Below are 55,368 nucleotides of genomic sequence, written 5' to 3'. Positions count from 1 at the left end.
CTGCAATGGGGTGATAGCTGCCCGGTCCCTGCCGGCCGACCTTTGACAAACCGCGGGCACATGGTACACTGCATACAGGTGGCCTTGAATGGCAATGTGATAAATATTCAATAATAACGATATGATAGTGCCTTGGCCGGCAGGGGGGACGTTTGTTCGAAGGGCTTTTTTGCGAACGGGTCCCGCGGATGGCGTCCCCGGCAGGTCCGGCGCAGTTCTACCGTTGTAACGCGAGGAGGCGGCATATGAAACGATTCGACAAAATAATGATGGCAACCGATTTTTCCGACAACTCCGATTACGCCTTCGACTATGCCCTTGCCCTGGCCAGGCAGTTCGACGCAGAGCTGACCATCGTGCACGTGATCAACGAGCCGGCCGACCTGCGCGGGATTTATGTCCCCGAGATCACCTACGAGGAGTTGGAAAAAGAGATCAACCAGGGTGCGAAGGATATGATGGCGAAATTCTGCAAAAACAAGCTGGCGGACTACGGCAACTACAAGACCGTTATTGCCAGCGGCGTCCCGTTTCAGGAGATCATTGCCAAGGCGGACGAGACCGGCGCGGCGCTGATCGTCATCGGGACCCACGGCCGCACCGGCCTTGAGCATCTCGTCTTCGGCAGCACGGCCGAGCGCGTTGTCCGGGCGGCGCACTGTCCGGTGCTCAGCGTCAGGCTCCCGGTAAAATAGTCTTGCTTGCTGCGGCGCGCCCTTCAAGGTCCTGGGGACGCCACCACTTTTGAAGACGCCAGAGGCGAGGCCGGTATCCTGTGGCCCCGGCCGCCCCACTGTCAGGGGATGCCGGGGCTGTTTTCATTGTGGGGCACAGCGCACTCCCCTGGCCCCTTGCCCCGTTATCGCCCGCCTCCCGCAACCCCTCGCCGGCTCACCGGTCCCCCTTTTCCAGCAGGCCCCGGCCGATCGCTCTGTTCCTGACCAGCTTCTGTTTCGTCTTTTTCGAGGCCGTGAGCGTTCCGGCGCGTATCCGGTTCAGGGCCTCTTCGCTTATGGCCAGGAACCTCCTGTAGTCGCCCCTGGTGTAGGCCCGGTTCGCTGCGGCCAGATAGGCTTGGGCGGTTTTGAACGAAGAGCTTTTTGGCGGGACCGCGCGCCGTTGTTGCGGCACGCGCTGTCCCCGAGCCTGTTCGGGCGGCGGTGGCGTTGCGGTTGGCGTTGCCGTCGCTGGTTCTTTTGCCGCTGCCGGCTCTTGGGCCGGTTGGGTGGGGGGCGATAACGGATTGGGGTTATTCATCCGGTCCGCGGGATTGTAGATGTTTGATGCGGGGTTCTCGATCTTGAACATCTCCGCCCTTGCAGGCGCATTCAGGCAAAAGACGACAACGATTCCGGCGGCTGCTCTTCTCATGGGCATGGTTTCCTCGCGTTCCCGTTCATCCGTAGCAGGCTGTTGCTCCATGATGCGCTTCGGAAGGCGCCGATACAAACCAATCAATGTACCTGGTGTCCCGTGTGTCACTTCCGCATGATCAGGGCGAGGCCGCCGAGGGTCAGGAGGATGCCCATGATGCGCGCGACCGAGAAGGTCTCCCGGTAGACGAGGATGGCGACCGGGATGAGCATGAGCGCCGCCAGGCCGTTGACCGCGATGCCGGACCACTGGAGAGAGCCGCCGGTGCGGTAGAGGAACAGGAAGCCGATCTCGATCAAAAACGCCCCGGCGCCCAGGGCGGCCACCGGCCACTGCAACGCCTGCGTGCCGCAGGAAACGTGCGCCGGGCTCTGAAAAAACGGCAGGGCCGCGGCCGACAGCAAAAACGCGAAGCCGTAGGCGCCCATGAGGATGATCATGGGGTTGGCGGTAGCCGACAAGGTCTTTTGCCCGATATGGTAGATGGCATTGCCGCCGGCGGCGATGAACAAGAAAGCGATGAATGGTTTCACGACCGTGTGCTCCGATCCGTTTTTCTGGCAAGTCCCCAACGCGCGGTGGGGCAGGCCCGATCGTTACCGGATGGGCATGACGATCCCCAAGACGAACGGGGCGAATCCCGAGCCCTTTTCCTGCCAGCGCGCAGAGCTGTTCACAGAGCGTGTAACACGTCCGTTGCCGATTGTCCATCCCTGCACGGCACCGCGCATCACCTCCATGCGTCCCCCATCGACATCCCGACCGGCGCAACAGTGACGCAAACAGACGCCCGGATTGCCTCAAGGCGTCTGTTTGTCGTTTCCGCGGGCTGTTTTTGTGTCACCTAGGGGACCGTAACGATCCTGGTGAAGAGATAATCGTTATCCGCCACCGGCGTGTGACAGCCGAAACACTCCTGGACGAACCCGGCGTCCTTGCCGTAGGGCTTCAGGTCGTTCCCCACAAACCGGGCATAGCCCCACCCACCGGTCGCCTTGTACTTCACGGCATCCTTCACCATGAACTCCACCTGGGCGAAGGCCCCCGGCACGGTGGCGACCGGGAAGGATGGGTGCTTCTCCGCCTTCCAGGCCACCTTGGCCAGCACGCTGCCGTCCGGGAGCGGCTTCGTGCCGGCACGCAAGGCGGCGACGGCGATCTCGTTGCCGGTGACGATGCGGATCTGCCCCTTGTCCTCCCGGTAGGACGGGGCGACGACCTTCCAGCTCAGGTAACCGGGATACAGGGCAATGCCGTTGGGAGCCACCGGCCGGTCCACGGCACTACCGGAGCCTGCAACCGCGAGCAGAGCTATACAAGCCACAACGATTCTCAGCATACTCTCCCCCTTTGGGCGGAGGCGCGCGCGGCACCCCTGCCGGTATTGGAACACCTGTGCCAAGCATAGCAGGGAATCGGTTGTTGGCAATGGGGGGACGAGGGTTGGGGGGCACTTACCCCCGCCGGTCACCAGGCCAGCTTGAGGGCTGCGCGGCCGAAGGGGGCGCCGTCCAGGTTCATATCGGCCCGGTTGCTGTCGTAGAAGACGAACTTTCTGGCAAATGCGTAGCCCCCGGCGATGCCGAGCTTGGCAAATGAGCAGATCCGGATTTCGGCCCCGGCCACGGCCCGGTAATCCCGGTAGGTGATGACCTTGGCTCCCAGGGCGGGATCGTGCAGTTGGTATTCGCCCCCGGCGAACTCGCCCCCCGCGAACAGCTCGGTATCCTTGTCCGGCCGGTAGATGGCGCCGGTACGGGGAAACCCGAGGGCAAAGGTCCATTGCTCCGTGGGCGTGTACACGAGCCCCAGCACGGGGAGGACCGGATAGGAACGATTCATCCCGGTGTAGGCGAGTCCTCCCAGGAGGAACAGGCTCCGGGAAACCTGAAAGCCGGCATGGGCCGCCACCGGCACCCGGATATCGCTCCCGGTGAATCCCGTGAAGTCGCTGGCGACCGATGGGGAAATCCGGAGGCCCAGGGTGAGCGCTTTGTTGACATGGTACTCCGCCCCCAGGTTCAGGGAGATCAGGTGCAGCGCGTCGGGCAGGCGGGCGCTGTCCGGGGCGTCGATTTCCCGGAGCGAGTAGTTCATACCCGCAGACAGGTCAAGCTGGGGAGTGACGACGAAGCGCCGGCTAAAGCCCGCCTTTACCTCGCCCATGGTGAGGTCGCCGCCGGTGCTGCGGATTTTGCTGGCGGGGAGCCAGGTCGTATCGACGGTGGCCTCCGTGAGGGGGCGCTCCGGCCGCACGGAGGCGGCCACGGCCTCTTTAACCGGTTTGGTTACCTCATCGGTGTCCTGGGCCAGGGCGCAGGACGATGCGGCAACCGTTATCAGGCAGCAGAGGGTGGAAAACGCAACCTTCATGGTCATGGTATCGGTCTCTCTTTCAAAAAATCAGGTAGGGGCCAAGCCCACGGGACAACATACCTCACGGGCGGCGCCGCTGCCGCTCATGCCGGCTGCGTCCCTGTAATGGCCCCGATAATAGAGGGCAACGCGCGGCCCGTCAAGCCGGTTGACCGCAATCTCCACCGATCGCCCCTTGGCTGCGTGCCGTCCCTGCACCGTGGAAACGAAAGAGGCACCCGGATTGCCTCCGGGTGCCTCTTCCCATGCCGTTTTGCCCGAGAAACGCCGAATCCGCTCCGGCTTCCCCGCGTATCGTTACCGCGGCTGGTATCGCTGCCGCACCCACAGTGCCCCTCTGCCCATCACGCGCACGTCTTTTCCAGTTCGCCGAGGATGTCGAGCAGGACGGTGGAGTTGTCCACCATCTCCTGGCACAGCTCGGCCGCCTTGTCGCGGTCGCCGGCGTTGTGCGCCATGACGGCGGCACGGCCCAGTTCGTGGACCCTGGCATGGGGCTGGACAATGCTCTTGAAGGTCGGGAGATGGCCGCAATGCTCGCTGCCCGTGGTGTCGTACCATGTGCCGAAGGCGCAGCCGTGGTGGTCCGGCAGGGTGGAGGGGTCGGTTTTTGCCGCACCGTCCAGGTGTGCCCGGATCTTGCCCACAAAGATCATGTGGGCGCTCTTGGCCTTGTTGATGATGAGGGAATTGCTCTCTTCGATCTTGAAGGCGCCGATGGCGTCCATCAGGGCCGCTGAAAGACTGGTGAGCTTGTTGGCTTCGGCGGTGATGTCCCGCGATTCGTTGGAGGTCGCGTGGGCAATCTCGGTGACATTCATGATATTGTGGGACACCTCGGTGGTAGTTGCGGTTTGCTCTTCGGCGGCCGTGGCGATCTGATTGACCTGTTGGGTTACCACATCGATGCGCTGGAGGATGTGCTGCAACGCCTCTCCCGATTGGGCCGCGCCCTTGCTGCCCCGCTCCACCTCGGCCACCCCCTCTTCCATGGCCGCCACCGCCGACGTGGTCTCCTCCTGGATGGACTTGATCATCTCGCCGATCTCGCGGGTCGCCCGGGTGGTCCGTTCGGCCAGAGCCCTGACCTCGTCGGCGACCACGGCAAAGCCGCGCCCCTGTTCCCCCGCCCGGGCGGCCTCGATGGCCGCGTTCAGCGCCAACAGGTTCGTCTGGTCGGCGATGTCCTCGATGGTGCCGATGATCTCGCCGATCTGGTTGGAGCGGCGTCCCAACTCCTCGACGATCTGTGCCGAGCCCTTGACCCGTTCGGCGATCCGCGCCATTCCCGTTACCGTCCCGTCCACCACATCGGCCCCCGCGACAGCCACCTCGCTGGCGCCTTGGCCTTCCTGCGCCGCATCGTTGCAGTTGCGGGCTATGTCGGACGACGTCGCCGCCATCTCCTCGCTGGCGGTGGCGATGGTTGTGGACTGGCTGGCGAGGGTCTCGGAGTTCCGCGCCAGGCCGTCGGCCAGCTTGTGGACGCGGTTGGCGGCGACCGATACCTGGATGCTGCTCACCGAGACCTTGCCGATCGTATCGGCCAGTTTCTGGGTCATATCGTCCACTTCGCGCGCCAGTACGCCCATTTCATCGTGGGAATCGAGGCCTGAGCGGGCCTTCAGGTCCCCGGAGGCGACGGTGGAAAGCACCTGGATAACCCTGGCCAGCGGCCGGGTGATGGAGCGGAAGATCGTGAAGCCGAACAGGAGCGCAACGGCGATGCACAGGAGGCTCATGGCGGCCATGCCCCCCTCGATCTTCCTGGCGCGCTCCGTGTCGGTCTTGGTCATCTCCCGTGCCGCCTTCACCTCGGTCTCGACGATCTTGGCAATCGCAGCGGCCGGTTTTTCATAGAGCGGCGCTGTCGATGTTACGGCAAAGTCAACGACCGCCTCATGCCCCTTGCCGCCGTTGGCCGCCGACTCAATGGCCTGTTTCGCCAATTTTTCCCCCTGGAGCAGGTACGCCTCGAAGCCGTCGCCGAACTGCTTCAGCAGATCCTTCTCCTGGTCCGGCATCTTTGTTTCGCCGAGTTTTTTGATCCCCTCGCGGATCGCGCCCACCTGTTTGAGCATATCGGCCCGTTTGTCTTCCAACTGATGGGTATCGGTAAGGGACAGCATGTAGACCAGATCCAGGCGGATGGTGAGAAAATTCTTCACCAGGCTGTCCGCGACGGCAACCTGGTTGAGACCCTCATTGGCTTCCACGATGCCGCCGGACGTATCGCGGATGCCGTAAAGGCCCAGACCCGCCACCACGGCCACCGCTACACACGTCACAATGGTTAAAAATACCAGCTTTGTTTTTACCTTCAGGTCCGACCACTTCATGTTTTTCCTCCCCCCCGGCTTTGTGTCGCATTTCTCTTCGGGCATGCCGTGAATAAAAAACAGGCATGTTTAATTTGAGAACCGCAATAAGTACATTAATCTATATGAATTGTCAAACAACTTGGGGATAGGCGAAAGCGGCATGGGGGGAGGGACGTGGTCGATGGTGCAGAAGCCGTACGATTATCGCGCAAATTTTGGTACATCGTGGGGAACGGGTGAGGGGGCAACATCGCGCAAAGGGCAGGGAAACCGCCGTTGCCGTTATCGCCCGCGTGCCATATGCCGCGTCGGCACGTACGCCCGTGTAACAGTGCCAAAGCTTCCGGGCGGGGCGCACCTCACCCCTGGCTGTTCCGCAACTCCTTGATCACCTCGATGATCTCGCCCCGGTCCAGGATGCCCTTCTTCTCCAGGACCGTTATCAGGGCCAGCATCTCGTAGCTGTGTGAGACCACGAGCTCCTCCAGGGAGAGCGTCCGTTCGTTGTCAGGCTTGTCGTCCGTCATGGTGGCTCCTTTGCGCCGGTCGTTTCTGCTTGAATGAATACTTCTTGTCTTCCGTCATGACATGGTCGATGAGCCACTTCCACAGGTGCAGCACGATCTCCTTGGATACCACCACCTCGTTTGCCACGTGGGCATGGTGGTACTTGTCTATCCTGGCGGCAAACGCCCGGTGCTGGACGATGTGCTGCTCAAGGCCGCTATAGTCCAGGTCCTTCATATGCTGTTCTTCCGCATGGAAGTGATACGCGCTGTAGGATGCCAGTTCCCCGATGACCGCACCCAGGGGGGCGGCTTCATTCTTCTTCAGGCAGGTGTCGTAGAGCTTGTTGAATATGCCGAACAGGTCCTTGTGATGATTGTCCAGCTCTTCATCGGCTACGGAATACGTGTTGTTCCAGGTGAAATGCTCCATGTACTTCTACTCCCGTTATGTTTCCAGCCGGTCGGCCGCTCTGGCGGCGTTACCGTTTTCCCCGATGTTTTTACCCAAAAAAACGCCCATTGCGTAAACAATGGGCGATTGTGCTATGGCCGGGCCATCTTTGTCAACGGATTACCTGACCGGCCCTTGGGATCGGCCGGCCCTTGGCGTGTGCAGGGCCGTGTCAGTTGAAGAAATACCGTACCCCGAAGGTCATGGAGAAGCTGTCGGGATCAAACTCGCCGACCTTGCCGCCCCCGGCCTTGATGTCGGCATTCGGGGCGATGACCCCTTTGAGCTCGGACGTCAGGGCCAGTTGGCGCATGACAAAATAGTCCACCCCCGCCTTGACGTGTATCCCTGCCACGGTGTCCACATCCAGGCCGTTGTTGGCCCCGTTGATCAGGATGTCCAACCCGGCGCCGACATAGGGGACCAGTTTTTTAACCGGGAGGTTGAGATAGCGGTACTGCGCGCCCAGAGAGATATTGGTGGTATCGAAATCCGTGTTCGTGTCCGTGCCGAAACCGGTATGGGTGATCTCGAATTCCGCCGCGAAATTATCGAGGATACCGAAGATAAGGCCGCCGCCGCCGATGAAGCCCGTATCCGTGTGCCCCCTCCCGACCACAATGCCGGCGCTGACCGCATCGTTGTCCGCCGGCACCAGAAAGCCTATTTCGCCGGTGATGCCGAGTCTGCCCTTGATGCTCTCCGCACTATTCGTTTCCGCCGCCATGGCACTGACGGTAACCAGGCTGCAAACCAACACCAGACATGTCGCAATCATTTTTCTTTTCATACGCTTCCTCCCCTATCGTGTGTATCGAACGAGTGCATCTCGCTCAACAATACCGCAATGTGCCCACATAGCAAATGAAAGGGCTCCTGGGACGGCCTATTTGAACTTGGAGGTCGCCTCGTGGAAGGCGGCCTTGACTTCGGTCCAGGCCTTTTCCAGGCCCTTTTTCACGTCTTCCCAGGCCTCATCGCCGGATGCCTTCAGCTCGCGCAGCTTTATCCCGGCCTCGCCCTGCTTGTGCTGCAAGGATTCGATGGCCTTCTCGTACTCGACCTTCATATCGGCCGTCATCTTTTCCGCCTTGGCTTTGAACAGGGCTATCTGCGCGTTCCATTCCTTGAGCTGTGCATCGAGCTTCTCCTCGTACGCCTTTCGTGTGTCACCCATAACAAACCTCCTTCGGTTAACTCAAAATAGTAACGGAAAAAACGATGCTGCCGTTCTTTGTCCAAGGGTGGGTAACGCAACGAGCATGCCAGGGAAGGCCCGAGGCTGCGGGGTGTCTAAGTGACCGATTGCGCGTGACAAAAATAGGGCAGTGGCGCGGGGAGGGGAAAAACCGTCAGGGGAAGCCGTCAAGTTTGACGTAACTGCCATATATGGCGGCTCCCTCGGGGCGGCAGGTTATACGCCTGGCCGCATTTTTCCCCTCCATCCGAAGAGGCGCAACGGAAAGGGAAGACCCCCAATATCCCCTGCGGCGTTTTTATATGGTGGTACAATTAACAGCATCTGCCTGGTCATTTCCTGGAAGCGGTCACGCATGTTCGCCCAATCCGTTCGACCACCGGAGCCATGCCATTGATACAAGGGGGAAGCCAGCATGTTGGATGATCGCAGCGATGAAAGAATGCAGTACATAACAAAGTGCGAGTTTGCCGTCAGGGGAACGGTCTACAAGTGCCTGCTCGATAACCTCTCCGCTACCGGCGCCTCGGTCGACATGATCCCTTCGGACCAGGAGTACATCACCACGGGGGACATAGGCACCTTGACGGTTCTCTTGTCGCCTCCCGTCAAGTACCTGTGCAACGTCGTCAGGATAAAATCCACCCAGGTGGGCCTGCAATTCCTGGACGATAATGACAGAACGTAGATTGCCACCATAAAGGAGAAACGCCATGCCGAAGATCGTTCGCTTTTACGAAACAGGGGATGCCGGGGTGCTCAAACTCGAAGAGGCGCCTCTTGTGGAGCCGGGTGCGGGAGAGATCCGCCTGAAGGTTGCGGCCATCGGCCTGAACCGCGCCGAAGTCATGTTCCGCCAGGGACAGTACCTGGAGGCGCCCAAGCTCCCCTCGCGGATCGGCTATGAGGCGGCGGGGATCGTGGACGCCGTGGGGCCGGGCGTCAGCGGCATCAAGGTCGGGGACCGGGTAAGCACCATACCCTCCTTCTCCGTCGGCGACTACGGTGTCTACGGGGAAAGTGCCATCGTGCCGGCCTATGCGGCCGTCCCGTATCCGGGGGTCCTGACGCCGGTGGAGGGTGCGGCGATCTGGATGCAGTATCTCACCGCTTTCGGGGCGCTCGTGGAATTCGGCCGCTTGCAGAAAGGCGAGAGCGTCGTGATCACCGCGGCGAGCAGCAGCGTGGGGTTGGCCGCGATCCAGGTCGCAAAGTATGTCGGGGCGACCGCCATCGCCGCCACGCGCGGCGCCGGGAAGAAGGATTTTCTTTTGGGGGCGGGGGCGGATCACGTCATCGTGACCGACGAAGAGGATCTGGTGGCGCGGGTGATGGCGATTACCGCCGGGAAAGGAGCAACCATGGTCTTTGATCCCGTGGCGGGGCCTCTGCTGGAAAAACTTGCCGCCGCCGCCGCTCAGGGGGCGACGATCTTCGAATACGGGGCATTGTCGCCGGCGCCGACGCCCTTTCCCCTGTTCGCAGCCCTGGGCAAGGGGTTGTCGGTGCGGGGGTACACCCTGTTCGAGATCGTGAGGGAGCCGGAGATGCTGGCCCGCGGCAAGCAGTTCGTCTCCAGCGGGCTCGAATCCGGCGCGCTGAAACCGGTCATCGACCGCACGTTCCCGCTGGAAAACATTGTGGAGGCCCATCGGTACATGGAATCCAACCTGCAACAGGGCAAGATCGTGGTGACGGTGTGACGTGAGCGGGCAGGGGCGGGGGTTCCGGGATGCCACGCATGCCTTGACAGCCTGGGAGCCTGCCCCGCCCCGTTTGTATTTCGGTGCTATGCATAACCCCGGCATTATTCCGAGGCATCAAAACAATAGCCTATAGATGATTTACCGTGTCGCAGTCCCCGGCTCCGCAACCGCCGCCTGCGCCGCGTGAAACGCCTCGCCGATCTTCCCTTCCAGGTTCAGCAGCACATTGCAGATTACCAGCCGGTCCAGATTGGAATCCAGGGTCAAAAGCGCTGTGGTGATGTGCAACAGCGAGATCGCCGCGCCGTGGCCCGGATCGGCCAGGCCGAGATTGCTGGGGCCGGAGAGGGACAGTTCCGATGTCTGGGGGAGCAGGCCGGCTTTGGACAGGAACCCCCTGGGGCTGTCGGGCGCGCTCTGGCAGGCCGTTTTGTAATAGGGGCGCAGGTGGTCCGGGCCCACATCCGCCTCCAGATCGGCAAAGGTCGGGTCCTCCGTGCCCAGCGCCGTGGCGGCCCAGCCGTACTCGTTTTCATAGCTCGCGCCGTATTTGGCGACCAGGGTGAGGTAATTGTCCTTGAGGGCGGCGTACTCCCCCTCGTCCAGCTTCGGGCACCCCACCACCCCGCAGTGGGCCTGATACCGTTGGGCCGCCCGGTACTCCTCGATATCGCCATGGTACAGATACCGTTCTGCGACGTCGTTGCCGTGGCTGCGCACCAACGCAGCGATGACCGCCATTTCGCGCAGGGAGCGCCACCGGGCGTGGGCGCCGTCGGCATAGCCGTTTTTCAGCAGGCAGATGATCTCCGCGCAGGTTCGGCACCCCTTGGCGTGGAGCCGTGTGAGGACATCGAAGACCAGATCGCCCTCCTTGGCCGCCAGGGGCCAATAGTATTCGTTGAAGTTGTTTCCCGATTCCAGGGCGATGTCATAGAACATCTCCAGCAGGTCGACGGCCGTGCCCCAGGTATGGTCCAGGTCGGCGCTGAACTGTTTGAGTTCCTTCCGGGCGTGTTTTTGATACTGCTTGAAGTTCTTCTTCAAGGTGTCCAGGATGATATCCGCGACTTCCACCGCTATCTCGGGCAGGGAATGGGACATATTTTTGGCGATCTCCTCGAACGCCTCGGCCAGGTCCTTTTTGTGGTCGATTTCGATGCGGACGCCGCTGCTCTCAAACTCCGTCAGATCCTCGGGTAGTTCCAGGGCCTCGCTTTCGTCGAACTTGAAGGTGCCGATATCCGCTTTGCTGGATATGACCTGTTCCAGTTCCTTGATCTGCTTGTTGCTGAGAACGAACCCCTGATCCCGGAATTTCTTCAAAAGGATATGAACGATAACCCGTTCCTCGGAAAGGGTCTTTGCCAGGGTCGTTTCAAAGAGTTCTTGCAGTGTGTTCATTGGGGTCACCGAGTGGTTGAACGGGATGGGTATGGTTGCAGGTTAGGGCAGCCGGGGGCTGTTCTTTTGTCAAATTTTGGGTGGTGGGATCGGGGGGCCACCAACAATAAAATGAATTCTGTAGAAAAAATCCTTTTGAGGTTCTCCTTGCGGCTTACCATCAACTTTGGCTTTTGCGCTGTACATTTTCTTTGATTAAAATCTGGATGTAGTCAGTAAAATTTTCGTTATCTGGCAGCGGATAATTGCGAGAATCATAAGTAATTAGCGTGGGGTGAAGCAGTTGTTCGAAACAGTATTGCAAAAAACGGTAGTGGTGCTTTTGTGCCAACTCAAACCCTTGCTGATAAACACATTCGAACTTCGCTGGGTTGCGTGTTCGTAGAGATTTTGCGTAAAAATACAGAGCTTCAACATAATAATATTTGATATGGACAAGTTGACTGATGGCCTCTTGATATAGTTCGTCAGCTTTTTTGACATCTGCTTCGACAAAAGCCAGCATCAACCATTTGAGCCCTCTGGTATAGGGGTTGACTGTGACCAAAGCCTCAACCTCTTGCCGCTTCAGAGGCTTCAGTTTTGAGCGGATATAAGATACTTGCATTCGATCAAGATGGGCTTTATCGTAGAGTTTAGACAAATAATCATCGATCTCCTCAAAGACCAATAGCCCCATGTTGGCTAGAACTTCAAAAGTGAAAAAATAGTGTTTACAGCTATTTGCAAGTTGTTGATCGAATTCACCCAATAATAATAATGAAGGCGGGTAGTTAGGAGTTAAGAACTTATGACTTGCCCGATGTTTTGCTGCACACAGCGCTTCACCTTCCATCTGATAAACAGATAACGCAATTTCAGCTGTCGAGCGTTCGTTGGGTTTGGCTCTATCAAATGTGTCTAACTTATCTAGTGGTATCGCCTGTTTTATAGCTTCAAAGGCACTATCGAAATCCCCATCAAAATATCTAGCGAAATACAAAAGCGCATCAACATAATGTCTATCCGCCCCCTTGAAATAGTCGCGCATTTCAGAGAGTCCACGAATTAAGCCACCAAGTGAGCAAATATCAATAAAAAGCACGCATAAGTTTTCTAGATATTCAATTAGTTCAGTACTATTAACATTAACCTTGTCACAATACATGATGCTTTTTAAGAAATTACCCTGCTGACTATTGAAAATTATTAGAGCTCGCCTTTCGTTGATATCCTGATGATCTCTTAATGCCATGGCAAATAATCGGTTATATTCAAAAGCGTTACAGTAATAGTGTGTAATGTTATTCCTACGATGGAGCTGAGCCTCTGCAAATTTGCCTACTATTGACTGAAGTTTTATTTGTCCGTTGTTGTTTTCGATCATAGATTTGTTTTCAAGTTCTTTGATGACCTTGTCGGTAATCATCATTTGCTGTAGTTCGTTTGTGCCGCTGTTTTTTGTATTCTTTTGACCGTGGGTCAGCCGCTTAAATGTTTCAAGCCCAATACCGTCGGGAAACAGCGACAGTAGCTCAAAAGCCCGCTGCTCGTTGTCGAGCAAATGTTTGTAGGAGTAGAGAATCGAACCATAGATCGATTTTTTTCTGGCAATATTGAGATCCGAATTATCGTCAAAAACCTCCAGATCACTATCACTGATTTTGCTGAACAGATCTGATTCCAACTCTTCTTTTAATGCGGCAAAATTCTTGCCTTTGGGCATATTTCTGGTGATCAATTTTATAGCTAGAGGGTTGTTGTCCAAGATGTTTTCGATGATCTCCTGGCGTAAGAAAGACAATTCACCTGGTTCAATTTTTCGTTGATCGAGGCAATGTGCGAATAATTCTACAGCCTCATCGGTGGTAAACTGGCGCATTTCATAGACAACTTCACCTTCAATTTGAAGCCGCTCCCTCGAAGTGATCACTATCGTCGCGTAGTCACAAATAAAGCCCAGCACCGTTTTGATTTCTTGCTGATCACCGAGATAGAGCAAGGTTTCAAAATTATCGAGAATGATCAGCCGTGATAATTGGTCGTAGTGGTCACGTAGATGCCGCTTAAGATCTTCGGCCTGTTCCAAATTGAAAGCTCCGGCAACCTTATATTGAAACTGCTGGCAATCTGTAATTGGTTCACACTCAACAAAGCTGATCCCTCCATCGAAATAACCTCGCTCAGCTAAGGCCACGGCGATTTTTTTTACTGTGGTGGTCTTGCCGATACCGCCGGAACCCTTGATCGTCAGGACGCCACCTTCCTCCTCCTGGGTCAGCAGTTTGCGGCAGATTTGCTCTAGGTCACCGGTTCGGCCGATGAAGTTGCGTACAGTCTTAGGATCGATACTGTCAGGCAGAGGGGTCTTTGGGTGTCTGATATTGTTGTCGCCCTCGATTCCTTCAATCAAGGGGGAGAGTTGAAAAGCAGAACGATTCAGAAGCTGACAGTTTTCGAAATAGTCCAGATTGTTCTTCTTGAACAACTGAAAGACGGCACTATTGAACTGCTGCTTTTCCAAATCCGCCAAGATTATAGTTGGTAAGCGTAATTCTGCTGTGGAGTCAGGGGGCGGTAACTGATCGACAAAAATGAATACCCCTGCGGTCTGTTCATTCTCAGTTTGATCTTCTAACTCTTTAAAACTAATGCGCTTGCTACAAAGATAGTCATCCTCTATCAATAATTTGTCCTTAATTACTTTAGATAATATTAACAAATAATCATACCCTTGCAGGTTGTTGATATTTTCGATACTCAAACTAAAGTAGTCGATAGGACAATCAATTTTCTTAAACTCTCTAAGAAGTTTTGAATAGTGCTGTTCCTCATTAATCGGACTGGCGGAGAGTAAGGCTATTTTTTTACCATTTTTTCTGGCGTGCACCTGCTGATGGTTGGTATGTTGACGATTTATTGCTTGGTCCATTTGGGGGGATTGTGGTGCATGCTTTGCAATAGCATTGACCAACTGTACCAGGGGGTCACCAAAGCTTTCGAAGGTTAACAATTCAATCGGTAACCCTTCAATTTTTTGCTTGATGGCATCATGTTGTTCCTGATGAACCATGGCATAATGAGGACCTGTGTTGGCATCAAATAGCCTGTGTTGATTGGCCATCTCGTGCAGCAACTCGGCGTCATCAAGGCTACAGCCGACAAATAGCAGTTGCTGATCACGGCACAGCCCCCTGAAAACATCAAGGGCCGCTAGGTAGTTTTTATCAGTTTCCATATAGAGCTTGTCGTAGCTTTCGGCGGTAAATATCATTGTGGAAATATTGTCGATTCGACCATGGAAATGCCAAATAGCAGGGGCTGCGAGATCACCTCGCTTAAAGCTTGCTAACTCAGCTTTGTTAGTATTGTCCAATTCAATCAGGCGTTGGATATCCGGGCAGGCCACGCGCAATACCTTGTCATAATTTAGCGTCAGAACCCGGTTGCTGAGGCCCCAAATTGCTTTGGGTAGCGACTTGCTTTCCTCGGATATTCGGGGCAAAGGTTCTTCAAAGTGTTTCCTAAAAAATTGATTCCATAGTGTGCCCTGTAGCCCCTGCCGAGCGAGTTTAGCAGCCTGTTGGAAATCTCCAAGATCCTGCATGGCTTTAATGCCATTGGCGAATTTTTCTTTTCCCGCTTTCTCAAGCTCATCAGCAGCATACCCCAACAGTTCTCTCCAACAGGGAAAAATTCTTTTCCCCTCTTTGTCGGTCAGCGACATCGACACACCGGCGCCAACAAGAGGAATTAGTTTATTGTTCTGAGAAGCATTAAGTAAATCTTGTGGTAACTTTTCGTGCACGGAATCTCCTGTTCAATGACCTGATTAAAAATATTGCCGATTCATCAACTTGCGGTCATTTTATTACGAATAATTAAGGGGGTGATCGACGGGATCGCGTCTTTACTTATTCACATTTTAAGAAGAACTGTTGTGGCTGAGGAATCTCATACACCTACAATCCATTCTTATTTTATTTATTGGGCACAACTACTTTATCACCCCATACCCTTCTACTCCCCGAAAACACACATTTCAATTGCAAAATCAATATGTTAAAAATATTAACACTCCTCAGAAAGTGTTAAAAAAATTAACATAAAAACGCCTATTCCCCATAACATGCCGTTTATACACAAAAAAAGACGCCTGGAACTCGCCCGGACGCCTCTGATTGTGTCAATATGATACGTCCCCGAAGGGCCGCGTGATTCATACCATGCTATGCCGCAACAACCTCTTGCAACAGTTCCGGGTGCCGATCCAGAAGGCGCATGAGCTTGATGACCGCCGGCAGCGGTTTTGCTTCGCCCCGCTCGTACCGGGAGAAAGCGTTATGGCCGCCGCCGGTGATCTGCGCCGCCTGTTTCTGGGTCAGCTTGAGGCGTTTGCGGATGCGGGCCAGTTCAGCAGCCTCTTCCTTGTCAACCGTTGCGATGAACTGGTCAATCAAAGGTTCCGTAGCCGTAGCCTCCGCGCCGGTCATGACACCCTCGCCGCAGCGGTTGCACCATGCGCCGACCTGCTCGAACTCCAGAACGCGCCCCCGGTACTCGAAGGCGGTCTTTTTCCTGCCGTGTTTCAAGGTGCCCTCAAGGCATTCGGGGCAGGTTTTCCCGTTGTATTCCTTACTCATCGTCCCGCTCCTTGAAGGATATGATGAAATAGTCATCAAGTCTCTGAAATTTGATATAGAGGGCGATACCCTGCCACTCGGAGAAATAGACATCCTGCCAGACCTTGTGGTCGCCATAAACGGTCATGGACTTATGGAAGTTCTTCAGGGAGAGCGCCTGCATGACCTGCCACGCCTGCTGCAACGACATCCTGGCCTTCTTGATGCCGTTACGAGCCGAGGTCGTCAGCACCATCGTCTCGACAGCATCCATCTGTCGCTTGATGACGGCCAGGTCGTAATGAGGCCGCTTCTTTTCCATATTGTATAATGACCCTTTCAGGGTAATTTGGCAACTGTATTTTGGTTCTCATCTCTCCAGCAAACTACCAATCCCGGCTGCCCTCCAGGGATAACGCACAAAGGCCGGGCCCGTATCCCAAATGGTATATGGAGGCCCGGCCCCTGGTTAGCAGCACATCAGCCGTCAGAAGCTGTAGCGGAAGCCCCCGGAGAAGCTGCTGTTCAGGTAGGAGAGGCTTACCCCGTCCTTTGAAAAATCGGACCCGGCGCCCTGGAACTTGTACGAAAAATCAAGCGCTATATTCTTGTCCACCGCAATTGTCGTCCCGACGGCGACCTGGTAACCGAACGCCGTGTCGTCATACTTGGTCCCCTGGACCTGCAGTTCGCCATCCAGCACGCCAAGCCCTGCGCCGACATAGGGCGTGAAGATCGTGCCTGTTTTGATGTCATAGTAGCCGTTCACCAGGTAGCTCATGACTTTGAGATTCGTGTCGTCCACCGAGAGGCTGCCGCCGGGTCCCGAGAGGTGGTCCACATCGGCCTTCCGGTAGCCGAATTCAAATTCCAGCCTCACCGGGTCAAAATTGTAGCCCGCATTGGCGCCAAAACCATACCCGGAATTGTAGTTGGTCGTTGCCGTGCCGCTGAAGCCCGACACCTTCATGTCGGCATTATGAAAGATGCTCACGCCGCCCGAGACCCCGAGATAAGGCCCGGCCGCACAAGCCGACCCGGCCGTTGCCGCCAAAAACAATCCCACCACCAATGCCTTGATTCTCATGCCAAAAACCTCCTTGGATTAAATGCGCCCTCCTGTTCCTGGGCGGAACAGGGGGCGAACAACGCATGACATAACAGATCGGAGTTTCCCTGCGCACATGGAACAGATCGCATCCGATCGACAGATCACTTTTACGCCACGGGTCTGCACATTTCAATCACAATTTCAGTATGTTAAAAAAATTAACACTATCCTGGGAGTGTTAAAAAAATTACCATTTTGGCCATCTTTTGAACCTGCTGTTTTCACATTAAAAAAGGCCCCCTGGATACCCCGGAGACCTCTGTTTGTATCATTATGATACAACCGCGAACGACCGCCGGGCTACCCGGTTATGATGTCGGCCATGATGAATGTTTCCTGGATGACGGTATCGGGGTCCTCGAGCTTCGAAGCGATAAGTTCCCGTAAATGAAAAAAGGACGGGAGGTTGATCTCGTCGATCTTGAGCCCCAAGCCCTGTTCCTGCTCGTAGATCACGGTGGCGGGGAATTGGAATTCCTTCTTCAAACAGCGAGCCTTTACGTACACCTGCTGGTTGACCGGGAGCTTGACGGCGGTTTTTATAAACAGGCCCCGCAGGCTTATCTCCGTAACCTCGCCGGATATGGTTTGATCATGGCACTCGATGGTTGCCACTGCCGAGATTTCCACCCTCGTAAATTTTCTCGTGTTCACGGTCATGTCGCCTCACCTCACCAGGAGTCTGAACGCTGAGTCTGTTTCCAAATGTTCACCATACCATGTCGAGCAAAAATTCTCCAATGTCTTAATGCCGATAGGGACGGGGGGGCACCCCATCCCGCAGGAAAACTTCGCCGGGGCGAGAAGGGTGGGGATGGCTTGGGGCCGGCGGCATCCGGGCGTGGCCGCGGCAAAAAAAACGATACCCTGTCCCGGGAACGGGAGTATAATGAAGAAGTTGTCGTAAATACCGTATTTCAGAAGGAAACCACCATGACCCAAGTTACAGCAAACAGCGCTAAATCGTACAAGGAGCAACCGGACAGTATCGACAAGCTGCTGGAGGCGCTGGACACCTACACCCTCGATCCGCGTTTCGAGCGGTACGCCGACAAGTTCATCTCGAAGGACCAGGAGACCGGCACAACGCGCTTCTTCGGCAGCTTCGTGGATGTGCAGCGCGTTTTCGACCTGCGGACCGATGAACGGAGCCTGGTCGACCGGTTGACCGCCGCCATTCAGAAAAACCGCTCGACGGATTTTTACAAACAGGCGCGGGCGGCGAACGAACGGCACCATTAATATCCCATACTCGTCATTCCGACTCTTTCGGCCGCTGCCGTGGTTGCGGCTCCTCGATGTAGACCGTGCTGCACCTGCGTCGCCGCACCTTGGCACCAGCCAAAATGGCAAAGGAATCACTTCCCCCGACTGACCGCACGGGACACGAGCCCCATCGGTTTTATGGAAATTACCAGTCCCATTTCCCCCTTCCCTCCGCAATTTCCTCATGTGCCAGGCAATTTTTCATTGAAAAGCGGGACGGTTTCAGGCCATAACAGGCCATGGGCGAGATGATGCGTGGGGAAAGGTGCGTGCACAATGGCGTTGCCCGATAGGGAAACGGCGCGGGTGGAGGAGTTGCTGGGCGCGTTCTGCCGGGCGCGGAGCGGCGATGCGGTGGCCCTTGCCTACCAGACCAGGGGGAACCGGGTGGCCCTGGTGGAGACCCGTCCCCTGTTCATCGACCCGAGCATCATGAACAGCGTGAACGTGGCCCAGTTCGAATTCGACCCGGAGTCGCAGATCTGGACCCTGTACTGGTACGACCGGAAGAACCGGCGCCAGCCGTACCCCACGGGGCGCAACCGGGATACCCTGGAAAAACTGGTCGCCGAGGTGGGGGCCGATCCCACCGGCATCTTCTGGGATTAGCCGGCGGCGGTCGGCGGCTTTTTTGCTCGAACGGCGTAGACGTGTGCCGGCAAAGGTAGTAGAATCATAGAAAAAAGGATGGCAGATGCATGCAAGCGGAACGAACGGAACGGAGCGACAAGCGCTTCGCCATTAAAACACAGTGCGTGCTGAACATCGGCGGCGCAAAGTACCGTTGCCTGATCGACAACCTCTCGACCACCGGCGCCTCGATTGTGATGGACGGCCCGGTTCAGGAGGGCATCAAGGTCGGGGAGATCGGTTCCTTGAAGGCACTCCTGTTGACCGCGGTCGAATACCGCTGCAAGGTCGTCAGAGTGGAAGGGGTGCATCTCGGCGTGCAATTCCTGGATACCTGATCCGCGCGGAGCCCCCTGTACCATCCCCTGCCCATTACGCCGCCCGTCCCCCCCATATGCGACCTTTTTGCTTCAGGTGCCCCGCTGTCTCTACGCCCCCGCGGCGCATCTTTCTTCGGGTAGCTGCCGCGCACCTGCCTGACCCTCCCGTAAGCGAAGCGATGCCGTAATTTTTTCCGCTCCCCGGCCCATGAAAAATGCCGTGAAAAATTGAATTATTTTGCTGGTATTTGAGGCGGGGGCTAGGGGAACTAAAAGAAATTTCGACCCAAAATCAACTATTTCCTGCAAAAAAAGTTTGGGATGCTATACTTTCTCCCAAGAACGTTCCAGGCGGTTTTTGGGGAAAGCGACCGATCCCATGGGCAGAATGGGCCAAAGGTTCAGGATCGAGGGCCATGCGAAATGCACCCTGCATTTCGCCGGCCTCGCCTATGCCGGCGAGATCGAGAACATCTCCCTGAGCGGCGCCCTGGTCAATCTGGACAGCGAGGTCCCCGGCGGCGTGCATCCCGGCTGCCAGTGCGCCCTGACCCTGGGCGGCAAACAGGACGCCTACCCCGTGCAGTATACCTGCCGGGTGGCCCGGCTCGGCGGCGCCATCGTGGGGGTGCAGATCCTCGAACTCATCTATGGGGAAACCGTGCACTGAGGGGCCCCGGCCCCCGTCCCCCGTCCCCCCGACGGTAAGCAGTCGTAAAGCCGCATAATATTAACGCCATTTCATGTTGCCCACAGGTGTTGATAACTCTGGGGGAAAACAGGAAAATCCCAGACGGAATCCGACCTCTCCCCGCCTGCCCATCCTGCTCCAACTCTCCAAAATGCACGAGGTGGCCCTTGGCCCGATCATCGGGCGTTGTTGTACCGACAAAGGCAACCAAATGGTTGCATTTTTTGTCCCGTTGACTATACTTGTAATCAGGAGGTACCACGACATGAACACTTCGACAGATACCATAGAAAGAGAAATCCTGATCAAGGCGTCCCGTTCGCGGGTATGGCGGGCCCTGACCGATGCCGGGGAATTCGGCGAGTGGTTCGGCGCGGCCATCGCAGGGCAATCGTTCGCAGTCGGCGGCCGTGTGCTGGGACATAGTACCTATCCGGGCTACGAACACATGGTCTTCGATATTACGGTGGAGCGGCTGGAACCGGAACAATTGTTTTCCTACCGCTGGCACCCCTATCCTGCCGATCCGGCGATCGACTACTCCAAGGAGCCGACCACCCTGGTCGTATTCGAGTTGAAGGAGGTCGCGGCAGGCACCCTGCTGAGCGTTGTGGAGTCCGGCTTCGACCGGATACCGGCGGCGCGTCGCCTGGAGGCGTTCCGCATGCACAGTGAGGGATGGGAAGGCCAGTTGGAAAGCATTGAGAAGTACGTTGCCGCGCCGTAGAGCACGAGGGACCGGTGCGCCGCAAAGACCGGCACCGGAGGTTTCGGCGCCGGTCTTTGCGGCCTTGGGCGACGAGACACGCCTGTGGCTCATCACCGCCCTGTGCGCCGGAGGCTCCCAGTCCATTGCCCAACTCACGGCCGGCACACAGATCTCCCGCCAGGCGGTCACCAAACACCTGCGCGTGCTGGCGGAGGCGGGTCTGGTGCGTGACGTCAAGGTCGGGCGCGAACGGCTGTGGGAGTTCGCACCGGGGCAGTTGGAGGAGGCGCGGCGCTCCCTGGACGTGATCGCGGCGCAGTGGGATTATGCGCTTACCAGGCTGAAGCGGGCGGTGGAGGGGTAAAGGGGAGGGGAGGACGTACCGCGCCGGGGCGGGCCGCAACCTGACGTTGCGGCCCGCCCCCTGTTTGTTTCCGGGAACTATTGTGCCTCGACCTTGAAGATCCTTTTGGCGGTGGCCACCCGCGCCTGCAGCTCCGGCCCCTCCATCTCGGCGACCACCTGGGCCAGGATATCCGGGATCGGGATCTGCTGGGGGCACTTGTCCAGGCAGGCGCCGCAGGCGATGCACTGGGAGGCGAACCCCGGCTTGTCGTTGAGCAGGTCGCCGCTCATGCGGATGGAATACATGAACTTCGCCTCCTCCGTGTTGCCGAACAGGTGCATCTTGTTGTAGACATCGAAACAGCCCGGGATATTCACGCCCGCGGGGCAGGGCATGCAGTAGCCGCAGCCGGTGCAGCCGACCTTCATCAGCTCCTGGTACTTCCTGCCGGCCCGGTCCACCAGGGCCAGTTCCTCGCCGGTCAGGGCGCCGCTCAGGGCCGAATCCGCGATGGCCAGGTTCTCCTCGATATGACGCTCCTCGTTCATGCCCGAGAGCAGCAGCGTGACCTCCGGGTGGTTCCATACCCAGCGCAGGGCCCATTCCACCGGCGGGCGGCGCACCTTCGCCTCGTCCCAGATCGCGGCCACGGCGGGCGGCGGCGTCGGGAGCCCCAGGTTTCCTCCCCGCAGCGGTTCCATGACGATCACCCCCAGCCCCTTGGCGGCGGCGTAGCGCAGCCCCGCGGCGCCGGCCTGGTACTCCTGGTCCAGGAAGTTGTACTGGATCTGGCAAAACACCCAGGGGTAGGCATCCACGATCCGCGTGAAGTCCGGCCCCAGGCCGTGGAAGGAGAAGCCGGCATTGCCGATCCGCCCGTCGGCCTTGGCCTGGTCGAGAAAATCCGCGACGCCCAGGCTTGCCATGGTATCCCACTGGGGGCCGTCCAGGCTATGGACCAGGTAGTAATCGATGCGGTCGATGCCCAGTTTCTCCAATTGGGCGGCCAGGTAGCGGTCCATGTCGGCGCGGCTCTTGATCATCCACGAGGGGAGCTTGGTCGCGACCTTGACCCGCTCCCGGTAGCCGTCCTTCAGGGCCTTTCCTAGCACGATTTCGCTCTCGCCGCCGTGGTACGGCCACGCCGTGTCGACGTAATTCACCCCGTTGTCGATGGCCTGGCGGATCTGGGCGATGGCCCGCGGTTCATCGATCCTGCCGTCCTTGGCGGGCAGGCGCATGCACCCGAACCCCAGGACGGAGAGCTCATCCCCGTTCTTCGGCATTGTTCTGTATTGCACGGTAGACCTCCTTTGCGCTAAAGACTTCTTAAAGTATAAATGACTTTATACTAGGTGCAATGGACCGCAATCTCAATACCCGTTCCTGTCGATTGCTTGCCTATTCCTCGCGAATGCGGCACGGCCGGGCCGGTCGGGGGGCCGGGGGCGATACGGGCGGAAACGGCGAATGATCCGCAGGGTGGGCGCCGCATGCCGTTTTGATTTTGCGATTTCCCGAGCCTGTGGTACAGAATACCGTCGGCCACAGAGCCACGGGGGCGCGGAGAACGACGTGTCCCTCCGCCGGGGGGCTGCCGCTCCGCGCTCTTCGGGGGATGGCGGTGCCCGGACCCTGCCCCCTGGAAGCAACGCGAGGAAGCTGTTCGAAACGATTATCGAGGAGTTGAACGGTGATATTGACCGGAACCATTGTAAATGTAGCCGCAATCTGCGCCGGCGCGCTGGTCGGCCGTTATGCGGGGCGCATCATCCCCGCCAGGATACGTCAAACGGTCATGGTCGGTTTGGGGTTGAGCGTCGTGCTCATCGGGCTGCAACTGGCTCTGAAGAGCAAACAGCCGATGATCGTGATCGGCAGCCTGATACTGGGCGGCATCCTGGGCGAACTCATGGGGATCGAGGCGCGCCTGGAATCGTTCGGCCTGTGGTTGCAGGGGCGTTGTCGCGGCGCCGGTGATATTGCCGAAGGCTTCGTTGCCGCCAGTCTCCTGTTTTGTGTCGGCGCCATGGCAATCATGGGGGCGCTTCAGGACGCCTTCAGTGGCACGCCGACCATCCTCTACGCCAAGGCGGCCCTGGACGGGGTGGCCTCGATCGCCCTGGCCTCGACGCTGGGGATCGGGGTGCTGTTTTCGGCGCTGCCGGTCGCCCTCTATCAGGGAGGCATCACCCTGGCGGCCGATTCCGCAAAATCGTTGCTGACCGGACCCGTGGTGTCGGAGATGAATGCGGTCGGCGGCCTGTTGATTGTCGCCATCGGCCTGGACCTGGTGGGGATCAAGCGCTTTCCGGTCGGCAATCTGCTGCCCGCGGTCTTTGTCGCGGTCGGGCTCGTGTGGCTGTTTGGGGGGGCGTGAGTGGTCGCGCTGGAGGGCAAATTTCAAAATTTGAGGATTGTAGGCCCGACCGTGTTGGATGTCGGGCTTGAGCTTACTCTTGCCTGACTATATCGACCGAGATCTCCACCGCCGTAATCGTTCCTCTGTTCTCAAGCCAGTGAGTGGTGTTCCTATCCTCGGGCCAGCCCACTCCCGGTCCATAGTCGGTAGCAACCCCATTTCGATGGTCAGTGATCGTTCCTTGCAGTATATAGACGGTGCCAGGTCTGTCTTTGTGGTCGTGAATCGGGCCGAAGACGCCTCCAGGCTCGATGGTCACCATGCGCATTCGAAGTTGGCGCCCTGCCATGCCCTCGATCTCAGGGCCAAGGTCAACCGTTGCGAGTGACTTCACCGTAACGCCTTTCGTCTCAGGTGCCAGCTGTTCGTTGCTCATCGGGCTCTCCTCTTGGCACTTTCGGGGCTTATTTGTTATTAGCCCCTGAATGCAAGTCGATTCCGCAGTACCGTTTCATAAGACTCCTCCTGAGCTTGAAAGAGTGGTCTTTTAAAAGTATATCAGGAAGTGTGGGTTGTGCTGGAGGGCCAGACCTAGAAATTTCAAAATTTGAAGATTGTAGACCTGACCCTTCCGACTTGCTTTGCGAGTGACTTCACCGTAACGCCTTTCGTCTCAGGTGCCAGCTGTTCGTTGCTCATCGGGCTCTCCTCTTGGCACTTTCGGGGCTTATTTGTTATTAGCCCCTGAATGCAAGTCGATTCCGCAGTACCGTTTCATAAGACTCCTCCTGAGCTTGAAAGAGTGGTCTTTTAAAAGTATATCAGGAAGTGTGGGTTGTGCTGGAGGGCCAGACCTAGAAATTTCAAATTTTGAAGATTGGAGACCCGACCCTTCCTGCTTGCTCGATGTTCTTGGCCATGGCCGTCTCCTTTGTTTGGATGTTCCCTTATTGTTGTATTGTTCTTCGACTTACCTCATTCCAATTGAGTCCAGCCTTTCCGTTCTCCGCCAATTTGGAGGACACAAAATAGAATTACAATGCTTAGCAGGCCAGACAAATTTTCAGTCACTTTACCACTAAGGGTTATATTTAGAATAACTGAAATAATACAAGCTGTTGCAGCGCCATAAAATCCCCACTTTTTCCAATGAAAAAGGGCAACGAGACTCATAATGTGGAATAAAAAATTAAAACGTATTGCATAATATACCCATTTGGGAACGTCAGGAAACTTCTTCATAAGCATGAATCTAGGATCACCTAAAATATGCCCGAATAAAATAAATCCTATAGATAGCATTACAATAGATAAAACAATATAAATTGATAATAACCAATGCCTTTTTTTCGTCATAGTCATTTAATTTACCTATCAATAAGGCATATATAGCGAATAATAAGGTGGCAGGCTACTTATTGGGGCCATACTTGAGGTCTACAATCTTCAAAATTTGAAGATTGTAGACCTGACCCTTCCGACTTGCTCTAGACCTGACCTCCCGACTTGCTCTTACCCAGCATCTTCGAGGGCTTTTCTAACGTGATTAATGATTGGACTCAGCTCCTCAGCGAAGGATTTGCATACTATCATTGCAAATATCTGCAGTGACATGTTGCGTTCAATCCCAAGCTGTTTTGCGATCTCATAAAACTCGTTGTGTTTACCCGCCTGTAGTCCATATTCAAGAATATCCTTGAGATGGTCAGGTGCACAATTGAGCATGGGGGCAAGGGTACTAATACAATCATATGCTCGTTGAACAAGCCAATTTTCTGGCCACGAATCACTAGGTAGGTAGTCAATACAAGATTTAAACCATGGAGTGAAGTTCTCTTTTGGATTCTCGCACATATTTTTTGCGTGCTCAAGATTGTCAGCTTCCTTAGCACGCTGATCTCCATCAAATATAGCAAGAGTGGGTTTGGCCTCACCGCGGACGTGGATCGCCGCGAGTTGGCGCGCAAGTGCTGAGGCCGAGCCAATCACGTGAAGAGTCAGCCGCGAACGCAACTCTGTTGGCAGACATGCTAAAAGAATGGTTTTTGCTACTTCGTCTTCAACAAGCAGATCAATTTCAACACTAGGTAGTGCGGCCAGCTTCGCGAACGCGAAATCTGACGAAATGGCCTCTGTTATCCTTGTATTCCCATTTACCGTTTCGACAAAAAAACGGGCGTCGTATGGCAGACAGTCGAATATTTCTCGCGAGTGTGTAGTACAGATTACCTGTGTGTGCGTTTCTAGGCATACATCTTTTAGGCGTTCGATGAAACGGCGTTGTGCTTCCGCGTGGAGGCCAAGCTCAACTTCGTCCATTACTAGGAGCGCGCCAGGTCCGCATGAGTAGATATTTGAAAAAATTTCGAAAAGCGCATTCTCGCCAGCCCCCATATTAAAACCCGAATAAATGGTATCACCAATTTGCACGATTGGAAGACTATACTTTGAGTGCTCTAGGTAGCGAAAATTTTCGTAGGCCCGTCCCAGAACAAACCCGACCGCGTCCTTAACTTTGTCTTCCCACCCCTTTGGTGCGGCGTCGCTGAACGACTTGGAGTAGGAACGGGACTGACTCCGTTCGCTGTGGGGGACGATACGTTCAATTCCTAGGAAAACAATATTTTTCTTTACCCGGTCTGCATAATCATTCCACTTTCCCCCCTTGTTTTTTCGGCGACGTTGCATACCAATACCGACGCCCTCTGGGAGTGCTGGGCTTTTTTTCCAATTGTTGTGGGCGATGTAGTACTTGATCTCGATACCTTGGGGTGGGATTTCTTCCGAATGTTGGACAAAAAAGTCCGAAAATGTGTAGTACGTGTTCTTACGCTTTGGCAACTTGAAGCCATTTTTTGTGTTGTGATACGCGCAACAGGCAAGAGCGAGGATGGTAGACTTGCCAGCACCATTCCTTCCGGCGATAGCAGTAATTGGGTATTGAAAAGTAATATCCAGCGAATTGAGACCACGTAAAACGCCATTGCTTAGAACAATGCGCCGGATAAAAGCATGCTCGTTATCGTTAGCGAATCGCCTACGTAACTGTTTGTCTTTCTGGCTCTCTCGGTATTTCATATCTTCGAATTGTCCCCATATCGAGTAATGGTAGTTCTACTTGTAAGGAATTATCATCGCTTTCTCTTATCGTCCTCTCTTCGACTTTCTTGTCTTTTCTTGGTATGGTGACACTTGGAGACTTTCAAGGTAAGGTCTGAATGCTGCATGTATTTCCCAGTCATATTTTTCAACTCCAACCATTGATTCAATAAGGGAGGGAGCATCCTCGTATAGTTTGTGGCGGTATTTTGTCAAACTAATTTTTTCTCGTGCAGAAATAAAACCGCAACGGTACAAAAAGTTATGGCAATCAACATCGGTGGCTCTTTTGCCAAAAATCTCGATGGATATTCTGCCGTTTACACTCTTAATCAGGCCTATTACTTCCTGATATGGCATTACCCGTATATATCTTTTTCCACCAAAAACGGTGATCAATGATTCCATTTGCTCACACTCGTTTTTGAATTCCTTGATCAAGTCTAATGTCCTAACTCTAGAGTATGAATAAACAAATTCGTTCCTAACATCAGTTTCTTGAATTTTTGTATGCCCTTCTGACTTGGCACGTACGGCAGCTCCTTTTACAAGTTGAATGATATCTCTAGGTCTTCTTCGTGACAAATTTGTCAACACTTCATGCATCTGTTTTATTTCTTCACTCCAAGTATATGTTCGATCAAAAAGTTCGTAGATATTGCTTAAGTCATCACTCGATGACACCGAATATCCATTAATATTTTGCTTACAATAGTGCCAAATCCTTTTGCCAATAATTTTCCTCAGTGCGGCGTCATCCCATTTGAGGAAATGAGCGTATTGTCTAAATTTATCGATCTGCTCGTCGTGAATCTCTAGGTACTGCCACACATCTTCTCGAAGTGACAATCTGAAGCTCACGCCATCGCACTCTCTGGCTATCTCCCGAATGGCTGAAATCATTGCCTTGAGACGTATTGAATCTGGTCCTGTAGGCCTCCAGCCGCGGTCCAAGTCATCAATAAATATTGTCAAGACTTTTTGCTCTGCGAATCTAGCTAAAAGACGAGTTACAGAATCCTCAGATATCCCAGGGTCATTCTTTGCCTTGACGACATCCTGAAAAGTTTTGGCGACCTTAGAGATGAAGTCTTTTGAGCGAAACCCATCTTTTTCAGCCCATGCAATCGCTTCATCGGCATTCTCTGCTGCAGAAAACCCAATTTTTTTTGCCAAGCAGCCAACCGAAAGACGAGCCAGTCTCTTTTTCAGTCGGTCGACAGAAATGTTATAATCGGTATCAAGTTGCACTGCTAGGTCTGTCGGAGACAGCCATAGCGCAGAGTACCCTTTGTGCTCGCAGTGGGTGAATGCGCGCGCCAGCAAGGCTGATTTACCCACGCCTTTTCTTGATCTGACGCAGACGATACGAGTATTGCCGATCGCTCTCGCGTAGATATCGTTCTCAATGTAGACCTCCTTCAGAAAGTCTCTTGACTCCTCTTCTCCGGCTTCATTCCCAAAGACCTCATCGATATCCATTTTTGCTAAAATTTCCACTTTAAACTTCCTTCGTAGAGCATAAGGAGGCAGCCCTTAAAAAGTAATAAAATACAAGGAAGAGAAGGAAATAGGCTGTTTTTTATATTTACTAGCTTGTCCTCTCAAAGGCAGCAATTTGCAATTGCCCAACGATTAAAACCACACAACCACCCTTCTACCCCTCGTGCCAACAAATTTCAATCGCAAAATCAACATGTTAAAATAATTAACACTCCTGCAAAACTGTTAAAAAAATTACCACTTTCGAGCCTTTCCCCTCTACCTCCCCGAAATCACACAAAAAAAGGCCCCCGAATCGCCTCCGGGAGCCCCTTCTTGCATCATTATGATACACCATATCCAACCACACCACACCGGCCCCGTTCCATTGCCCGAACAATTCATCCCCGCTCTGGCGGTTAAAGGCCGGGCTTCAAGAGGGGAGTGCCCCTGTTCAAGCCCCATGTCCTAGCCAACGGGTACGGCCTGTTGTGCCCCATCACCGCGCCATGAGCGCGAACACCCCCCAGCCCAGGTATTCGCGGGCGTAGGCGGCGTAGCGTTGGGGGGCCGAGGTCAGTTCGGCTCGAACATCTTTCCCAAAGTCATCGTGGGGATTCGCTTCGAGCCAGCGGCGCATCGTGAGCCACTTGGCTGCCTCGTACCTGTCCCAACTGTCTTGGTCCGCCAGAACCATTTCCACGATGTCGTAGCCCTGGGTGCCGAAAGAGGCGAGAAGTTCGGGAAGCACGAGGAAGTCCGAGATGGAATGGGCGCGGCATCCCGTGGCGACCTCTTCTGTCGGCGGCAATTGCCGCCAGTACGGCTCGCCGATGAGGATGATCCCACCCGCGCGGAGGCTCTTGGCCAAAAGCTCAATGGTGCCGCTGACTCCGCCGCCGATCCAGGTGGCGCCGACACAGGCCGCCACGCCGGCCTTTTCGTCGGTGACGTAGCCGGCAGCGTCTCCGTGGATGAACTGGACCCGATCGGCGACGCCCAGTTCTTGCGCGCGGAGTTTCGCCTGTTCGGTGAACAGTGGGCTCATGTCGATACCGGTGCCGCTGATTCCGTAGTCGCGTGCCCAGGTACAGAGCATCTCGCCCGAACCGCTGCCGAGGTCGAGCACACGGGTCCCCGGTGCCAGACGCAACGCCGCGCCGAGAGTGGCGAGCTTTTCCGGTGTGAATGGGTTATGGATGCGATGAGCGCTTTCGGAAATGGTGAATATCCGTGGAATGTCCACTGTTGAAACTCCTTTGTCCGCATGGCAGTGCGCCCCGGTTCCGCCGGTTCGCCGTCACACCTTGCCGCCGTCGAATACCTGCTTCAACCACCCATAGCCGCTTACCAGCACGATCCCCGCGATAACCAGCACCGCCCCGACCAGGAAGCTCGCCTCCAGCGGTTCGTGCAGCAGCCACACCCCGAAACCGATGCCGAAGAACGGCGTCATGAACGAGAACACCCCCAGCCGGGAGGCCAGGTACTTGCGCAGCAGCCAGAGCCAGGTGAGATAGCTGGCAAAGGAGACCACCACCGCCTGGAAGAGGATGCTCCCCCAGGCCAGGGGGGTGGGGGTGAACGCGGTCTCGCCCAGGCCCACGGCCGCCGCCAGCAGCAGGACAAAGGCGGTGACCAATTGGTACAGCAGGGCTTGGGTGGCGGATGTGCGGGCGAGGCTGGAGCAGCGCAGCACCACCGTGGTGGCGCCCCAGGAAACCCCGGCCATGAGCCCCAGGAAATCCCCCCACAGGATGGCGGCCGGCGCCCCGGCAGCCGGCTGCTGGCTGCGCCCGAAGAACGCGATGACGATGCCCATGAAGGCCAGCAGGATGCCGAACCACTGGAAGCGTTGCAGCCGTTCCACGGGCAGGCGCCAATGGAGCCCCAGGGCGGCGAACGCGGGCGCGGTGTAGAGGAAGACCGCCATGTGGGAGGCGCTGGTATGGCGCAACCCCTGGCCCACGAACAGGAACTCCAGAGAGAACAGCACCCCCACGACCAGGCCGGGACGCCACGTGCCGTCCCCCAGGGACATGCGCTCCCCCCGCAGGAACATCAACAGCCCCACCAGCGCCGCCGAGATCCCGGAGCGGAGCGCCAACTGCATGAGCGGGGCAACGTCCGGCGCGGCGGCCTTCAGGGCGACCTGCTGCAACCCCCAGATAATGCAGAGGAGCAGCATCAGCCCCATCGCCAAACCGTCTATCGCTTTATGTGTGTCTATGACCAACTCCTTTGTCTGCGTGTGTCGAATCGTAAAAGATAGCAGAAGCAGGGGAGCAGTCAATAAAATAGCGCGTTCGCCGCCGTCCCGGGAACTCGCGGAAGACGCCTTTTCCTGCGCGCCAGCCCAATCAGTGCAGCGGCTTCTCTTCCTCTTCCTCGCCGCTGAGGGCGAGGGATTTTACGGCACTTGCCGCCGACTTGCCCTGAAGGATGTTCTCTATCTCGCTGTAGGGCACGATCCGTATGCCGTGAAGGCTGATGTTGGCACATACCGGGTGGTTTTCAATGAATGCGCGGGCTTCGTGGTACGGTAATTTCACCGGTGTGAGAACATTGAATTCGGCAACGTTTTGGAACCGGTATTCCTTCCCCTCGTGGCACAGGATGTGGTACTTCCCGGCGGCAAAAAAACAGATGCCATAGCGATCTTCCGTTGCCATAGTTACGCTCCTGCATCTTCCCCTGCGGGATAATCGGGCAATAGGCTTGATTAGAAGAAGGCTAGCAATGCCGGGGGATTTGTCAAGCCGGCGGCTCGTGAAAGAAAGGAACAACTGGGGGCGGGTCCGCCTCCGGCATGAAATGGAGCATGAAAGGGGCTCTTCCCGGGTCGTTTCCCGGTAGCACACACAAAAAAGGCCCCCGGATCGCCGCCGGAAGCCCCTGTTTGTATTGTTGTGACGCGCCCCGAGCGGCGGCCGCTCCCGCCTCATCGCTTCAGAAACGACGGGCCGCGGTAGGCACGCTCCACCGCGCGGCGGGTGCCCGCCTCGGCCACGAGCCCCACATACGCGCCAACGATCACATCGCTCAGAAAGTGGTAGTTGGTTGCGATCAGGGCCAGGGCCAACAGCAGCAGCAGCGCCAGGCACGCCGGGCGCCAGCGGGGGTGGAAGCGCCACACCACCGCACAAAGGGCGACGAAGACCACCATGTGCCCGGACGGGAAGCCGGAAAACCGCACATCGCCGTTGAACCAGTGAAACCCGTACTCCTGGGGCGCGAGCAGCCATTCCCGGGTGTTGATCCTGCCGAAGGCGAATTTCAGGAGCGTTTTTGCCAGAAAGGAAACCGGGGCGGCGACGGCGAGGGTCTCGTACATGATCGCGGGCGCGTCGACGCCGTGGCGGGCCACCCGGTAGCGGAACAGGGCGTAGGAGCCGGCGGCAACGCAGACCACCAGGATGAGCAGGGCGTCGGGGAGGGACGAGGTAAACCGGGACCACCCACTGCTGGCGTAGAGGTAGCGCGTGACGAGCCGGGCAACGGGGATATCCAGGTGGCCGATGCAGTAGGAGGTCGCCAGGGCAATGGGGACCAGCGCGATCAGGAGGGCGGTTTCGTACCCCCGGCGTTGGCTGGCGGATGATGCGGTGTCGTGCGGCACAGGCTGAGCTGGAATAGGCGGCCCCTTTGTCGGCGCTAGGGGGGATGCGGCGGTGCCCCTGCGGATACGTACTATACGATTATTTTGCCATTTTGCAAAGGCGGGTGCGGTCGGTAGCGTTGGCAGCGGCCTTTTCACGGTGACAAGGTTCCATTATATAACATACTGAAATTTTTTGGTGTTGCGGTCGATTACCTGCTACAGCTCGAGGGGGGGTCTGCCGATTATTATAATTCGGACGATAGCGGGCTGGGCCGGCAGCAGAGGGCCGGGCATCGGGAACCATGAAAAGAGGAGCGTCAATGTCGTTAGAGTATTCGCCCATAGTGCTTGATTCCATCAACCACGATAATTTTCCCAAGGTCGAGCTGTTCGTCAGGCTCGACGGGAAATACACCCTCTACAAACCGGAGCAGACCAAGCTCACCATCCACAATATCGAGCGGTTGCGGGAAAACGGCACGGAGTTCGTGTATATCAACAGCAAGGATTCGGAAGAGGTGCAGGAACACGTGGAGAAGCGGCTCGACGATTCCCGCGCCGCCTCTCTCCTGTCCCAGTATTCCAAGAACCTGATCTGCAGCCAGATGATCATCAAGGCTGTCGACGATGTCTTCAAAAAGCCCAACCAGCCCGCCGTGTTCGAAAAATGCCGCGCCATCCTCCGCAAGGCCGAGTTCAGGTTCGAGGACCGGGACGAGCTGATCGCGCTTTTTGCCAAGCTGGAAAACAACTTCGACAAATACCTCATCAACCACTCGACCCAGACCACGATCCTGGCGCTGTTCATGGGCGAGAGGCTGTTCAGCGCCGGGAGGGACGACCTCGTCAGCGTCGGCACCGGCGCCATGGTGCACGATATCGGGATGCTGTCCGTTTCGAGCGATATCACCGACAAGGTGGACGTGCTCTCGGAGAACGAATATTACCGGGTCAAGCTCCATCCCAAATACGGCATCGACCTGCTCAACAGCGCCGGGGTCACGGACCGGATCGTCCATGACATTACCCTGGGCCATCACGAGCGCTATGACGGCAGCGGCTACCCCAGGGGGCTGGATGGTTTCGAGATCCCGCGCTATGCCATGCTGGTGTCCATCTGCGACATCTACTGCGCCCTGACCATGAACCGCCCCTACAAGTCCGCGTCCACCCCGGCGGAGGCCCTGCGGACCATGAAGAGCGAACGGAAGCTCTTCGACCCGGATACCCTGGCGGGGTTCCTGGGGATCATGGAAGACACGGCACTCCCGGAAACGATGGAAGAGGTGAAGGAAGCGCCGGCGGCGGCCCGGTCCATCGACATGGCCGAGATCCGGGAGTTGAAGAAGCAGATGCGGAGCCCCAATGCCGACCGCAACAAGCTGGTCAAGATACACTCCATCGTAACGGACAACATCAACAGCACCTATGGCGAAGAACGGGCCGCCTTGACGGAGCTGCGGACGGAGTTGAAGAACCTGCTCAAATCGCTATTCTCGGAAACGGGGGGGAGTAATGGGAAGGGGTGACGGCTGCCCGGCCGGCACTGGCGGCAGGTCATGGAGCATTCCCCTCTCATCAAGGCCATAAGCGCCCCTCCCCATGATGCGACTTTTTTTGTCGTTCCCCGGTGCTAGGCTGACACCATGGAAAATGAAAAGAATGCTCCTGTATCGAAAACTAGTGGATTCAGGTGGTTACCATGCAGGAGAGAATCGAGCTCATTCGCCGGATGCTTTCAATTTCATCATGTACTGAATCACTTCGCGCAATTGATCTTTGGAAAGACTCTCGGTCGCAGCCAGCAGCACCTTCTCCTCGTAGCTCAACGGGCGCTGATACTCCTCCCTGGTCCCGAAAAGGATAGTCTTCTCGTCCACGCCGAGGGCGTCGCACAGCAGGGGGAGGATCTTCTTCCCCGGATTACGCTGCCCCCGTTCCAGAGCCGAAATATAGGGCTCCTTCACCTGGATGATCTCGGCCAGCTGCTTCTGCGTGTAGCCCGCATCCTCTCGGAATCTTTTGATGTTTTCTCCGACACTCATACCGGTTACCCCCTGTTGAATAGATTCTAAGCCTAATTTAATCCGGGGGATTGTCAACCAAAAAATCATTATGCATGTTATTTCATTATTTATGAATCAAAAAGATGATGCTGCTGCGGCCATGCGGCAGAAGGTGCCGGGGCGCCGGTCTTGCGGGGCTCACACGCCTTTGGATGCCGCGAGATACAGGGGTTCGCCGGATGCTTTCAGTTTCATGGCGAACTCGATCACGATGAGCAACAGCCGGGTGGAGAACCCCTGGACCGCAGCCAGCAGGACCTTTTCCTCGCGCCGCAGCGGGCGTTCCCGGGGGCCGAAGAGAATCGTCTGCTCATCCACGCCGAGGGCGTCGCACAGCAGGGGGAGGATCTTCTTCCCCGGCCGGCGCTGGTCCCGTTCCAGGGCCGACAGGTAGGACGGCTTCACCCCCATGACCCCCGCCAGTTGCTTTTGTGTGTAGCCGGCTTCCTCGCGGATTTTTTTGATATTTTCCCCAACGCTCATGATGAGCACCTCCCCAGTGAATTATAGATAAGCATAATTTAACACCTGCGTTTGTCAATCTAAAAATCATAATGTTTATTTTTTGCTTGACTACTAAATCAATTAGATTTAGTTTTTAATCAAAAAGGAGGCGTAAGATGCACGAAACGGATCAAACGGACCATGCCGCGGCCATGTCGGTCCGGCTCCCCCAGACCAAGAAGCGGGCGCTGCACGATCTCTCCCGGCGCACCGGCATCTCCGTGGGGAGCATCGTCAGGAGCCTGATCTACTCCCGGCTGGCGGAGGAGGAGGGAAAGGGGAAAATCTTGAATCCGCCACAGAGACACTGAGACACAGAGGTACGCAGAGAAAGGCTGAAAACTGTTTCGGGTAACGCCATCGTCGGGAATCGTTTTTCCCTGCCGGGCCTTACTCCCGGTTTTCTCTGTGTCTCCGTGTCTCTGTGGCGGACGGTACTCATTTTGACATTACGGGGGAATCATGGACGGAGGTAGCAGGGCGGAGTGGTTGCAGGCGCGCAGGAGCGGCATCGGCGGTTCGGATGCGGCGGCGGTGCTGGGGGTGTCGCGCTACGCCACCCCCTATCAGGTCTATCTGGACAAGCGGGGCGAGCTGCCGGAGCCGCCCGAGAGCCCGGCCATGTTCTGGGGGCGCGCCCTGGAGCCGGCGATCCGCCAGCGCTACGCCGACGCCACCGGCCGCACGGTGCGGGTCCCCACGCGGATTCTGCGCCACCGGGAGCGCCCCTACCTGCTGGCCACCCTGGACGGCGTCACCGACGACGGCCGGGTGCTGGAGATCAAGACCGCCCGCAGCGCCGAAGGGTGGGGCGAGCCGGGGAGCGACGAGATCCCCGAGGCCTACCTGTGCCAGGTGCAGCACTACCTCATGGTCACCGGGCTGGAGCTGGCCGATGTGGCGGTGCTCATCGGCGGGCAGGATTTTAGGCTCTACGAGGTGCGGGCGGACCGGGAACTCCAGGGGCTGATGGCCGGCCGGGAGGCCGAATTCTGGGGCCGGGTGGAGCGGGGCGAGCCCCCCGACGCCGCTTCCACGGCCGACCTGGCCCTCAGGTTCCGCCATCCGGTGGCCGATACCGTCCCGGCCACCCCCCGGGCCGTTGCCGCGGTGGCGGGGATGAAAGCGCTCCGGGGCGAGATGAAGCAGCTCGAGGCCGAGGAGGAGCGCTTGAAGATCGTCATCCAAACCTGCATGGGGGAGAGGGAGGGGCTCACCATCGACGGCCTCCTGGCGGCCACCTGGAAGGGGGCCAAGCCCCCAAGCCGCTTCGACCACGACGCCTTCCGGGCGGACCACCCGGAGCTGTACCGGCAGTACCTGAAAACCGGCGAGGCGGCGCGGCGCTTCTTGCTGAAATAAGGATAAGGAGAAAAGTCAACGTCCGCCACAGAGACACAGAGAAAACCGGGAACAAGGCAGGTAAAAAGCAACGGTTTTTGATGATGGTTTTAACCAAAAAAGATTTTGCCTTTCTCTGTGTACCTCTGTGTCTCCGTGTCTCTGTGGCAGATTTTTATTTTTACTTTGCATCGCACTATACAAGGAGACCATACCTATGACGACCACCGCACCAACCACCCTGGACAACCTGTTCGCCACCCCCGTCACTCCCCGCGCCCCGGGCGCCGCCCCCCTGGGGGACGCCGAGGGGGCCATCCTTCTCGCCCGGCGCTTTCCCCGGGACCAGCGGGAGGCCTTCGAGCGGATCATCGCCGCCTGCCGCAGGGCCGGTCTGGCCCGGACCGGGCTCTACAGCTACAGCCGGGGCGGCTCCGACATCAGCGGCCCCTCCATCCGCCTGGCCGAGGCCATCGCCCAGAACTGGGGCAACATCCAGTTCGGCATCCAGGAGCTGGAGCAGCAGGGGGGCGAATCCACGGTCAAGGCCTATGCCTGGGACGTGGAGACGAACACGCGCCAGGAAAAGGTCTTCCGGGTGCCCCACCGGCGCGTCGGCCGCCAGGGGCCCCGCCGGGCGGAGGATGGCCGGGACATCTACGAGGCGGTGGCCAACCAGGGGGCGCGCCGCCTGCGGGCCTGCATCCTGGGGGTGGTGCCGGGGGACGTGGTGGAGGCGGCCGTGGAGCAGTGCGAGGAGACCCTGGCCGCCGCTGCCGACCTCTCCCCCGCGGCCCTGGCCCGGCTGGCGGAGGCCTTTGCCGCCTGCGGGGTGACCAGGGAACAGGTGGCGGCCCGCCTGGGGTGTCCCCTGGAGGCCGCCACCCCGGCCCAGGCGGTGCAGTTGGGCAAGATCCGCACCAGCCTGCACGACGGCATGAGCAAGCCGGGGGACTGGTTCGAGCCGGTGGGGGAGCAGGCCGCCCCAACGGCCCCGTCCAAAAAGGGGGCCGCCGGGCTGAAGGAGCGGCTGCGCAGCGGGTCGGCCCGGAACCAGGCGCTAGCCGCCAAGGAGGGGTGACATGGAATGTCCCAAGTGCCATTCCCGCCATATCCGCCGGGTGGCGGTGATCACCACCCCCTCGTCCCTGGAGCGGTACGACGACGATCAGGCCTGGGTGGAGGGGGAGAGCTGCCTCATGTGCGGCTACTGGGCCGACGTGGGGCCGGAGCCCGCCGCAGAGCCACAGAGGCGCAGAGATAACCTTTGAGAAATGGAGAAAAACAAAACCTGCCACAGAGACACGGAGACACAGAGGTACACAGAGAAAGGCAAAAGACTTTTTGGGGTAAGACCATCATCAAGCGTTATTGCTTTTACCTGTCTTGCTCCTGGTTTCCTCCGTGTCTCTGTGTCTCTGTGGCGGATGTTGATCTTAGCTTTTATCCGTGCTCTGGGACGGATGGTAGCTCTTATAGATCGTGAGACTGAACTATGGCCCGCATACGCACCATAAAACCGGAGATCTGCACCTCCTCCCAATTCGTCGAATGCTCCCCGAACGCGCGGCTTCTGTTCGTGCTCATGCTCTGCTTCTTCGACGACGGCGGCAACCACCCGGCCAACTGCAAGCGGCTCAAGATGGAGGTCTTCCCGGCGGACGACTTCTCCATGGCGCAGATGGCCTCCCTCATGGCCGAGCTGATCGGCCAGGGGCTGGTGGTGGAGTACGGCCACGAGGGGGAGGTGTACTGGCACATCACCGGGTTCGCCCGGCACCAGAAGGTGGACCGCCCCAACCCCAAGTTCCCCCCGTTCGACGCGGGTTCGGCGCGGCCTCGACGAAGCTCCGCCGAGCCGTCGCCCCCGGAAGGGAAGGGAGGGGAAGGGAGAGGAGCGGAACCGGTGGGGCAGAGGAGGGAGCGGGCACCAGCCGCGCCTCCCTTCCCGACGCACGGTTTCCGTGATGCGCCCTCCCGGAGCGGGGGCGTGCCGGCGGACGCGCGCCAGCAAGAGCACGAACGGATCATGGCGGCCAATGCCGCCGCCTGCCGGAGCTTCTGCGGGGAGGGGGCGTGAACGGCCAGGAGGACAAGCGCCGCTTCGCCACGCTCATCTACTGGCTGGCCGGGCGGATGCTGGCCCCCGGCGGCAGGCCGCGGCAGGTGGACGACCGCCTGCTGGCCGATTACCACCACGCCCTGGCCGATTGCCGCATCGAACGGCTGGAATGGGCGGCCCGCCACATCTTCGCCACGGAGAAGTGGTTCCCCATGCCGGTGGAGCTGCGCACGGCGGCCATGCTGGCCCCGTCCACCGTCCTCCCCCCGCCCCCCGGCGACCGGCGGCAGATCGCGGAGATCACCGGGGAACAGGCCGAGGAGAACCGCCGCCAGTTGGGCAGGATGGTGGCGTGGTTCGAGGAGACGCTGGAGGGAAGGGGGTAGTCCTTAAAGTCCCCCCTCCCTTGACGGGAGGGGGTTAGGGGGTGGGTGAAGCGGCAACATGGTCATTCCATGGCAACCTCCCCCCCACCCTAACCCTCCCCCGCAAGGGGGGAGGGGACGACCACCCATAGGTCCCAGAAGTCTTATAAGTCCCAGAAGCTTTCAAGGAGGTGCCGATGTTGACCAACAAGCAGACCCTGTTCGTGAACGAATACCTGGTGGACCTGAACGCCACCCAGGCGGCTATCCGGGCCGGCTACAGCGCCCGCAGCGCCTATGCCAACGCCTGCAATCTGCTGCACAAGCCGTGGGTGGCCGAGGCGGTGCGGAAGGGGTTGCGGGAGCGGGCCGAGAAGCTGCACCTGAGCGGCGAGGACATACTCCGCTCCATCGTGGATATCCGGGGCAAGGCCGTGACCGGCGGCAAGCTCACCCAGGCGCTCAAGGCCAACGAGCTGCTGGGCAAGCATCTGAAGCTCTTCACCGACCGGGTGGAGCACGCCGGTCCCGACGGCGGCCCCCTGGAGTTCTCGGACCTGGAGCTGTCCAACCGGCTCCTGACCCTCATCGCCATCCTGGAGGAACGTGCCAATGGCTTGTGATGCTTTGGAAAAACTGAAGGGGCTGTTGGGGTACGCCACCGCCGAGGAACGGGCCGAACTGGCGGCCATCGCCCGGCGGCTCACCCCGGCCTGGGTGCCGCTGTTCCAGGGGCCGCAGCAGGCGGCCTACGACTCGGCGGCCGACGTGCTCTTCTACGGCGGCGCGGCCGGGGGCGGCAAGACCGATCTGGTCATCGGCGCGGCCCTGACCCGGCACCGGCGCTCCATCATCTTCCGCCGGGTCGGCACCGAGTTGCAGGCCATCTGCGACCGCATGGCCGAGATCCTGGGGACCGGGGAGGGGTTCAACGCCCAGAGGAACCTGTGGCGTCTCCCCGGCCGCCAGGTGGAGTTCGGGGCGGTGCCGGTGCTGGGGGACGAGAAGAAGTACCAGGGCCGCCCCCACGACCTGAAGGTCTTCGACGAGATCACCTCCTTCACCGAGGCCCAGTTCCGCTTCCTCATCACCTGGCTGCGCACCACGGACAAAGCGCAGCGCTGCCGGGTGATCTGCACCGGCAACCCGCCCGTGGACAGCCAGGGGGAGTGGGTCATGCGCTACTGGGCCCCCTGGCTGGACAAGGACCACCCCAACCCGGCCCAGCCAGGCGAGTTGCGCTGGTTCGCCGTGCTGGACGGCAAGGACGCCGAGGTGGAGAGCGGCGAGCCGTTCCTCCACCAGGGGAGGCGGATCAGGCCCCAATCCCGCACCTTCATCCCCTCGCGGGTTCAGGACAACCCGTTCCTCATGGAGACCGGCTACGAGGCCACCCTCCAGGCGCTGCCCGAACCGCTCCGCTCCCGGATGCTGGAAGGGGACTTCAGCGCCGGCCAGGAGGAAAACCCTTTTCAGGTGATCCCCAGCGCCTGGGTGGTTGCGGCCCAGGGGCGGTGGAACGAGCAGGGGCGGCAAGGACCCATGGACGCGGTGGGGCAGGACGTGGCCCGGGGCGGCAGGGCCGAGACGGTCATCGCCCGACGCCACGGGGCGTGGTACGACCAGCTCCTCTGCTACCCCGGCAGCGCCACCCCGGACGGCCCCAGCGCGGCGGCCCTGGCCATGGCGGCGGCGCGGGACGGGGCCCCGATCCACGTGGACGTCATCGGCTGCGGCACCAGCCCCTACGACCACCTGAACCAGGCCGGGGTGCACGTGGTGCCGATCAACGGGGCAGGGGCCAGCCACGGCACGGACAAGAGCGGCAAGCTCCGCTTCCATAACCTGCGGGCCGAATTGTGGTGGAAAATGCGCGAGGCGCTGGACCCGAAGGCCGTGCCGCCGGTAGCCCTGCCGCCGGGCCAGGCGGTCCGCGCCGACCTGTGCGCCCCCACCTGGTCGCTCCGTTCGGGCAAGATTCTCATCGAAGGCAAGGAGGACCTCATGGCCCGCATCGGCCGTTCCCCGGACCGTGGCGACGCCCTGGTGTACGCCTCGGTGGAGACCCCCAAGCGCGCGGCGTTCGGTGGCCGGGCCGGGCATGTGGTGGAATACGATCCGTGGAAATAACCAAAAGCAAAATCCGCCACAGAGACACGGAGACACAGAGAAAATCTTTGAGAACGTCAAAATCTGTTACGGAGATACAGAAAAAACTCAGAATCCGCCACAGAGACACAGAGGAAACCTGAAGCAAGGCAAGCAAAAAGAACAACGATTCTTGGTGATGGCTTTACCCATAAAGTTTTTTGCCTTTCTCTGTGTACCTCTGTGTCTCCGTGTCTCTGTGGCGGATTTTGACTTTGAATGGAGGTTGAGCGATGAATATCGACGAGAGCATGGAGACGTGGCGCAGGCGGCGCTGGGTGAGCGCCCAGGAGTTGGCCCAGGCCATGGAGGTCACCCCGCGCACGGTGCGCAACTGGTGGTACTCGCGCAAGACCCCGCTCAAGGCGTGGATGGCCTACGGGGATACAAGGTTCATCCGCTTCACCTCGGCCTCGGCCATCGAGTTCGTGCAGGAGGGGTTTGCGGAGCCGTGAGGGGGAAGGAAACGGGTAGGGGCGCACTGCTGTGCGCCCGCCTGGTGTGGGGCTGAATGACGGGTGCATGCGATGCGCCCCTACGGTTGGTAAGTGGGCTTTGTATCAAAACGATACAACCAGAGGCTCCCGGAGGTGATCCGTGGGCATTTTTTTGCGTGATAACGGGCGGTTGGCGGGATTACGGATTTTATGTTACTTTTTTTAACAAGTGCGTTCGTAGTGTTAATTATTTTAACATATTGAATTTATTGTTGAAATGTGGATGCGCATAGGATAGAAAAGGGTTTGCCGACATTTGCGTTGGGCTGTTGCGGGTTGCCGCTTTGTCGGTTTGTAGTAAGGGATAGCGGGATAAGCAGGTAAATTGAATTGCGATAGAAGGCAGAGCGGATGAAATGTAGAATATATACCAGATTAAAGGCCAGGCGAAAAAGAGAAGAATTTTATGCGAGATTTGAAAATTATTTTTTGTGGGTATCTGCCTGCTTGCTTGTGGTGGTGTTGCTTATTGAAAAGTGATGGAGATGAAGGGGGCTGTCCCCTTCGAGTCTTACCGTGATTCAACGAGGTCTTAACTTGTTGCGCTTTGTGCGGGACGGGAAAAGCGTACCAGGGGGGAGGGCGCGGCTTCGGCGATGTGCGAATAGCCCCCGGAGGTGTCAAACCTACACTTTTTACAAAGTGAAATGTGTAGGTCTGACACTCTGGCATTACGTAGGTCTGACACTCTGGCATTACGCTCTGGCATTACGTAGGTGGAGGGAAGGAAATTTAAGGATAGACAAATGAATATTCTTCAGGCATTTGAAGCACGATATCAAACAGAGCATAAAAAACGAAATATGCTCATGTTGGATAATTTATTTGATTTTAGCTCATTCTTGTGCTAACGCGACAACCAGTTTAACTGATATACTTATAAATATGAATGTACCTAGTGAATCTCGGAGCCTGACATGGCCAGCGCTGAACAATTAAAAGCCCTTTTGAAGTCCCATGTTGATGGCGATGAAGCCCATTTCTATGCAGTAGCAATGCAGGTGGCTGCCCATGAAGCGAAGTTAGGGCATGCTAAAATTGCCCATGAGCTGAGGGCACTTATTGATGACGCAAAAACGGATAAACAGCCCCTAAGGGGCACAAGAAAAGCGGTTCCAATTGCTCAGCCACGTGGTGAGCTTTCATCTCTGCTATCGGTATCATATCCGAAATTTCGGCTTCCTGACATGATTCTCGACGAAAACGTTCATGAACGGCTTGTTAGAATAATTAAAGAACATCGTCAAATTGCCAAGATTCGGTCTTTTGGATTAGCTCCCCGGAAGAAGCTTCTTTTGGTCGGTCCTCCCGGTACGGGGAAGACGATGTCAGCAGCCGTACTTGCCGGCGAGTTAGGTCTTCCACTTTTCGTTGTTCGCCTGGATAGTATGATTACTAAATTTATGGGCGAAACCGCTGCAAAGTTACGGCTAATTTTTGATGCTATCAGCCAATCGAGAGGGGTTTATCTATTTGACGAATTCGATTCCATCGGTTCACAGCGAGGTTTAAGTAACGACGTTGGCGAAATCCGGCGCGTGTTGAACAGCTTCCTCCAACTGATCGAACAGGATGATTCGGATAGCATTCTTCTCGCCGCTACCAACCATCCTGATATTCTCGATTATGCTCTCTTTCGTAGATTTGACGATGTGGTCGAATATGGGTTGCCTGAACACGAACAACTTATCAGCGCATTGCAAGCCAAGTTGTCGATATTTCCAAAATCAAAAATAGATTGGATAAAACTCGCTGACACGGCACTGGGACTCAGTTATGCAGATATTACAAGAGCATGCGAAGAGGCAATAAAGGAAGCAATAATCCATGATCGTCAAAAGGTGGTTACAGGCGACATACTCAAAAACTTGTCAGAACGCAAAGCTATTCGGCCAAAATAATCCGATAAATTGCCCCAATACTCTATGACTGAACAACACACCCCAAATTTACCTCACCTTGTTTTGACCGGTACCGCACATACCGAACTCTATACTTCAGTATTATCTGGTGGAACTACACACAAACATCCAGTGCGTGATAGGCAGCAGCATGGTCAATTTTTGCTTGCCAAGTTGGAACGGATCAAAGAAGAGGCCGAGGAAGTCGGCCGGGAACAGACGGCGTTCGGCATTGACAGCGGGAATGGCATCTACCTACAGTTCGAAAGCGCTCCTGATTTTGAACTCAAGTTGGAAAGTTTGGAGTCAGTGAGAGACGGCATTGAGCTCGTTGCCGTAAAACTTGTTGACCGAAGGATGCTTGCCACCTGTTTCGTTCCAGAAGGAAAATTGGACCATTTTTTTAAAGCATTTAACGATTATCTGGAAAAGGAAACAGAGAAGAAGGGAAAGCCTGTCAATCAGCCACTTGTGGATAGTATCAGTGATATGCGGAAAGCCGTTGTTGACGCTCTCTGGACCGATGATACTACACTTTTCCCTGTTGATGATGAGGAGATATGGTGGGAGGTTTGGCTCAGGGTAGGAAGCGACCGCGAGGCTTTTACCAGCTTTTTTAGGGAGCATGCACAGAAACTGGGGCTCGAGTTGGGGCGAGAAATAAAGTTTCCAGAGCGGACCGTTGTTGCCGCTAAGGGGACAAAGGCACAGATTGCCAGGTCAGTAACCCTTCTTAACTGCATCGCTGAACTACGAAGGGCTAAGGAAACTGCAGATTTTTTCACAACTATGGGAACTGTAGAACAGTTTAAATGGATTGATGATGCATTGCGGTTGATCGAGCCACCAGCAAAGGACTCCCCAGCTGTTTGTCTGCTGGATACGGGCGTAAATAATGGGCACCCCTTACTGGCCGTTGGATTGGACCCTGGGGATATGGATGCTTATGAACCCACCTGGGGGGTCACGGACCATAAGGGACACGGGACGGAAATGGCAGGTCTTGCCCTGTACGGCGATCTTACTGAAATGCTTGCGACTAGAGATCCCATACAGTTGGCACATCGGCTCGAATCAGTGAAAGTGCTTCCTCCTTTTGGCGAGAATCGCCCTGATTTGTATGGAGCTATCACAGAAGAAGCCGTGGCCCGAGCGGAAGTGTTTGCTCCCTTTCGTCGCCGAGTGCTCAATTTAGCTATTTCAACGAATGGTAAGGACCAAGGGAAACCTTCCTCTTGGTCTGCCGCCATCGATAAACTTTCTTCGGGCTATGACGATGACGAACGCCGCCTTGTTGTCGTTGCCGCCGGAAACACCGCCTTTGAAAACCGTCATTTATACCCTGACAGCAATATGACCGACTGCGTCCAAGACCCCGGCCAGTCTTGGAATGCCCTGACTATCGGGGCCTTCACAGAAAAATGCTCAATTAATGAGGCTGAATATCCTGCTTGGCAACCGGTAGCCTCCTATGGCGACCTGAGCCCTTGTAGTTGCACATCCATGGATTGGGAAGGGGGGTGGCCGGCGAAACCGGATCTGGTCATGGAGGGCGGCAACATGGCAACCAACCCCGAAACCGGCTTGGCAGATCACATTGATACGCTTGACATTCTCACCACAGGCCGGAATTTTACGACGAAGCCACTCGTAACCACAGGTGACACCAGCGCGGCTACTGCTTTGGTCAGTAGGATGGCGGCCATTATCCAGGCGCATTATCCTGCGTTATGGCCGGAAACGGTTCGGGCACTTTTGATTCACAGTGCTGACTGGACGCCGGCAATGATGGATAGGTTTAAAAACGGAAAACGAGATGGTATCAGAAACCTTCTCAAATATTGCGGATATGGCGTTCCAGATTTGGATAGGGCTATCTGGAGTGCCAGGAATTCCTTGACGATGATAGCTCAGGATTCATTGCAGCCCTACGATAAGGAAAAAAGCAATTTCAAGACAAAGGATATGCACATCCACTCCATACCTTGGCCGGTGCAGGTGCTTCAAGACCTTGGAGAAACTTATGTAGAAATGCGGGTTACCTTATCCTACTTCATTGAACCCAATCCTGCCAGACGAGGTTGGACGAGAAGATATCGGTATGCCTCCCACGGGCTTCGCTTCGATGTAAAGACTCCCGAGGAAAATTTGGAGCAGTTTCGGCAGAGAATTAACCGAGCTGCACATGATGAAGAGATGGACATTAAGTCGAAAAGCGATGCGAAACGCTGGGATATAGGGCCAGATCTGAGAGGGCTTGGGTCAGTTCATTCTGACAGGTGGCGAGGCACAGCTGCTGAGCTTGCCGCGAGAGGGTACATGGCCGTATACCCGGTCATAGGTTGGTGGCGGGAACGCCATCATCTTGACCGATGGAATAAACGGGCGCGGTATGCACTTGTGATATCAATATCAACCCCTGAAGAGAATGTGGATCTGTATACCACCGTTCAAAACATGATTAGTCCCGTTGTTGAAGTTGCCATCTAGCTCAGGGCCAATAGGGGGCAACAGGCACCAAATAAGTCGCCGAGGGATCACTAACCAGCTTATCCTCTTATGGTTTACTAATCGGCGCCAGCTCCCCCGCCGGGTCCCCGGAGCGTTCAAGTGCGGCCGAGCGCCACATGCGCAGGACGGTCGAGGTATTGACGATGGCGATGACCGTCTCGAGAAGGGTGCCGCCGATAGAACCGCTGAGGATGTTGTTCGCCAGCCAGCAGAAGGTGCTGGAGAGGATCACGAGCCGCATGGGTATGCCCTTCATGGTGAATATGGCATACGTGGAGACGCACGAACCGATCACGGGAAGCCAGCCGAAGAGGCTTTTCGTCAGCATCAGGCCGATACCGACATTGGCGACGATGACGACGACCGCCACCAGGGACGAGCGGGTCTTTAACGCCAGGAAGGAACGGAGGCTCGTGAGCAGGGCGCTCGCCGCGGCGGTCGGGTTGCCGAGCAAAGAGAAGTGCACGGTGTAGGCGATGCTTTCGAGGCCGACGAAAAACTTGAGGGGGCGATCCTTTTTCTGAAGAAATGCGATAAACCCCAGAACGAACGCGATATATCCCACGCACTGGGACAGAGAAAAAAATTCCACCAACCTACTCCTGTAAGCCAATAAGTATGGGCCGGCTTCCAACCCGTTGACGGTTCGGCCGACCCTTTTTCATAATGGTACTTATGCGTATTGTTTGCAATGGCATTTTCATCATGCGGACAATGGGGATCGCCGGTCACCAACGTGGGGGCACTAGGGCGGCAGCAGGCACCGGCGAAGTCGTCGGGGGAACTACGCGAGCTTCCGGAGGCGGAGGGCGGCGGGGATGGCGTCGCGAGAGACGGGGAGTCCCTGGGCGGCTGCCCCATGATTCGCGGTCGAACCGTGGGGATGCACCCTCTCCGTAGGAACTGAGGTGGCGCGGTCGCTAGAACTTGGCCTTGGTAAAGAGCTGGATGACGTTGACCGGGCAGTTTTTGTCGGCCTGCGTTTCGCAGTGCAGATAGTACAGCCCTATCATCACGGCAAGCAGTGCTACAACCACATAAACAGAAATCCGGGATGGTTGCATGGCGTCCCTCCACAAAATCCTCTTCGCGGACGATGCTCAGTTCCGGGCAAACTGAACTGCCCGCCCGCTCCGTTGTACCCCCTCCGGTCTACCCGCCGACCGTGGCTTTATCGGCCATTCACCCATGCATCTATAATTTGCGTACCAATTATATCACAAGCGGCGCGGTTTGGGTGCAACATTAGATAGCGACGTGGCGGTTGTACCGGGGAGGCGGCGTGTTTCAGGCCTCTCGGTTGTTGCGTTCTCGTCCTGAAGTGCTATCTTGAAGTCTGTCGCCGGATTTTTCTTTGAGGAGAACACCATGCACGTGGTTGCCATTTGTCATTGGCGGGAAGGGGCTGACGAGTTGGTCCAGGCACTCGCCGCGGCTCTCGGCATAACGGCCTATGAAGCGCGGCCCCGGATGCTGGGCGGCGGACCTGCCGTCGTGGCCAGTTTCGCCGATCCGCAGCGGGCCTTTGCCCTGGCCGGGAAGCTGGAGCGGAGCGGGTTCGCCACGCTGGTCTTCGACGCCACGGAGGTGCGCGGCAGGGGAGGGCGGTTCGTGGTGCGCCGCTTCGAGTTCAAAAAGTGGGCGCTGCGCATCGAGTCGGGCGACGGGCAGCAGGCGGAGATCCTCTACGACGATGTCGATCTGCTCCTGCCGTGTACGAGCGTTGTCGGGTTCACCGAGACCAAGACCGTGACCGAGCGCAAGCTCAGCCTCGGCAAGACCCTTCTTGCCGGGGGGGTGCCGATGACCACGAAGGTCGAGCGCCAGGAGGTGGTGTCGACCGAGGAGCGCAGCAAATCCCTCCATCTCTATGCCGGCACGCGGTCGCCGGCCGTCTTCAGCCAGAGCGGCATGACCTTCGATGGACTCGGCGACGCCATGAAGATGTCGCGGGAGTTGAACTTTGCCCACCTGACCAGCGAACTGCGCCGGTTATGCCCCAAGGCCGCGTATGACGACCGGCTGCTTACCCCGGCCGGCCAGGCTCGCTTGCTCGGCCCCGGCCTGAATGCGGAAACCAACCTCAACCTGGCGGTGGAGATCCTGGCGCGCAGTCTGCGGGAGCGGGGATGCGTGGGGTAGGGGATCGGCCATGCGGGTTGATTGCCGTGACCTGCCGATGCGATACCTTCCCGCCGCCCCCAGCGCGGCCATGGCGGCCCTCCGCTCCTAGCGGCACGCCTTCAGCGCGATCCGCGTGTCGTCGATGTGCTTCTGGAGCCCTTTGGCGCTCTCCAGCACCTTGCCGTTGATGTCGTTCGCCTTGGCGAGCCGGTAGAAACTCGCGGCCCATTCGCTGCCGTTGTAAAGCTGCTTCAGGGAGATTTCCGTCAGGCCGATGATCGGAAGCTGGTTTTTAACCCACTTGCCGAAGATCCGGTTGGCCGCCGCGATCTTGCTGATGTCCAGCAGCGTGTTCAGTTCGGGGCTCTCCGTCTGGAAGTACTTCCCCACCTTCGGGTCCGCCAGAATCTCCCGCACCTCCCCGTTGGAGGCGTTGAGCTGCGCCAGGAGCGCCGACATGCCGTCCTTGACGAAGGTCTGCCAGTCGTTTACCTGGCTTGCCACTTCCGCCGCCTTCCCCGCCGACGAGAGGAGTTGCAGCCGGCGAATCTTCGCCTCCAGCGCCAGAATGTCCACACCTTCCGCCGCCATCCGGGAGGCGTTCCGGGTGTAGATCTCCTGCAAACGCTCCGCCGCTTTGCCCCTGTTGGCCAGGGTCTCCAGCAAGCCGCCCGTGAAATACTCGATGCCGTCCTTCGCCGCGTTCACCAGCGCGCTCCGGTTCGTGGCCTCCCAGTCGGCCACCTGATTCTGGGCCAGAAGGATCGTCTTGTGGAATTTGGTGCGCTGCTCCAGGAAGGAGTCCAGCTTCCGGGAGAGGGCGACGCAGTCGGGAGGCTCGATGATGGGCTCTCCCTCACCCTTCGCCTTCTTCTCCTTCCGGGGAACCGGTTTCGTACCATCCTCCTTCAGGTTTCCGGCGGTGTACGTGACGGCGTTGCGCAGATCCACCACCCGCGGGTCGTTCTCGGGATCGGCCAGGAGCCGCAGGTCGGCTTCCGGCATGGTATCGCCGAAAAAGGAGGTGCCACCCCCGCCCGCCACGGCATCCACCGGCTTTACGCCCCCTCCCGCGGTGTCGAACGGCTGCCGGGCAGCGGCGGCCATCGTCTCCGCCCCCCCGTCCAGCGTCTTGAAGTCCAGGCCGCCTCCGCTATCCTTGAAGCCCAGGGAGGACGCACCCTCCAGCCCCTTGTACGTCCCGAGCATCCGGTCCCGTTCCGCCTGGAACTCCGCCTCCTCCGTCCGCCGCCGCTCTTCCGCCTGGCGGGCTGCCTGAACGGAGGCATCGTGCTGCTCCATGAGCGACCGGAGAGCCGGGGAGTTTCCCTGCTGGGAGGCGCTCATGTTGGCGATGAGCCCCTGGAAGATGCCCCCGACGATCATAGATTTCATCTGTGCCTCTTGCGAGGCGGAGGGAGGGCGGAGCGGCTTCGCGGCGGCTTTGCCGCCGCAGTCCAGTTGACCGCCCGAGCAGGTGCACTTGTACCCCTGGTAGGCGAGAGCCCGCACCGACGCTTCGCAGTCCATCTTGAAACGACTGACCTCGGGGATGCCGTAACCCGATGTGGAACCGGCGGCCACCGCCAGAGCCGCCGCCGTGCAGATCGCCGCGCGGCGCATCATACGTTCGGTATCCGCTGGATGGTGAGGGTGATGGGGGCCTTCACGTCCTTCCGCAGGATGTCGAGGCGGACCGGAGTGCCCGGCTGGCCGTAGAGCCGCATCATCGCTTCGCCGGCGTTGAGGCTCTTCACCGGTACCCCGTCGATGGCCAGGATTTCATCCTCGTCCCTCAGCCCCGCCTCGTAGGCCTCAGTTTCGTTGTCGAGACGCACGACAAGGTGCCCCTGCCAGTCCTGCTGGATGGAAGAAAGGCCGCCGGGCCACCAGGAGATCAGACCGTAGTAGGCGACGTCAGGACCGAGACCGGCGGGCCCCAGCGGTCCATAGAGGACCTCTTCGGCCCCTCTTTTGCCGGTGACCGCCACTCCCGAGCAATAGTCGTCCCCCAGGAGCGCCAGTTGGGTTGACGCGCTGAAGGTGGTGACCTCGTAGCGCAGGGTGATCTTCTTTTCCCGTTCGTTTATTTCACCGGCAACCTCGGCGGTGTCCGGCGGGATCTGACACTTGTCGGCGGTGACGGGGCCGCGGCTCCAGGTTCCGGCGAGCCGGCTGCCCCGCGCCGTCAGATGGTGCTCGGCATGGGCACGGATAAGATTTGGAACGGTCCCGACCAGGGTATAGGTGGAGTTCACCTCCTGCTCGCTCACCCGCCGCTGGTCGGTTTTGAGGACGATGCCGTTGCCCTCCATGGACAAGCCGTACCAGGCGCCGGTGGCGGCGACCCAGGAGCCTGCCCGTCCTTTTTCCCGGGCGGTCTGTTCCTGGCGGAACTCAAGCTTCACGATCTCGTCGCGCACCTTCTGGGCGTCTTCCGCCCCCGGCGCGACCGCGAGATACTGCCGGTAGCTGGCGATCGCATCGTCATACCGCCCCAACTGGGTCTGCACCTTGCCGAGGTTGAACCAGGCACTGCCGAGCTGGGGGGCGATGTCGGCGGCAGCCAGGAATTCCTCCTCGGCCACGGCCAACTCTTCGGGCGACTTCGCCATCTCAATGGCGGCCATCCCTCGCAGCATGTGCTTCCGGGCGTCCTCGGGCGTTCCCGTACTTTTGACCCGCGGCGGCGCGGCGGGTTTCGCCGCGGCAACAGCGGCGGCTTTTGCGCGTTCCGCCTTGCGCTCCGCAAGCGTCTTCTTCGGGGGGGCCGTGGCGCATCCCGCCACGACAAGGGTCAGCACCAGTGCCAGTACCGCCGGCCATCCTGTCCGCATAACGATCCTCCTCTAACAAAAGGTCTCTGGGCGCATCGATTTATGCGGCGCTGCGATTCCCAAGGCCGAACATCTCCCGAGACGCCACATCGATGCCTGCGCTTAGTACACTACCATGTTGCGTGCTGATTGTTTGGAGATCGGCGGGCCCGCTAAGCGTACCAAAGGCACTATCGGGAGTATCGAAGGGGAACAGGTTTCCACGCTGCCTTTACGGGCAGGCCGCCACGCAGACTTTACCCCTAAATCGGACCGTATACAAGTCTCTCCTCTTCCACAAGGGGGACTCACAATGGTCAGATCGCCAATCTTCAATTTTGAAATTTGGCGACCTGACCATCGTGAACTTCACGCGTGTCGCTCTGGGAGCAGGTGAAGCTCTAGTCTCTCCGGTCGCCGAAAAGCTGGAGCATCATGAGGAAGATGTTGATGAAATCGAGGTACAGGGCGAGCGCTCCGGCTACCGCCGCGCCGCCCCTGACTCCCTTGAGCTTCTGGGTATCGTAGGCGGTAAGGCCGATGAAAACGATCAGGCCGATGCCGCTGACCATGAACTGGAGCATGGTGGAGTGGAGGAAGATGTTCACCACGGAGGCGATGACGACGCCAATCAGCCCCATGAAGCAGAACGACCCCAGGGAGGTCAGGTCACGCTTGGTGACGAATCCGTACACGCTCATGGCGCCGAAGGTGCCGGCGGTGCTCAGGAAGGCGGAAGCTATGGACTGGCCGGTGTAGACCAGGAAAATCCCCGAGAGCGTCACCCCGTTGAGCGCCGAATAGAGCAGGAAGAGGGGGGCCGCCGTGGCGGTGCCCATGCGGACGGCAAAACCGGCGATGGCAAAGACCAGTCCGAACTCGGCAATGATCAGCCCGAAAAAGACCATCCTGTTGGTGTAAAGTGCGTTGAACAACGCCGGGGAACTGACGACCGCCATGGATACGAGGGCCGTGAGGCAGAGGCCGGCGGCCATCCAGCCGTAGACCGCGCCCATGGTGGTGCTCTGCGCCGTGGCTACGGGACGGGGAAATGACGTGCTGCGTGGTGATGATGGGAAAGGCATATCGTGCGCTCCTTTTTGTCTGTAGATTGCTTCTTTCTACAATGTAATCACGAGCGCGCAAAAAATCAATCTATGCGTGCACGTGCCGGATTATTCCGGGGCATAATGAACCGAGTGCCGTGCCGGGGAAACGCTCAAGTGCGGTAGGTCCCCGGGGAATATCCCCTCAATGCTACACAATGAAGCTCCCGGAGGCGTTCCGGGGGCTTTTTTCGTGTGATAACGCGAGTGGGGGGCAATTGACAGCCCGGCATTGTCCGATACAATTGATTTGCTTGGCGACCACCCGCCTCGCCACGGAGCTTGCCGAGCGGAAAACCAGAGGTACACTAGACAAGAACTGGCGCTGTAACACCACTCCAAAAAAGGAGGAACTCAATGAAAAAGATAACGACCATGGTAACAGTGGCATTCGCCTGTATGGCATTTGCAACCGGCGCTCTTGCCGGAGAGCGGCAAGGGGCTTTTTCCGTTTCTCCATTTATCGGCGGTTACACCTTTGACGGTGTCCAGCACTTGGAAACTTCCCCAGTTTATGGATTGCGCTTAGGCTACGACCTGACAAAAAACTGGGGAGTGGAAGCGGTGGGTGATTTTCTGGCGACCGACGGTACCCGGAGTGAACGGAGCATTAACGCCTTGTCCTACCGCTTGGACATCCTCTATAACTTCATGCCGGACGGTCCTCTGGTGCCGTATATTGCCGTGGGCGGTGGCGGAATCACCTATGGTCACGGTAAAGATGGCCTTAAAATCAGCGACAGAACCACCGACGCAACCGCCAATGCAGGCTTGGGACTCAAGTTCTTCGTGACCGACTCGATTGCATTGCGAGGCGATGCCCGTCAATTGTTTATCCTGGAGGACCCTAAGAGTCCCAAGTTTAACTGGGAATATACCGCAGGGTTCACCTTTCTCTTCGGCGGCCAAACAGCTCCTGCCCCTGTTGCCGCTGTTCCGGCCGCAGAACCTGTTCCCGTACCTCCCGCTCCTTCCAACCAGCTGACGGTTACTCCGAGTTCCATTACCAAGGGGCAGTCCGCGACCTTGACGTGGAGCTCGGCGAACGCCACTAACTGCGAAATACAACCGGGAATCGGTGCGGTTCAGCCGCAGGGCTCCATGGCGGTCACCCCCGCCGACACGACCAACTATACCCTTACGTGCGATGGTGCCGGCGGTTCGGCAAAGAGCGCAGCGAACCTTTCGGTAACTACTCTGACGCCTCCGGTCCCGTCCGGCAATCTGACGGTTGCCCCCAGTTCCATTACCAAAGGGCAGTCCGCGACTTTGATGTGGAGTTCGACGAATGCCACCAACTGCGAGATACAACCGGAAATCGGCGCGGTTCAGCCGCAAGGGTCCATGGCGGTCACGCCTGCCGAAAATGCCACGTATACCCTCACGTGCAGTGGCGCCGGCGGTACGGCAAAGAGCGCAGCGAACCTCGAGGTAGTTATTCCGGCACCGCCGGCGCCTGCTCCCAAGTTGTGCAGCCCCACGGTTATCAATATCCATTTCGATACAAACAAGTCTGCGATCAAACCCCAGTACCACGATGAACTGAAAAAGCTCGGTGATTTCCTGACCGAATTCCCCCAGGCTACCGGAGCCATCGAAGGACACACCGACAATGTCGGCAGCAAGGCGGCTAACATGAAGCTCTCCCAGCGGCGCGCCGAAAGCGTTCGCAACTACCTCATCGAAAAGTTCGGGATCGCTCCCGAACGGATCAAGGCTGTTGGTTACGGTCCGACGAAACCCATTGCCAGCAACAAGACCAAGGCGGGGAAAGAGCAGAACCGCCGGATCGAATCCAACTTCACCTGCAACGCCAAGTAGCATCCCAACGCTGTAGTCGACACACCGGCGCCCTCCTGGAACTCTTTCCGGGAGGGCGCTTGCGTGATACCCCCCGCAGTTCCTCCGTGATTATGATCGTGCCCGTCATCTACGGGAAATGCAGGGCCATGGCCCTGTATTTTGCAAAATCATGCTCAACGCGGCCGTGAAGTCTTTTTTGGTTGCGAGCCTTGTGGGCACGAGAGACTCTGATATAGTAACTGCTAATGTATCGGTTTGCAGTCGTTGTGCCCCTGTCCCCGCAGTCTGGCGTGTGCCGCATTACCGCGTCAAGGAGTGAATTATGCAAAACATCGACCAGTATCAACAGCTTGCGGTAACCTACCTCACCGAGATGGGAACCAAAGTGATCGCCGTCATCCTGTTTTGGGTCGTGGGACGCTGGCTGATCGGATTTGTCGGGAAGATGATGCAGCGGGTGTTGGAAAAACAGAAGGTTGATCCGACCCTGATGCGTTATCTCGGCAATTTCGTCGCCGTTACGCTGAACATCGTTTTGGTCGTGGCCATCCTCGGTTATTGCGGATTCCAGACCACCACGTTCGCCGCCTTGGTGGCGGGCATCGGCATCGCCATCGGTGCAGCCTGGGGAGGGCTTCTGTCAAACCTGGCCGCAGGCATCTTCATCGTTGTGTTGCACCCCTTCAAGGTGGGCGATTTTATAACCGCCGCCGGGGTAACCGGCACCATCACGGAGATTGGGTTGTTTGTAACCACGGTCAACACACCGGATAACGTCAAGACGATGATCGGCAACGGCAAGATTTTCGGCGATAACATCCAAAACTACACGGCAAACGATTACCGGAGGGTAGAGCTGAAATGTCAGCTTGCAGGAAATGCCGATCATGTCGCGGCGATGCTGCTTTTACGCCAGAAGCTGGCAGCGGTGCCCAATGTGCTGCCAACACCGGCGGTTGAAGTGGATATTCTGGAGTTCACCCTGGTCGGTCCGGTGCTTGCGGTTCGGCCCTTCTGCCATAACAACCACTACTGGCAGGTCTACTTCGACGGCAACCGCACCATCCGCGAATCGCTCGCCGCCGCGGGCTTCCCGGCGCCGATGCAGACGCAGCTGGTCATGGTGCAAAACCAGTGACACGGTTACTGCCGTGAAATGAAATCAGGCCGGGAAAAAGGAAGCAGGGGCGGCCGCAGCGCCTCCCGATCACGAGGCGTTGTTTGCGGAAATTCGGGATTTACTCGGGAAAAAAGAAATGTACCACCAGACAAGGAGGCTCCACATGAAATGTATCGCAACGTTGGCCGGAATCATTCTGCTTGCAGCATCCAGCGCCTTTGCCGGTGCCCCCAGGACCTATCAGGTGACCGGCCCGGTACTCGAAGTGAAGGACGACACGGTCGTTGTCCAAAAAGGAAAAGAGAAGTGGGAGATCGCCAAGGATAAGGATACAAAGACTACCGGCGATTTAAAGGTCGGGAGCAAGGTAACGGTTACGTACACCATGAAGGCCGCTACCATCGATGTCAAAAGTGATGCCAAGGGCGCCAAGAAGAAGTAGCCATTAATGGCCTGTAGCGGGACGAGCCGGGCAGTCCGCACGAATTCACCGGTTCCCGTTTGACCAAACGGTATGGAGGTCTCCAATGGAAAAGTGTTTGACCAAAGGTTTGTTGATCCTCGCTTCAGTAACCCTGGCTTTTGCCCTCTCGCTAACCGGAGTCAATGCCGCACCCAAGGACCCGGCTTCGGCCAAGGCGAAGGCGGATATGAAACTTCCCGCCGGCAAAAAAGTCGATCTCAATAGCGCATCCCAGGCCGAGTTGGAGAAGCTGCCCACCGTTGGCCCCGCCACGGCGAAAAAAATCATTGCCGGAAGGCCCTATGCCTCGGCAGCCGATCTTGCCAAGGCCGGGGTTTCTGCCAAGTCTATCGAAAAACTCACGCCGCTTGTAACGGCCGGCGCCGCTTCTGCCGCACCTCCTAAAACCGCGACCCCCAAGGCGGCTACTACGGCGCCCAAGCCCGCCAAGACCGTTCAGCCACCTCCCGCCGACAAGAATATGGTATGGGTGAACCCCGCTTCAAAGGTATTTCACCGATCGGGCAGCCCTTGGTACGGCACGACGAAGCAGGGAAGCTACATGTCGGAAGCCGATGCCGTCAAGGCGGGATATCGCGAAGCGAAGAAGGGGTCACAGAAGTGAACGGGAGGACATAGGCGCGATCCCGGGCAGATAAGGAGTTTACCATGGGACTATTGGACGAGTTTGCCAGCACGGCGCAAGGCCTATTCGGTGGAACTGAAGGAAAAAGCCCGGAGCTTTTGAACGGTCTGATGGACATGCTGTCAAGCAACCAGTCGGGCGGATTAAGCGGATTGGTCCAGACATTCAAGGATAAGGGACTGGGCGATATCGTATCATCGTGGGTCGGGACGGGAGAAAATCTACCGCTCAATGCCGACCAGGTCAATGATGCACTGGGCAGCGAAACGATCCAGGGGCTTGCCGAAAAGGCAGGGGTATCGAGTCCCGAGATGAGTTCTCTGCTTGCTCGGCATCTC

The 55,368-nt window shown here is 57.5% G+C and carries 59 protein-coding genes (1 of these 59 cut by a window edge); 28 read left to right on the top strand and 31 right to left on the bottom strand.

Annotated elements, in window-relative coordinates; all coding sequences use genetic code 11:
• Window positions 1-245: 245 nt before the first annotated feature.
• Window positions 246-695 carry a universal stress protein gene (locus tag F6V25_RS14720; protein WP_151129375.1) on the top strand — a complete coding sequence of 150 codons (450 nt, stop codon included), beginning with the start codon at window positions 246-248 and terminating at the stop codon, window positions 693-695.
• Window positions 696-891: 196 nt separating this feature from the next.
• Here F6V25_RS14720 and F6V25_RS14715 read toward each other — a convergent pair whose 3' ends face one another.
• From F6V25_RS14715 to F6V25_RS14680, 9 genes are all read right to left on the bottom strand, one after another.
• Window positions 892-1,371: a hypothetical protein gene (locus F6V25_RS14715; protein WP_151129374.1), complete on the bottom strand. Its 480-nt coding sequence runs from the start codon at window positions 1,369-1,371 to the stop codon at window positions 892-894.
• Between the two features lie 107 nt (window positions 1,372-1,478).
• Window positions 1,479-1,907 (bottom strand): hypothetical protein, encoded by a 429-nt coding sequence (locus tag F6V25_RS14710; RefSeq protein ID WP_151129373.1) that lies wholly within the window; start codon window positions 1,905-1,907, stop codon window positions 1,479-1,481.
• A 311-nt stretch (window positions 1,908-2,218) separates the two neighbouring features.
• Entirely contained in the window at window positions 2,219-2,713 is a 495-nt protein-coding gene (locus F6V25_RS14705; RefSeq protein ID WP_151129372.1) for a cytochrome P460 family protein, read from the bottom strand.
• 128 nt (window positions 2,714-2,841) lie between these two features.
• Window positions 2,842-3,753 (bottom strand): DUF6268 family outer membrane beta-barrel protein, encoded by a 912-nt coding sequence (locus F6V25_RS14700; protein ID WP_151129371.1) that lies wholly within the window; start codon window positions 3,751-3,753, stop codon window positions 2,842-2,844.
• A 341-nt stretch (window positions 3,754-4,094) separates the two neighbouring features.
• The gene (locus F6V25_RS17460) at window positions 4,095-6,089 is read right to left on the bottom strand and encodes a methyl-accepting chemotaxis protein (protein ID WP_191966213.1); all 1,995 of its coding nucleotides are present in this window, start codon (window positions 6,087-6,089) and stop codon (window positions 4,095-4,097) included.
• Between the two features lie 341 nt (window positions 6,090-6,430).
• On the bottom strand, window positions 6,431-6,598 hold the full coding sequence (locus F6V25_RS17075; RefSeq protein WP_191966212.1) for a hypothetical protein: 168 nt from the start codon (window positions 6,596-6,598) through the stop codon (window positions 6,431-6,433).
• Window positions 6,579-7,010 carry a bacteriohemerythrin gene (locus F6V25_RS14690; RefSeq protein WP_151129369.1) on the bottom strand — a complete coding sequence of 144 codons (432 nt, stop codon included), beginning with the start codon at window positions 7,008-7,010 and terminating at the stop codon, window positions 6,579-6,581. Before F6V25_RS14690 ends, F6V25_RS17075 begins: the two co-directional genes overlap by 20 nt.
• Before the next feature lie 193 nt (window positions 7,011-7,203).
• Window positions 7,204-7,821, bottom strand: coding sequence for an outer membrane beta-barrel protein (locus F6V25_RS14685; RefSeq protein WP_246167059.1), 618 nt, complete (start codon window positions 7,819-7,821; stop codon window positions 7,204-7,206).
• 96 nt (window positions 7,822-7,917) lie between these two features.
• On the bottom strand, window positions 7,918-8,208 hold the full coding sequence (locus tag F6V25_RS14680; RefSeq protein WP_151129368.1) for a sll1863 family stress response protein: 291 nt from the start codon (window positions 8,206-8,208) through the stop codon (window positions 7,918-7,920).
• Window positions 8,209-8,644: 436 nt separating this feature from the next.
• Here F6V25_RS14680 and F6V25_RS14675 point away from each other — a divergent pair, with 436 nt between their 5' ends.
• Window positions 8,645-8,917 (top strand): PilZ domain-containing protein, encoded by a 273-nt coding sequence (locus F6V25_RS14675; RefSeq protein WP_151129367.1) that lies wholly within the window; start codon window positions 8,645-8,647, stop codon window positions 8,915-8,917.
• Window positions 8,918-8,942: 25 nt separating this feature from the next.
• Window positions 8,943-9,932, top strand: coding sequence for a zinc-dependent alcohol dehydrogenase family protein (locus tag F6V25_RS14670; RefSeq protein WP_151129366.1), 990 nt, complete (start codon window positions 8,943-8,945; stop codon window positions 9,930-9,932).
• Between the two features lie 141 nt (window positions 9,933-10,073).
• On the opposite strand, the gene F6V25_RS14665 is transcribed toward F6V25_RS14670, so the two are convergent.
• The 6 genes from F6V25_RS14665 to F6V25_RS14640 all read right to left on the bottom strand — a co-directional run bounded on the left by F6V25_RS14665 (window position 10,074) and on the right by F6V25_RS14640 (window position 17,711).
• Window positions 10,074-11,339, bottom strand: a complete 1,266-nt coding sequence (locus F6V25_RS14665; RefSeq protein ID WP_151129365.1) for a DUF5677 domain-containing protein — start codon at window positions 11,337-11,339, stop codon at window positions 10,074-10,076.
• A gap of 160 nt (window positions 11,340-11,499) precedes the next feature.
• Window positions 11,500-15,126, bottom strand: coding sequence for an SIR2 family protein (locus F6V25_RS14660; protein WP_151129364.1), 3,627 nt, complete (start codon window positions 15,124-15,126; stop codon window positions 11,500-11,502).
• Between the two features lie 421 nt (window positions 15,127-15,547).
• Entirely contained in the window at window positions 15,548-15,961 is a 414-nt protein-coding gene (locus tag F6V25_RS14655; protein WP_188055298.1) for a type II toxin-antitoxin system MqsA family antitoxin, read from the bottom strand.
• Window positions 15,954-16,262, bottom strand: a complete 309-nt coding sequence (locus F6V25_RS14650; protein ID WP_149306465.1) for a type II toxin-antitoxin system MqsR family toxin — start codon at window positions 16,260-16,262, stop codon at window positions 15,954-15,956. The genes F6V25_RS14655 and F6V25_RS14650 overlap by 8 nt, the downstream gene beginning before the upstream one ends.
• A gap of 165 nt (window positions 16,263-16,427) precedes the next feature.
• Window positions 16,428-17,027, bottom strand: a complete 600-nt coding sequence (locus F6V25_RS14645) for an outer membrane protein (RefSeq protein ID WP_151129363.1) — start codon at window positions 17,025-17,027, stop codon at window positions 16,428-16,430.
• A gap of 324 nt (window positions 17,028-17,351) precedes the next feature.
• A complete protein-coding gene (locus F6V25_RS14640) occupies window positions 17,352-17,711 on the bottom strand; it encodes a PilZ domain-containing protein (protein ID WP_151129362.1) in 360 nt (119 codons plus the stop codon).
• Window positions 17,712-17,984: 273 nt separating this feature from the next.
• Here F6V25_RS14640 and F6V25_RS14635 point away from each other — a divergent pair, with 273 nt between their 5' ends.
• From F6V25_RS14635 to F6V25_RS14610, 6 genes are all read left to right on the top strand, one after another.
• Window positions 17,985-18,293, top strand: coding sequence for a hypothetical protein (locus F6V25_RS14635; RefSeq protein WP_151129361.1), 309 nt, complete (start codon window positions 17,985-17,987; stop codon window positions 18,291-18,293).
• A 300-nt stretch (window positions 18,294-18,593) separates the two neighbouring features.
• Complete coding sequence (locus F6V25_RS14630) at window positions 18,594-18,926, top strand: DUF3024 domain-containing protein (protein WP_151129360.1); 333 nt, start codon at window positions 18,594-18,596, stop codon at window positions 18,924-18,926.
• Window positions 18,927-19,015: 89 nt separating this feature from the next.
• Entirely contained in the window at window positions 19,016-19,285 is a 270-nt protein-coding gene (locus tag F6V25_RS14625) for a PilZ domain-containing protein (RefSeq protein WP_151129359.1), read from the top strand.
• Between the two features lie 361 nt (window positions 19,286-19,646).
• Window positions 19,647-19,937: a PilZ domain-containing protein gene (locus tag F6V25_RS14620; protein WP_151129358.1), complete on the top strand. Its 291-nt coding sequence runs from the start codon at window positions 19,647-19,649 to the stop codon at window positions 19,935-19,937.
• A 286-nt stretch (window positions 19,938-20,223) separates the two neighbouring features.
• Window positions 20,224-20,685 carry an SRPBCC family protein gene (locus F6V25_RS14615; RefSeq protein ID WP_151129357.1) on the top strand — a complete coding sequence of 154 codons (462 nt, stop codon included), beginning with the start codon at window positions 20,224-20,226 and terminating at the stop codon, window positions 20,683-20,685.
• The gene (locus F6V25_RS14610; protein WP_151129356.1) at window positions 20,672-21,031 is read left to right on the top strand and encodes an ArsR/SmtB family transcription factor; all 360 of its coding nucleotides are present in this window, start codon (window positions 20,672-20,674) and stop codon (window positions 21,029-21,031) included. Before F6V25_RS14615 ends, F6V25_RS14610 begins: the two co-directional genes overlap by 14 nt.
• Before the next feature lie 77 nt (window positions 21,032-21,108).
• Here the strand turns inward: F6V25_RS14610 and F6V25_RS14605 are convergent, their stop codons facing one another.
• Complete coding sequence (locus F6V25_RS14605; RefSeq protein WP_151129355.1) at window positions 21,109-22,314, bottom strand: aldo/keto reductase; 1,206 nt, start codon at window positions 22,312-22,314, stop codon at window positions 21,109-21,111.
• Between the two features lie 392 nt (window positions 22,315-22,706).
• Here F6V25_RS14605 and F6V25_RS14600 point away from each other — a divergent pair, with 392 nt between their 5' ends.
• Complete coding sequence (locus F6V25_RS14600; protein ID WP_151129354.1) at window positions 22,707-23,393, top strand: DUF554 domain-containing protein; 687 nt, start codon at window positions 22,707-22,709, stop codon at window positions 23,391-23,393.
• 73 nt (window positions 23,394-23,466) lie between these two features.
• On the opposite strand, the gene F6V25_RS14595 is transcribed toward F6V25_RS14600, so the two are convergent.
• The 8 genes from F6V25_RS14595 to F6V25_RS14560 all read right to left on the bottom strand — a co-directional run bounded on the left by F6V25_RS14595 (window position 23,467) and on the right by F6V25_RS14560 (window position 31,575).
• Complete coding sequence (locus tag F6V25_RS14595; RefSeq protein WP_151129353.1) at window positions 23,467-23,811, bottom strand: cupin domain-containing protein; 345 nt, start codon at window positions 23,809-23,811, stop codon at window positions 23,467-23,469.
• Between the two features lie 539 nt (window positions 23,812-24,350).
• Window positions 24,351-24,737: a hypothetical protein gene (locus F6V25_RS14590; RefSeq protein WP_151129352.1), complete on the bottom strand. Its 387-nt coding sequence runs from the start codon at window positions 24,735-24,737 to the stop codon at window positions 24,351-24,353.
• Between the two features lie 150 nt (window positions 24,738-24,887).
• Window positions 24,888-26,453, bottom strand: coding sequence for an ATP-dependent nuclease (locus F6V25_RS14585; protein WP_151129351.1), 1,566 nt, complete (start codon window positions 26,451-26,453; stop codon window positions 24,888-24,890).
• A 66-nt stretch (window positions 26,454-26,519) separates the two neighbouring features.
• A complete protein-coding gene (locus tag F6V25_RS14580; protein ID WP_151129350.1) occupies window positions 26,520-27,974 on the bottom strand; it encodes a P-loop ATPase, Sll1717 family in 1,455 nt (484 codons plus the stop codon).
• Window positions 27,975-28,455: 481 nt separating this feature from the next.
• Window positions 28,456-29,202, bottom strand: a complete 747-nt coding sequence (locus F6V25_RS14575; RefSeq protein WP_151129349.1) for an SAM-dependent methyltransferase — start codon at window positions 29,200-29,202, stop codon at window positions 28,456-28,458.
• 54 nt (window positions 29,203-29,256) lie between these two features.
• A complete protein-coding gene (locus F6V25_RS14570; protein ID WP_246167058.1) occupies window positions 29,257-30,144 on the bottom strand; it encodes a DMT family transporter in 888 nt (295 codons plus the stop codon).
• A 172-nt stretch (window positions 30,145-30,316) separates the two neighbouring features.
• A complete protein-coding gene (locus tag F6V25_RS14565) occupies window positions 30,317-30,628 on the bottom strand; it encodes a hypothetical protein (RefSeq protein WP_151129348.1) in 312 nt (103 codons plus the stop codon).
• Between the two features lie 269 nt (window positions 30,629-30,897).
• Window positions 30,898-31,575, bottom strand: a complete 678-nt coding sequence (locus tag F6V25_RS14560) for a phosphatase PAP2 family protein (protein ID WP_246167057.1) — start codon at window positions 31,573-31,575, stop codon at window positions 30,898-30,900.
• 302 nt (window positions 31,576-31,877) lie between these two features.
• On the opposite strand from F6V25_RS14560, the gene F6V25_RS14555 reads away from it, so the two are divergent.
• Window positions 31,878-33,086 (top strand): HD-GYP domain-containing protein, encoded by a 1,209-nt coding sequence (locus F6V25_RS14555; RefSeq protein WP_191966211.1) that lies wholly within the window; start codon window positions 31,878-31,880, stop codon window positions 33,084-33,086.
• Between the two features lie 192 nt (window positions 33,087-33,278).
• On the opposite strand, the gene F6V25_RS14550 is transcribed toward F6V25_RS14555, so the two are convergent.
• A complete protein-coding gene (locus tag F6V25_RS14550; protein WP_191966210.1) occupies window positions 33,279-33,602 on the bottom strand; it encodes a helix-turn-helix domain-containing protein in 324 nt (107 codons plus the stop codon).
• A 159-nt stretch (window positions 33,603-33,761) separates the two neighbouring features.
• Window positions 33,762-34,106: a helix-turn-helix domain-containing protein gene (locus F6V25_RS14545; RefSeq protein WP_151129345.1), complete on the bottom strand. Its 345-nt coding sequence runs from the start codon at window positions 34,104-34,106 to the stop codon at window positions 33,762-33,764.
• A 137-nt stretch (window positions 34,107-34,243) separates the two neighbouring features.
• Here F6V25_RS14545 and F6V25_RS14540 point away from each other — a divergent pair, with 137 nt between their 5' ends.
• From F6V25_RS14540 to F6V25_RS14490, 11 genes are all read left to right on the top strand, one after another.
• Entirely contained in the window at window positions 34,244-34,438 is a 195-nt protein-coding gene (locus F6V25_RS14540) for a hypothetical protein (protein WP_151129344.1), read from the top strand.
• A 151-nt stretch (window positions 34,439-34,589) separates the two neighbouring features.
• Window positions 34,590-35,489, top strand: coding sequence for a YqaJ viral recombinase family nuclease (locus F6V25_RS14535; RefSeq protein ID WP_151129343.1), 900 nt, complete (start codon window positions 34,590-34,592; stop codon window positions 35,487-35,489).
• A 196-nt stretch (window positions 35,490-35,685) separates the two neighbouring features.
• Window positions 35,686-36,549: a hypothetical protein gene (locus F6V25_RS17455; RefSeq protein ID WP_191966209.1), complete on the top strand. Its 864-nt coding sequence runs from the start codon at window positions 35,686-35,688 to the stop codon at window positions 36,547-36,549.
• Between the two features lies 1 nt (window position 36,550).
• Window positions 36,551-36,739, top strand: coding sequence for a hypothetical protein (locus F6V25_RS14525; RefSeq protein WP_151129342.1), 189 nt, complete (start codon window positions 36,551-36,553; stop codon window positions 36,737-36,739).
• A 224-nt stretch (window positions 36,740-36,963) separates the two neighbouring features.
• Window positions 36,964-37,548 carry a hypothetical protein gene (locus F6V25_RS14520; RefSeq protein ID WP_151129341.1) on the top strand — a complete coding sequence of 195 codons (585 nt, stop codon included), beginning with the start codon at window positions 36,964-36,966 and terminating at the stop codon, window positions 37,546-37,548.
• Window positions 37,545-37,916, top strand: coding sequence for a hypothetical protein (locus F6V25_RS14515; RefSeq protein ID WP_151129340.1), 372 nt, complete (start codon window positions 37,545-37,547; stop codon window positions 37,914-37,916). Before F6V25_RS14520 ends, F6V25_RS14515 begins: the two co-directional genes overlap by 4 nt.
• A 176-nt stretch (window positions 37,917-38,092) precedes the next feature.
• On the top strand, window positions 38,093-38,518 hold the full coding sequence (locus F6V25_RS14510; RefSeq protein WP_151129339.1) for a terminase small subunit: 426 nt from the start codon (window positions 38,093-38,095) through the stop codon (window positions 38,516-38,518).
• Window positions 38,508-40,025, top strand: coding sequence for a terminase (locus tag F6V25_RS14505; RefSeq protein ID WP_151129338.1), 1,518 nt, complete (start codon window positions 38,508-38,510; stop codon window positions 40,023-40,025). The genes F6V25_RS14510 and F6V25_RS14505 overlap by 11 nt, the downstream gene beginning before the upstream one ends.
• Before the next feature lie 251 nt (window positions 40,026-40,276).
• Window positions 40,277-40,498 carry a hypothetical protein gene (locus F6V25_RS14500; protein ID WP_151129337.1) on the top strand — a complete coding sequence of 74 codons (222 nt, stop codon included), beginning with the start codon at window positions 40,277-40,279 and terminating at the stop codon, window positions 40,496-40,498.
• Between the two features lie 959 nt (window positions 40,499-41,457).
• Window positions 41,458-42,441, top strand: a complete 984-nt coding sequence (locus F6V25_RS14495) for an AAA family ATPase (protein WP_151129336.1) — start codon at window positions 41,458-41,460, stop codon at window positions 42,439-42,441.
• Window positions 42,442-42,465: 24 nt separating this feature from the next.
• Window positions 42,466-44,931, top strand: coding sequence for a S8 family peptidase (locus F6V25_RS14490; protein WP_151129335.1), 2,466 nt, complete (start codon window positions 42,466-42,468; stop codon window positions 44,929-44,931).
• A 67-nt stretch (window positions 44,932-44,998) separates the two neighbouring features.
• On the opposite strand, the gene F6V25_RS14485 is transcribed toward F6V25_RS14490, so the two are convergent.
• Both F6V25_RS14485 and F6V25_RS17065 read right to left on the bottom strand, forming a co-directional pair.
• A complete protein-coding gene (locus F6V25_RS14485) occupies window positions 44,999-45,544 on the bottom strand; it encodes a YgjV family protein (protein WP_151129334.1) in 546 nt (181 codons plus the stop codon).
• Window positions 45,545-45,872: 328 nt separating this feature from the next.
• On the bottom strand, window positions 45,873-46,016 hold the full coding sequence (locus F6V25_RS17065) for a hypothetical protein (RefSeq protein ID WP_191966208.1): 144 nt from the start codon (window positions 46,014-46,016) through the stop codon (window positions 45,873-45,875).
• Between the two features lie 304 nt (window positions 46,017-46,320).
• Between F6V25_RS17065 and F6V25_RS14480 the strand changes: the two genes are divergently transcribed.
• Window positions 46,321-47,094, top strand: coding sequence for a hypothetical protein (locus F6V25_RS14480; protein WP_151129333.1), 774 nt, complete (start codon window positions 46,321-46,323; stop codon window positions 47,092-47,094).
• An 87-nt stretch (window positions 47,095-47,181) separates the two neighbouring features.
• Here the strand turns inward: F6V25_RS14480 and F6V25_RS14475 are convergent, their stop codons facing one another.
• The 3 genes from F6V25_RS14475 to F6V25_RS14465 form a co-directional block, all read right to left on the bottom strand.
• On the bottom strand, window positions 47,182-48,702 hold the full coding sequence (locus tag F6V25_RS14475; protein WP_151129332.1) for a hypothetical protein: 1,521 nt from the start codon (window positions 48,700-48,702) through the stop codon (window positions 47,182-47,184).
• Window positions 48,699-49,913, bottom strand: a complete 1,215-nt coding sequence (locus F6V25_RS14470; RefSeq protein ID WP_151129331.1) for a tetratricopeptide repeat protein — start codon at window positions 49,911-49,913, stop codon at window positions 48,699-48,701. The genes F6V25_RS14475 and F6V25_RS14470 overlap by 4 nt, the downstream gene beginning before the upstream one ends.
• Window positions 49,914-50,293: 380 nt before the next feature.
• A complete protein-coding gene (locus F6V25_RS14465) occupies window positions 50,294-50,977 on the bottom strand; it encodes a Bax inhibitor-1/YccA family protein (RefSeq protein ID WP_151129330.1) in 684 nt (227 codons plus the stop codon).
• A gap of 378 nt (window positions 50,978-51,355) precedes the next feature.
• On the opposite strand from F6V25_RS14465, the gene F6V25_RS17450 reads away from it, so the two are divergent.
• From F6V25_RS17450 to F6V25_RS14435, 5 genes are all read left to right on the top strand, one after another.
• Complete coding sequence (locus tag F6V25_RS17450; RefSeq protein ID WP_191966207.1) at window positions 51,356-52,819, top strand: OmpA family protein; 1,464 nt, start codon at window positions 51,356-51,358, stop codon at window positions 52,817-52,819.
• 304 nt (window positions 52,820-53,123) lie between these two features.
• Entirely contained in the window at window positions 53,124-53,939 is an 816-nt protein-coding gene (locus F6V25_RS14455) for a mechanosensitive ion channel family protein (protein ID WP_151129329.1), read from the top strand.
• Window positions 53,940-54,084: 145 nt separating this feature from the next.
• Complete coding sequence (locus F6V25_RS14450) at window positions 54,085-54,363, top strand: hypothetical protein (RefSeq protein WP_151129328.1); 279 nt, start codon at window positions 54,085-54,087, stop codon at window positions 54,361-54,363.
• A gap of 85 nt (window positions 54,364-54,448) precedes the next feature.
• Entirely contained in the window at window positions 54,449-55,009 is a 561-nt protein-coding gene (locus tag F6V25_RS17185; protein ID WP_218043555.1) for a ComEA family DNA-binding protein, read from the top strand.
• Between the two features lie 44 nt (window positions 55,010-55,053).
• On the top strand, window positions 55,054-55,368 hold the 5' portion of the coding sequence (locus F6V25_RS14435; RefSeq protein ID WP_151129327.1) for a YidB family protein. 96 nt of this gene lie beyond the right edge of the window; only the first 315 of its 411 coding nucleotides appear in the window; the start codon lies at window positions 55,054-55,056; the stop codon falls past the right edge of the window.

The sequence above is a fragment of the Oryzomonas japonica genome, assembly GCF_008802365.1.
Lineage (GTDB): Bacteria > Desulfobacterota > Desulfuromonadia > Geobacterales > Pseudopelobacteraceae > Oryzomonas > Oryzomonas japonica.
The sequence above is the reverse complement of the archived record's forward strand: the minus strand, read 5'-3'. Positions and strand labels throughout refer to the sequence as shown.

What these genes read in the sequence shown, in the direction of transcription:
- F6V25_RS14720 (WP_151129375.1), top strand. Translation starts at nt 246, where the DNA reads ATGAAACGATTCGACAAAATAATGATGGCAACCGATTTTTCCGACAAC.
- F6V25_RS14715 (WP_151129374.1), bottom strand. Translation starts at nt 1,371, where the DNA reads ATGAGAAGAGCAGCCGCCGGAATCGTTGTCGTCTTTTGCCTGAATGCG.
- F6V25_RS14705 (WP_151129372.1), bottom strand. Translation starts at nt 2,713, where the DNA reads ATGCTGAGAATCGTTGTGGCTTGTATAGCTCTGCTCGCGGTTGCAGGC.
- F6V25_RS14700 (WP_151129371.1), bottom strand. Translation starts at nt 3,753, where the DNA reads ATGACCATGAAGGTTGCGTTTTCCACCCTCTGCTGCCTGATAACGGTT.
- F6V25_RS17460 (WP_191966213.1), bottom strand. Translation starts at nt 6,089, where the DNA reads ATGAAGTGGTCGGACCTGAAGGTAAAAACAAAGCTGGTATTTTTAACC.
- F6V25_RS17075 (WP_191966212.1), bottom strand. Translation starts at nt 6,598, where the DNA reads ATGACGGACGACAAGCCTGACAACGAACGGACGCTCTCCCTGGAGGAG.
- F6V25_RS14690 (WP_151129369.1), bottom strand. Translation starts at nt 7,010, where the DNA reads ATGGAGCATTTCACCTGGAACAACACGTATTCCGTAGCCGATGAAGAG.
- F6V25_RS14685 (WP_246167059.1), bottom strand. Translation starts at nt 7,821, where the DNA reads ATGAAAAGAAAAATGATTGCGACATGTCTGGTGTTGGTTTGCAGCCTG.
- F6V25_RS14680 (WP_151129368.1), bottom strand. Translation starts at nt 8,208, where the DNA reads ATGGGTGACACACGAAAGGCGTACGAGGAGAAGCTCGATGCACAGCTC.
- F6V25_RS14675 (WP_151129367.1), top strand. Translation starts at nt 8,645, where the DNA reads ATGTTGGATGATCGCAGCGATGAAAGAATGCAGTACATAACAAAGTGC.
- F6V25_RS14670 (WP_151129366.1), top strand. Translation starts at nt 8,943, where the DNA reads ATGCCGAAGATCGTTCGCTTTTACGAAACAGGGGATGCCGGGGTGCTC.
- F6V25_RS14665 (WP_151129365.1), bottom strand. Translation starts at nt 11,339, where the DNA reads ATGAACACACTGCAAGAACTCTTTGAAACGACCCTGGCAAAGACCCTT.
- F6V25_RS14655 (WP_188055298.1), bottom strand. Translation starts at nt 15,961, where the DNA reads ATGAGTAAGGAATACAACGGGAAAACCTGCCCCGAATGCCTTGAGGGC.
- F6V25_RS14650 (WP_149306465.1), bottom strand. Translation starts at nt 16,262, where the DNA reads ATGGAAAAGAAGCGGCCTCATTACGACCTGGCCGTCATCAAGCGACAG.
- F6V25_RS14645 (WP_151129363.1), bottom strand. Translation starts at nt 17,027, where the DNA reads ATGAGAATCAAGGCATTGGTGGTGGGATTGTTTTTGGCGGCAACGGCC.
- F6V25_RS14640 (WP_151129362.1), bottom strand. Translation starts at nt 17,711, where the DNA reads ATGACCGTGAACACGAGAAAATTTACGAGGGTGGAAATCTCGGCAGTG.
- F6V25_RS14635 (WP_151129361.1), top strand. Translation starts at nt 17,985, where the DNA reads ATGACCCAAGTTACAGCAAACAGCGCTAAATCGTACAAGGAGCAACCG.
- F6V25_RS14630 (WP_151129360.1), top strand. Translation starts at nt 18,594, where the DNA reads ATGGCGTTGCCCGATAGGGAAACGGCGCGGGTGGAGGAGTTGCTGGGC.
- F6V25_RS14625 (WP_151129359.1), top strand. Translation starts at nt 19,016, where the DNA reads ATGCAAGCGGAACGAACGGAACGGAGCGACAAGCGCTTCGCCATTAAA.
- F6V25_RS14620 (WP_151129358.1), top strand. Translation starts at nt 19,647, where the DNA reads ATGGGCAGAATGGGCCAAAGGTTCAGGATCGAGGGCCATGCGAAATGC.
- F6V25_RS14615 (WP_151129357.1), top strand. Translation starts at nt 20,224, where the DNA reads ATGAACACTTCGACAGATACCATAGAAAGAGAAATCCTGATCAAGGCG.
- F6V25_RS14595 (WP_151129353.1), bottom strand. Translation starts at nt 23,811, where the DNA reads ATGAGCAACGAACAGCTGGCACCTGAGACGAAAGGCGTTACGGTGAAG.
- F6V25_RS14590 (WP_151129352.1), bottom strand. Translation starts at nt 24,737, where the DNA reads ATGACTATGACGAAAAAAAGGCATTGGTTATTATCAATTTATATTGTT.
- F6V25_RS14585 (WP_151129351.1), bottom strand. Translation starts at nt 26,453, where the DNA reads ATGAAATACCGAGAGAGCCAGAAAGACAAACAGTTACGTAGGCGATTC.
- F6V25_RS14570 (WP_246167058.1), bottom strand. Translation starts at nt 30,144, where the DNA reads ATGCTGCTCCTCTGCATTATCTGGGGGTTGCAGCAGGTCGCCCTGAAG.
- F6V25_RS14565 (WP_151129348.1), bottom strand. Translation starts at nt 30,628, where the DNA reads ATGGCAACGGAAGATCGCTATGGCATCTGTTTTTTTGCCGCCGGGAAG.
- F6V25_RS14555 (WP_191966211.1), top strand. Translation starts at nt 31,878, where the DNA reads ATGTCGTTAGAGTATTCGCCCATAGTGCTTGATTCCATCAACCACGAT.
- F6V25_RS14550 (WP_191966210.1), bottom strand. Translation starts at nt 33,602, where the DNA reads ATGAGTGTCGGAGAAAACATCAAAAGATTCCGAGAGGATGCGGGCTAC.
- F6V25_RS14545 (WP_151129345.1), bottom strand. Translation starts at nt 34,106, where the DNA reads ATGAGCGTTGGGGAAAATATCAAAAAAATCCGCGAGGAAGCCGGCTAC.
- F6V25_RS14540 (WP_151129344.1), top strand. Translation starts at nt 34,244, where the DNA reads ATGCACGAAACGGATCAAACGGACCATGCCGCGGCCATGTCGGTCCGG.
- F6V25_RS14535 (WP_151129343.1), top strand. Translation starts at nt 34,590, where the DNA reads ATGGACGGAGGTAGCAGGGCGGAGTGGTTGCAGGCGCGCAGGAGCGGC.
- F6V25_RS17455 (WP_191966209.1), top strand. Translation starts at nt 35,686, where the DNA reads ATGACGACCACCGCACCAACCACCCTGGACAACCTGTTCGCCACCCCC.
- F6V25_RS14525 (WP_151129342.1), top strand. Translation starts at nt 36,551, where the DNA reads ATGGAATGTCCCAAGTGCCATTCCCGCCATATCCGCCGGGTGGCGGTG.
- F6V25_RS14520 (WP_151129341.1), top strand. Translation starts at nt 36,964, where the DNA reads ATGGCCCGCATACGCACCATAAAACCGGAGATCTGCACCTCCTCCCAA.
- F6V25_RS14510 (WP_151129339.1), top strand. Translation starts at nt 38,093, where the DNA reads ATGTTGACCAACAAGCAGACCCTGTTCGTGAACGAATACCTGGTGGAC.
- F6V25_RS14505 (WP_151129338.1), top strand. Translation starts at nt 38,508, where the DNA reads ATGGCTTGTGATGCTTTGGAAAAACTGAAGGGGCTGTTGGGGTACGCC.
- F6V25_RS14500 (WP_151129337.1), top strand. Translation starts at nt 40,277, where the DNA reads ATGAATATCGACGAGAGCATGGAGACGTGGCGCAGGCGGCGCTGGGTG.
- F6V25_RS14495 (WP_151129336.1), top strand. Translation starts at nt 41,458, where the DNA reads ATGGCCAGCGCTGAACAATTAAAAGCCCTTTTGAAGTCCCATGTTGAT.
- F6V25_RS14490 (WP_151129335.1), top strand. Translation starts at nt 42,466, where the DNA reads ATGACTGAACAACACACCCCAAATTTACCTCACCTTGTTTTGACCGGT.
- F6V25_RS17065 (WP_191966208.1), bottom strand. Translation starts at nt 46,016, where the DNA reads ATGCAACCATCCCGGATTTCTGTTTATGTGGTTGTAGCACTGCTTGCC.
- F6V25_RS14480 (WP_151129333.1), top strand. Translation starts at nt 46,321, where the DNA reads ATGCACGTGGTTGCCATTTGTCATTGGCGGGAAGGGGCTGACGAGTTG.
- F6V25_RS14475 (WP_151129332.1), bottom strand. Translation starts at nt 48,702, where the DNA reads ATGATGCGCCGCGCGGCGATCTGCACGGCGGCGGCTCTGGCGGTGGCC.
- F6V25_RS14470 (WP_151129331.1), bottom strand. Translation starts at nt 49,913, where the DNA reads ATGCGGACAGGATGGCCGGCGGTACTGGCACTGGTGCTGACCCTTGTC.
- F6V25_RS14465 (WP_151129330.1), bottom strand. Translation starts at nt 50,977, where the DNA reads ATGCCTTTCCCATCATCACCACGCAGCACGTCATTTCCCCGTCCCGTA.
- F6V25_RS17450 (WP_191966207.1), top strand. Translation starts at nt 51,356, where the DNA reads ATGAAAAAGATAACGACCATGGTAACAGTGGCATTCGCCTGTATGGCA.
- F6V25_RS14455 (WP_151129329.1), top strand. Translation starts at nt 53,124, where the DNA reads ATGCAAAACATCGACCAGTATCAACAGCTTGCGGTAACCTACCTCACC.
- F6V25_RS14450 (WP_151129328.1), top strand. Translation starts at nt 54,085, where the DNA reads ATGAAATGTATCGCAACGTTGGCCGGAATCATTCTGCTTGCAGCATCC.
- F6V25_RS17185 (WP_218043555.1), top strand. Translation starts at nt 54,449, where the DNA reads ATGGAAAAGTGTTTGACCAAAGGTTTGTTGATCCTCGCTTCAGTAACC.